This is a genomic window from Pseudomonas sp. 5.2, from assembly GCF_059025405.1.
The window spans coordinates 1-45,359 of the sequence record NZ_JBYBHH010000029.1; the positions used below are offsets into that span (position 1 = coordinate 1).

The 45,359-nt window shown below is 63.9% G+C and carries 37 protein-coding genes and 1 pseudogene; 14 read left to right on the forward strand and 24 right to left on the reverse strand.

Annotation, left to right across the window (positions count from 1 at the left end; genetic code table 11):
* Positions 1 to 20: 20 nt before the first annotated feature.
* Both AC5PZ0_RS27330 and AC5PZ0_RS27335 read right to left on the reverse strand, forming a co-directional pair.
* Entirely contained in the window at positions 21 to 1,982 is a 1,962-nt protein-coding gene (locus AC5PZ0_RS27330; protein WP_493856139.1) for a methyl-accepting chemotaxis protein, read from the reverse strand.
* Between the two features lie 114 nt (positions 1,983 to 2,096).
* Positions 2,097 to 3,455, reverse strand: a complete 1,359-nt coding sequence (locus AC5PZ0_RS27335; protein WP_252826589.1) for a diguanylate cyclase — start codon at positions 3,453 to 3,455, stop codon at positions 2,097 to 2,099.
* Positions 3,456 to 3,704: 249 nt separating this feature from the next.
* Here AC5PZ0_RS27335 and AC5PZ0_RS27340 point away from each other — a divergent pair, with 249 nt between their 5' ends.
* From AC5PZ0_RS27340 to speA, 4 genes are all read left to right on the forward strand, one after another.
* Entirely contained in the window at positions 3,705 to 4,772 is a 1,068-nt protein-coding gene (locus AC5PZ0_RS27340) for a DUF2333 family protein (protein WP_027594954.1), read from the forward strand.
* Between the two features lie 2 nt (positions 4,773 to 4,774).
* Positions 4,775 to 5,311 (forward strand): NUDIX hydrolase, encoded by a 537-nt coding sequence (locus AC5PZ0_RS27345; RefSeq protein WP_493856140.1) that lies wholly within the window; start codon positions 4,775 to 4,777, stop codon positions 5,309 to 5,311.
* Positions 5,312 to 5,597: 286 nt separating this feature from the next.
* The gene (locus AC5PZ0_RS27350) at positions 5,598 to 5,969 is read left to right on the forward strand and encodes a translation initiation factor Sui1 (protein WP_027594956.1); all 372 of its coding nucleotides are present in this window, start codon (positions 5,598 to 5,600) and stop codon (positions 5,967 to 5,969) included.
* A gap of 153 nt (positions 5,970 to 6,122) precedes the next feature.
* Positions 6,123 to 8,036 (forward strand): arginine decarboxylase, encoded by a 1,914-nt coding sequence (gene speA / locus AC5PZ0_RS27355; protein WP_027594957.1) that lies wholly within the window; start codon positions 6,123 to 6,125, stop codon positions 8,034 to 8,036.
* Positions 8,037 to 8,163: 127 nt separating this feature from the next.
* Here speA and AC5PZ0_RS27360 read toward each other — a convergent pair whose 3' ends face one another.
* Positions 8,164 to 9,501 (reverse strand): MATE family efflux transporter, encoded by a 1,338-nt coding sequence (locus tag AC5PZ0_RS27360; RefSeq protein WP_274886862.1) that lies wholly within the window; start codon positions 9,499 to 9,501, stop codon positions 8,164 to 8,166.
* A gap of 154 nt (positions 9,502 to 9,655) precedes the next feature.
* Between AC5PZ0_RS27360 and AC5PZ0_RS27365 the strand changes: the two genes are divergently transcribed.
* Positions 9,656 to 14,566, forward strand: a complete 4,911-nt coding sequence (locus AC5PZ0_RS27365; protein WP_493856141.1) for an alpha-2-macroglobulin family protein — start codon at positions 9,656 to 9,658, stop codon at positions 14,564 to 14,566.
* A 137-nt stretch (positions 14,567 to 14,703) separates the two neighbouring features.
* On the opposite strand, the gene AC5PZ0_RS27370 is transcribed toward AC5PZ0_RS27365, so the two are convergent.
* Complete coding sequence (locus AC5PZ0_RS27370) at positions 14,704 to 14,997, reverse strand: hypothetical protein (protein ID WP_027594960.1); 294 nt, start codon at positions 14,995 to 14,997, stop codon at positions 14,704 to 14,706.
* 77 nt (positions 14,998 to 15,074) lie between these two features.
* On the opposite strand from AC5PZ0_RS27370, the gene pbpC reads away from it, so the two are divergent.
* Together pbpC and AC5PZ0_RS27380 are read left to right on the forward strand one after the other, a co-directional pair.
* Positions 15,075 to 17,429, forward strand: a complete 2,355-nt coding sequence (gene pbpC, locus AC5PZ0_RS27375) for a peptidoglycan glycosyltransferase PbpC (protein ID WP_493856142.1) — start codon at positions 15,075 to 15,077, stop codon at positions 17,427 to 17,429.
* A gap of 93 nt (positions 17,430 to 17,522) precedes the next feature.
* On the forward strand, positions 17,523 to 19,196 hold the full coding sequence (locus AC5PZ0_RS27380; protein ID WP_493856143.1) for a ShlB/FhaC/HecB family hemolysin secretion/activation protein: 1,674 nt from the start codon (positions 17,523 to 17,525) through the stop codon (positions 19,194 to 19,196).
* A gap of 57 nt (positions 19,197 to 19,253) precedes the next feature.
* Here AC5PZ0_RS27380 and AC5PZ0_RS27385 read toward each other — a convergent pair whose 3' ends face one another.
* The 8 genes from AC5PZ0_RS27385 to AC5PZ0_RS27420 all read right to left on the reverse strand — a co-directional run bounded on the left by AC5PZ0_RS27385 (position 19,254) and on the right by AC5PZ0_RS27420 (position 25,379).
* Positions 19,254 to 20,030, reverse strand: a complete 777-nt coding sequence (locus AC5PZ0_RS27385; protein WP_099428252.1) for a response regulator transcription factor — start codon at positions 20,028 to 20,030, stop codon at positions 19,254 to 19,256.
* 119 nt (positions 20,031 to 20,149) lie between these two features.
* Positions 20,150 to 20,620, reverse strand: coding sequence for an A24 family peptidase (locus AC5PZ0_RS27390; protein WP_027594964.1), 471 nt, complete (start codon positions 20,618 to 20,620; stop codon positions 20,150 to 20,152).
* Between the two features lie 191 nt (positions 20,621 to 20,811).
* Complete coding sequence (locus tag AC5PZ0_RS27395) at positions 20,812 to 21,381, reverse strand: DUF4136 domain-containing protein (RefSeq protein WP_274886867.1); 570 nt, start codon at positions 21,379 to 21,381, stop codon at positions 20,812 to 20,814.
* A gap of 19 nt (positions 21,382 to 21,400) precedes the next feature.
* Positions 21,401 to 22,036: a DUF4136 domain-containing protein gene (locus tag AC5PZ0_RS27400; RefSeq protein ID WP_085273990.1), complete on the reverse strand. Its 636-nt coding sequence runs from the start codon at positions 22,034 to 22,036 to the stop codon at positions 21,401 to 21,403.
* Positions 22,037 to 22,058: 22 nt separating this feature from the next.
* The gene (locus tag AC5PZ0_RS27405; RefSeq protein ID WP_493856144.1) at positions 22,059 to 22,808 is read right to left on the reverse strand and encodes a methyltransferase; all 750 of its coding nucleotides are present in this window, start codon (positions 22,806 to 22,808) and stop codon (positions 22,059 to 22,061) included.
* Complete coding sequence (locus AC5PZ0_RS27410) at positions 22,805 to 23,110, reverse strand: MazG-like family protein (RefSeq protein ID WP_027594968.1); 306 nt, start codon at positions 23,108 to 23,110, stop codon at positions 22,805 to 22,807. The genes AC5PZ0_RS27405 and AC5PZ0_RS27410 overlap by 4 nt, the downstream gene beginning before the upstream one ends.
* Before the next feature lie 62 nt (positions 23,111 to 23,172).
* Positions 23,173 to 24,024: a MaoC family dehydratase gene (locus tag AC5PZ0_RS27415; protein ID WP_085273988.1), complete on the reverse strand. Its 852-nt coding sequence runs from the start codon at positions 24,022 to 24,024 to the stop codon at positions 23,173 to 23,175.
* Between the two features lie 2 nt (positions 24,025 to 24,026).
* The gene (locus tag AC5PZ0_RS27420) at positions 24,027 to 25,379 is read right to left on the reverse strand and encodes a 3-oxoacyl-ACP reductase (protein ID WP_265969662.1); all 1,353 of its coding nucleotides are present in this window, start codon (positions 25,377 to 25,379) and stop codon (positions 24,027 to 24,029) included.
* Positions 25,380 to 25,497: 118 nt separating this feature from the next.
* Between AC5PZ0_RS27420 and AC5PZ0_RS27425 the strand changes: the two genes are divergently transcribed.
* Together AC5PZ0_RS27425 and AC5PZ0_RS27430 are read left to right on the forward strand one after the other, a co-directional pair.
* A complete protein-coding gene (locus tag AC5PZ0_RS27425; protein ID WP_493856145.1) occupies positions 25,498 to 26,775 on the forward strand; it encodes an acetyl-CoA C-acetyltransferase in 1,278 nt (425 codons plus the stop codon).
* 107 nt (positions 26,776 to 26,882) lie between these two features.
* Positions 26,883 to 27,662 (forward strand): AraC family transcriptional regulator, encoded by a 780-nt coding sequence (locus AC5PZ0_RS27430; protein WP_274886872.1) that lies wholly within the window; start codon positions 26,883 to 26,885, stop codon positions 27,660 to 27,662.
* Positions 27,663 to 27,860: 198 nt separating this feature from the next.
* Here AC5PZ0_RS27430 and AC5PZ0_RS27435 read toward each other — a convergent pair whose 3' ends face one another.
* The 5 genes and pseudogenes from AC5PZ0_RS27435 to AC5PZ0_RS27455 form a co-directional block, all read right to left on the reverse strand.
* Positions 27,861 to 28,628, reverse strand: a complete 768-nt coding sequence (locus AC5PZ0_RS27435; protein ID WP_371098032.1) for a methyl-accepting chemotaxis protein — start codon at positions 28,626 to 28,628, stop codon at positions 27,861 to 27,863.
* A gap of 90 nt (positions 28,629 to 28,718) precedes the next feature.
* Positions 28,719 to 29,804: pseudogene (locus AC5PZ0_RS27440) on the reverse strand (HAMP domain-containing protein); the annotation flags it as partial.
* Positions 29,805 to 29,975: 171 nt separating this feature from the next.
* Positions 29,976 to 30,386, reverse strand: a complete 411-nt coding sequence (gene cueR / locus AC5PZ0_RS27445) for a Cu(I)-responsive transcriptional regulator (protein ID WP_493856146.1) — start codon at positions 30,384 to 30,386, stop codon at positions 29,976 to 29,978.
* On the reverse strand, positions 30,383 to 32,782 hold the full coding sequence (locus AC5PZ0_RS27450) for a heavy metal translocating P-type ATPase (protein WP_493856147.1): 2,400 nt from the start codon (positions 32,780 to 32,782) through the stop codon (positions 30,383 to 30,385). The genes cueR and AC5PZ0_RS27450 overlap by 4 nt, the downstream gene beginning before the upstream one ends.
* A gap of 52 nt (positions 32,783 to 32,834) precedes the next feature.
* Entirely contained in the window at positions 32,835 to 33,221 is a 387-nt protein-coding gene (locus AC5PZ0_RS27455) for a hypothetical protein (RefSeq protein ID WP_027594976.1), read from the reverse strand.
* A gap of 142 nt (positions 33,222 to 33,363) precedes the next feature.
* Between AC5PZ0_RS27455 and AC5PZ0_RS27460 the strand changes: the two genes are divergently transcribed.
* Together AC5PZ0_RS27460 and AC5PZ0_RS27465 are read left to right on the forward strand one after the other, a co-directional pair.
* Positions 33,364 to 33,561: a heavy-metal-associated domain-containing protein gene (locus tag AC5PZ0_RS27460; RefSeq protein WP_027594977.1), complete on the forward strand. Its 198-nt coding sequence runs from the start codon at positions 33,364 to 33,366 to the stop codon at positions 33,559 to 33,561.
* Between the two features lie 112 nt (positions 33,562 to 33,673).
* Positions 33,674 to 34,855: a multidrug effflux MFS transporter gene (locus tag AC5PZ0_RS27465; RefSeq protein WP_493856148.1), complete on the forward strand. Its 1,182-nt coding sequence runs from the start codon at positions 33,674 to 33,676 to the stop codon at positions 34,853 to 34,855.
* On the opposite strand, the gene AC5PZ0_RS27470 is transcribed toward AC5PZ0_RS27465, so the two are convergent.
* Positions 34,806 to 35,003 (reverse strand): hypothetical protein, encoded by a 198-nt coding sequence (locus AC5PZ0_RS27470; protein WP_493856149.1) that lies wholly within the window; start codon positions 35,001 to 35,003, stop codon positions 34,806 to 34,808. The genes AC5PZ0_RS27465 and AC5PZ0_RS27470 overlap by 50 nt on opposite strands.
* A gap of 526 nt (positions 35,004 to 35,529) precedes the next feature.
* On the opposite strand from AC5PZ0_RS27470, the gene AC5PZ0_RS27475 reads away from it, so the two are divergent.
* Positions 35,530 to 36,243, forward strand: a complete 714-nt coding sequence (locus tag AC5PZ0_RS27475; protein ID WP_274886874.1) for an ArsR/SmtB family transcription factor — start codon at positions 35,530 to 35,532, stop codon at positions 36,241 to 36,243.
* A 19-nt stretch (positions 36,244 to 36,262) separates the two neighbouring features.
* Here the strand turns inward: AC5PZ0_RS27475 and AC5PZ0_RS27480 are convergent, their stop codons facing one another.
* The 6 genes from AC5PZ0_RS27480 to AC5PZ0_RS27505 all read right to left on the reverse strand — a co-directional run bounded on the left by AC5PZ0_RS27480 (position 36,263) and on the right by AC5PZ0_RS27505 (position 42,109).
* A complete protein-coding gene (locus AC5PZ0_RS27480; protein WP_493856150.1) occupies positions 36,263 to 37,210 on the reverse strand; it encodes an adenosine deaminase in 948 nt (315 codons plus the stop codon).
* 83 nt (positions 37,211 to 37,293) lie between these two features.
* Complete coding sequence (locus AC5PZ0_RS27485; protein WP_085273981.1) at positions 37,294 to 38,649, reverse strand: 8-oxoguanine deaminase; 1,356 nt, start codon at positions 38,647 to 38,649, stop codon at positions 37,294 to 37,296.
* A 120-nt stretch (positions 38,650 to 38,769) separates the two neighbouring features.
* Positions 38,770 to 39,456: an SDR family oxidoreductase gene (locus AC5PZ0_RS27490; RefSeq protein ID WP_027594983.1), complete on the reverse strand. Its 687-nt coding sequence runs from the start codon at positions 39,454 to 39,456 to the stop codon at positions 38,770 to 38,772.
* A 388-nt stretch (positions 39,457 to 39,844) separates the two neighbouring features.
* Positions 39,845 to 40,429, reverse strand: coding sequence for an IMPACT family protein (locus tag AC5PZ0_RS27495; protein ID WP_027594984.1), 585 nt, complete (start codon positions 40,427 to 40,429; stop codon positions 39,845 to 39,847).
* 9 nt (positions 40,430 to 40,438) lie between these two features.
* Positions 40,439 to 41,101 carry a TetR/AcrR family transcriptional regulator gene (locus AC5PZ0_RS27500; protein ID WP_493856151.1) on the reverse strand — a complete coding sequence of 221 codons (663 nt, stop codon included), beginning with the start codon at positions 41,099 to 41,101 and terminating at the stop codon, positions 40,439 to 40,441.
* Between the two features lie 90 nt (positions 41,102 to 41,191).
* Positions 41,192 to 42,109, reverse strand: a complete 918-nt coding sequence (locus AC5PZ0_RS27505) for a LysR family transcriptional regulator (RefSeq protein WP_099428266.1) — start codon at positions 42,107 to 42,109, stop codon at positions 41,192 to 41,194.
* A gap of 118 nt (positions 42,110 to 42,227) precedes the next feature.
* Between AC5PZ0_RS27505 and aptA the strand changes: the two genes are divergently transcribed.
* Both aptA and AC5PZ0_RS27515 read left to right on the forward strand, forming a co-directional pair.
* Positions 42,228 to 43,574, forward strand: coding sequence for an omega-aminotransferase AptA (gene aptA, locus AC5PZ0_RS27510; protein ID WP_027594987.1), 1,347 nt, complete (start codon positions 42,228 to 42,230; stop codon positions 43,572 to 43,574).
* Positions 43,575 to 43,647: 73 nt separating this feature from the next.
* On the forward strand, positions 43,648 to 45,141 hold the full coding sequence (locus tag AC5PZ0_RS27515) for a CoA-acylating methylmalonate-semialdehyde dehydrogenase (RefSeq protein WP_027594988.1): 1,494 nt from the start codon (positions 43,648 to 43,650) through the stop codon (positions 45,139 to 45,141).
* Positions 45,142 to 45,359: the final 218 nt, after the last annotated feature.

Sequence of the window (45,359 nt, forward strand, 5' to 3'; positions counted from 1 at the left end):
CAGGCGCAGAAAGTGCACGCTCACACCCTGAACGCCCGCACCGCCGTGCTCAGCTCGCTGCCCAGGCTCAGCAATTGCTCCCCTTGCTCACGCCCCTCGCCAATGCGCTGCAAATTGTCCTCGCCCAGCTCATGAATCCGCTCGCTATGGTCACGAATCTCGCTCACCGCACCGCTCTGTTGGGCCGTGACATCGGCAATCCGCACCGCCGTATCGGCAATGGTACGAATGGCGCGGACAATCTCGTCCAGCGCGCCATCTGCGGCCTGGGCCTGGTCGGCGGTGGCTTCGGCATGTTCCAACTGCGCCCGCATGCCCGCCACCGAGCCTCTGGCGGCTTGTTGCAAGCGGTCGATCAGTGTCTGGATCTCGCCGGTGGCGCCTGTGGTGCGCTGCGCCAGGGAGCGCACTTCGTCAGCCACCACGGCAAAGCCACGGCCCATTTCGCCCGCGCGGGCAGCTTCGATCGCGGCGTTGAGGGCCAACAGGTTGGTCTGCTCGGCAATCGAGCGAATCACCGTCAACACGCCGCCAATGGTGGCGGACTCCTCAGCCAGTTGTTCGATCATGCGGGCGTTACCCTGCACTTCGTCCACCAGTTCGCGTAACCCCGACAAGCTCTGGCCAATCACCGCCTGGCCGTGCTCCACCGCCCGGCCGGCATCGCGGCTGGCGTCGGCGGCGGCGCTGGCATCGCCGGCCACTTGCTGGATGGTCGCTTCCAGTTCACCCAGCGCGTCGCGAATCTGCGCGGTGTCGCCCGCCTGGCGCTCGGCACCGTCGTGCAGGGCGGCGCTCATGCCGGCCAGCGCGTGGCTGCTGCCGGCCACCTGTTCGGCGTTATGGCGGATGGTGCCGACCAGTTCCACCAGGTAGTGGCGCAGGCGGTTGAGCGATTCCTGGATGTCGTGCAGTTCACGGTTGGTCTTGCCCAGGGCGATCGGCTTGGCGAAGTCGCCCTCGGCCCAGTGCGACAGGGCCGGCGCCAGGCTGGTCAACGTACGCGCCAAGCGCCGCTGCAGTGTGTCGATGAGCAGCGCGATCAGCAGGATCAGGCCGATCATCAGGCCTTGGCTGATACGCACTTCGGCGGCGATTTTGGCGTGCAGCCCGCGGACTTCAGGCTCCAGGCCGGCGATGGCCTGCTGCACCGCTTCAAGGCGTTGGCCCGTGCTGGCGGCCAAGGCGGCGCGGCGCTCGATTTGCTCGCGGGTGCGTTGCAGTTCGGCCGGGTAGCGCGTGAGCAGGCTCTGCAGTTCGCGCTTGAGGGCGACGGCAATGTCTTCCTGCTGCGCGCTGGCTTGGGTTTCCAGGCCCATCAGGGCGGCGAAATCATCGGCATTGGACTCGGCTGCACGGGTAACACCCAGCAACGGCAAGCTGTCGATGGCCTGGGCCTGGGCGCGGATCAGTTGCAGCTCGCGCTCCACTTCGTCGGCCAGTTCAGGGCGGCCGCTGCTGACCAGTTTGTCCCGGGCCAGCGACAGGCGGCCCAGGTGCACGGTGGCGTCGAGCAAAGGCAGCAGATAGCGGTTGGCCTCGGCGCTGCCGCTGTCACGGGCGTAATTGGCCAATTGTTCGAAGTTGGCCCCCAGTTCGCGCTCGGCTTGCAGTAACAGCGCTTGCGGGTCGCCGGCCAGCTTGCCGGCCGCCAGCAGTTCTTCGGCAGTAAAGGCCTGCAGGCTGTCGAGGCTGGGGTGCAGTTTGTCGGCCAGCGCGTCGGGCCATTCGGCCAATGCCGCCTGCAACTGCTGGTTGGCCTCCATGGCAGCGGCATGGCGCAAGGCATCACCACTGGCCAGGTAGGCCTGGATGTTGTGCGCTGCCTGGTTCTGGAACTGTTGGGACAGGCCCAGGTAGCGTTCCATCATCTGATAGGGGCGCTCCAGGGCACGCTGTGACCACCACAAGGTCACGGCCAGGGCGATACAGACGGTCACCAGCAACAGGGTGTTGAAATTGGTCAGCCACTTCAGGCGCATAGCCGCGAACTTCCTGCGGGGAGTGGGAGAGGTAAGCGCCTGAAGTTATTGCGATTTTGTTACGCAGTGATGACGTCTGTGTCCTGATGTAAAAAAAGATGGCACTTTGCCTTGTTAGGGCTCCACCCGAACCACGCAGTTACGCCCCGCGTGCTTGGCCCGGTACAACGCCTCGTCCGCTGCACTGGCCATGGTCAGCGCATCCAGCTCATCGTCCAGTTGCACCACCCCCGCGCTGAACGTGCAGTTCAGGTCCCGTGGCTGCGCCGGATAGAGGATCTCGGCAAAACGCCGGCGGATTTCGTCCAGGACCTTGTGCGCGGCATCCAGGGCGGTGTTGGGCATGACGATGGCGAACTCTTCGCCGCCGTAACGCCCGATGAAGTCGGTCTTGCGCAGCCGTTGCTTGAGGAACAGCGCCAGGCTCTTGATCACCCGGTCGCCCATGGGATGGCCATGGCGGTCGTTAATCTTCTTGAAACGGTCGATGTCGAGCATGGCGAAGCTCAAGGGCTGCTGCTCGCGCCGGGCGCGGAAGCTGCAATCTTCGAGCAGTTGCAGGATATGGGTGTGGTTGTACAGCCCGGTGAGGCTGTCGCGCACCATGCGTGCCTTGAGGTGGCGAGCACGGGCGGCGCGGTTGCGCACGGTGGTGATCAGGTGGCGCGAACGGAACGGCTTGGTGAGGAAGTCATCGCCACCTTCGCTCATGGCGTCGAGCTGTTTGTCGAGGTCGTCCTCGGCCGACAGGTAAATGATTGGCACGCTGACATAGCGGTCGTTGTGGCGGATTACCTTGGCCAGCTCCGGGCCGGTACAGGCGGGCATGTACAGGTCGAGAATGATCAGGTCCGGCTGGAAGTCGGCCAGTTCCGCCATGGTGCGGATCGGGTCGGTCAGGCTGCGGGTAATCATGCCCGCGCTGCTCAGCACCCGTTCGGTGTGCAGGGCCTGGGTGCGCGAATCGTCGATGATCAACACCCGCAGCGGGTCGAGCGGGGTCGTGCTGGTGAGCAGCTCGACCTTCTCCAGCAGGCTGGAGGCTTCCAGGGTGCCGGTCAGAAACTCTTTGCCGCCAGCGCGCACGGCGGCAAGGCGGGTCGGCGTATCGGTTTCGTGGTGGCTGAAGAACAGCAGCGGAATCGTTTGCGGCACACCTTGCTGAGCTTGGGCGGCCAAGCGCAGGCCCTGGCCGCTGCCGGTGAAGTCGACATCCATCACCACCGCCGCAGGCGGGCATTCACTGAGCGAAGCCCGAAACGCATCCGCACTGAACAAGGCCTGCACGCCGAGGCCGAAAAACTCCAGCTGCTGGGCCAGGCGTTGTGCACGCTCGTGGTCCTGCAAAAGGATGTACACAGGCTTGCGCAGCGGCGGCAGGGGCACCGGGTTGAGCGGGTCATCCTTGCGCAGGCCGGTACGCGACAGAGGCTGGGCGGGGCACTGGTGGCTCGGATCGACTGCTTGGCTCATGTCCTGGCTACTTTTGGGTGGGTGGTGTGCAGGTGCGATGATGGCTCTATGCTAGCAGCTCTTTTCCGTTGGGTGAGTGCCCTCCATCAACAAAGCGTTTAGAACGAATATTCAGTTACTGACCCACTGGTCGCTTATGCGTACGGCAGTGTCTGCTTTATAGTGCAGCGATGCGGGCTTGCCGTGGCACCCTGGCGAAGGCCTGGGGTCCAAGCCTCTGAACCGTCTTGACTGATTAAGGACAATGCCATGCTGGACTGGAAAAACCGCGAGGCCAAAGCCGAACCCCGCGAGCGTGTTGATGGCCGTGGCGCCGCCGCCCGTAGCTACTTGGGCGGCCTCTGGAGCCGTGCCCTGGGTACCCTGATCGGCCTGTACCTGCTGGTCTGTATCGGCCTGGGCTGGTACTGGAGCCAGGAGCCGGAGCTGTTCCCGGTGCAGCAGAACGCCCAGGCTGCGGCCGAGCGTAATGGCCAGCAGATGGTCATCGGCTATACCACCATCGAAACCCTCAAGACCGTCGCCGGTACCTTGCTGAACAAGCCGGGCGGTTACATTTCCAACGACCGCTTCCCGCCGGGGCTGTGGATGGACAACATGCCGAGCTGGGAATACGGCGTGCTGGTCCAGGTCCGCGATTTGTCCCGCGCGTTGCGCAAAGACTTCGCCCGCTCGCAGTCGCAGTCCACTGAAGACGCCGACCTGGCCAAGGCCGAGCCGCGCTTCAACTTCGACAACAAGAGCTGGATCTTGCCGTCGAGCGAGTCTGAGTTCGAAGAAGGCATCAAGTCGCTGAACCGCTACCAGACTCGCCTGGCCGCTGGCGACAAGGGCGCGATCTTCTACACCCGTGCCGACAACCTGAACAACTGGCTGGGCGATGTGGCTACCCGCCTGGGTTCGCTGTCGCAGCGCCTGTCTGCCAGCGTTGGCCGGGTCAAGCTCAACACCACCCTGAAGACCGAGTCGGTACAACCTGGCCAGGCACCGCAGGTTGACGAAGAGCTGGTCGAAACCCCCTGGCTGCAGATCGACAACGTGTTCTACGAAGCCCGTGGCCAGGCTTGGGCGCTGTCGCACCTGCTGCGCGCCATCGAGGTCGACTTCGCCGATGTGCTGGCGAAAAAGAATGCCACGGTCAGCGTGCGCCAGATCATCCGTGAGCTGGAAGCCTCGCAGGAAGCGCTGTGGAGCCCGATGGTGCTCAATGGCAGCGGCTTCGGCATGTGGGCCAACCACTCGCTGGTCATGGCCAACTACATCTCCCGGGCCAACGCTGCGGTCATCGACCTGCGTCAGCTGCTGTCGCAGGGTTGATCGTGGCCATCAGCACCCAGGAAGCCGCCCATCGGGCGGCTTCCGACCGTGAGCTGGTTGCCTGGGTCGACGAAGCCGACCAGGTGCTCGGCGCCTTGCCCAGGGCAGAGTTGCGCGAGCGCGGGCTGATTGGCCGTTGCACGTTCATCTTGCTGTTCAATAGCGCCGGGGAGTTGTGCGTGCACCGGCGTACCTTGAGCAAGGCGCTGTACCCAGGCTTTTGGGATGTGGCGGCGGGCGGCATGGTGACGGCGGGCGAGGGCTACGCCGAGTCGGCTGCGCGGGAGTTGGCCGAAGAACTGGGTATCGACGGTGTCGCGTTGCGCTTTCATGAACGGTTCTACTTCGACCAACCCGATAACCGCTTGTGGTGTGCGGTGTATTCGGCGGTGTCCGATGCACCGTTGCGCTTGCAGCCGGAAGAGGTGAGCGAGGCGCGGTTCATCAGCCTGGCGCAGGCGGAAGAAGAAAGCCACACCAAGCCGTATTGCCCGGACTCGTTGGCGGCGTTGCAGCGGTACAAAGCCAGCTTGTCCTAGTTGCACGGCGTTGCAGCCTATTCGCGGGCAAGCCCGCTCCCACAGGTTTACCGGAGCCTTTAAGAACCGTGCAGTACCTGTAGGAGCGGGCTTGCCCGCGAAGGGTCGCAAAACATTCGCAAAATGGCGCATTCCAGTACTTAGCAATCCCCTGATTTATCGTTACACTGCGCGCCCTTTTCGGGCTGTCGCAAGATCTTGCGGCAGTAGCGCCGCCCCTGCCAGAGTGGGGCTTCGCGGTCGGCTCCCGCCGACCAGTTTTTGTCCTCAGCACAGAGGAACAAAAGTGGCCAAGAAAGCTTCTTCCTTTTCCGCCCTTGGCGGTCTCGTGTTCTCCACCGATGCCGGTCGGCACTGCCCTGACTGTAGCCAGCCGGTGGATGCCTGCACCTGCAAGCAGCAAATCATCCCCGAAGGCGACGGCATTGCCCGCGTACGCCGGGAAAGCAAAGGCCGCGGTGGCAAGACCGTGACCACCGTCACCGGTGTGCCGCTGCCCCTCGATCAGCTCAAGGAGCTGGCCACCACGCTCAAGCGCCGCTGCGGTACCGGTGGCGCCTTGAAGGACGGGGTTATCGAGATTCAGGGCGACCATGTCGAGCTGTTGATCGGCGAGCTGACCAAACAGGGTTTCAAGGCGAAAAAGTCGGGCGGCTGAGGCCGTCGCGCGTTTTTTTGCCCAGTGCTTTCTAAACTCGTTCCTGTTGGAAGGGTCTACCCCTGAACCGGACGAATCGTCATTTTCAGCTTCTACACTGCGCCGGCCCTTTTCGTTGGGGCAGTGTTTTCGACTTATCTATAGGGGACTTGAATGTCCGTACGACGCACACGCAAAGACGATGGTAGCCAATGGACCGTGGCCGACAGCCGCAGTGTTTACGGCATCCGCCATTGGGGCGCTGGTTATTTCGCCATCAATGAAGCCGGGCGCGTCGAAGTACGCCCTAATGGCCCCAATAGCGCGCCGATCGACCTGTTCGAGCAGGTCGACGAACTGCGCCAGAGCGGCCTGTCGTTGCCGTTGCTGGTGCGCTTCCCCGACATCCTGCAAGACCGTGTACGCCAGCTGACCGGTGCCTTCGACGCCAACATCGCGCGCCTCGAGTATCAGAGCCAGTACACCGCGCTGTACCCGATCAAGGTCAACCAGCAGGAAGCGGTGGTGGAAAACATCATCGCCACGCAGAACGTCTCGATTGGCCTTGAGGCCGGCTCCAAGCCCGAGCTGCTGGCAGTGCTGGCGCTGGCGCCAAAGGGCGGCACCATCGTCTGCAACGGTTACAAGGACCGCGAGTTCATCCGCCTGGCGCTGATGGGCCAGAAGCTGGGCCACAACGTGTTCATCGTCATCGAGAAGGAATCCGAGGTCGCCCTGGTGATCGAGGAGGCCGCCGAGCTCAAGGTCAAGCCGCAGGTCGGCTTGCGCGTGCGCCTGTCGTCGCTGGCGTCGAGCAAGTGGGCCGACACCGGTGGCGAGAAGTCCAAGTTCGGTTTGTCGGCTGCGCAGCTGATTTCGGTGGTGCAGCGCTTCCGCGATGCCGGCCTGGACCAGGGCATCCGCCTATTGCACTTCCACATGGGTTCGCAGATCGCCAACCTGGCGGACTACCAGCACGGCTTCAAGGAAGCCATCCGCTACTACGGCGAGCTGCGTGCACTGGGCCTGCCGGTCGACCACATCGACGTCGGCGGTGGCCTGGGTGTGGACTACGACGGTACTCACTCGCGCAATGCCAGCTCGATCAACTACGACATGGATGACTATGCCGGCGTGGTGGTGGGCATGCTCAAGGAATTCTGCGACGCGCAGGGCCTGCCGCACCCGCACATCTTCTCCGAGAGCGGCCGTTCGCTGACTGCGCACCACGCCATGCTGGTGATCCAGGTGACCGACGTCGAAAAACACAACGACGACGTGCCGACCATCGAAAACAAGGAAGCCCTGCCCGAGACCGTGCAGTGGCTGGCCGACCTGCTGGGCCCGACCGACATCGAGATGGTCACCGAGACCTACTGGCGCGCTACCCACTACATGGGTGACGTGGCGGCGCAGTATGCCGATGGCAAGATCAGCCTGGCCGAAAAAGCCCTGGCCGAGCAGTGCTATTTCGCCGTGTGCCGTCGCTTGCACAACTCGCTGAAGGCGCGCCAGCGTTCGCACCGCCAGGTGCTGGACGAGCTCAATGACAAGCTGGCCGACAAGTACATCTGCAACTTCTCGGTGTTCCAGAGCTTGCCGGATACCTGGGCCATCGGCCAGGTACTGCCGATCATCCCGCTGCATCGTCTGAATGAAGAGCCGATGCGCCGCGCGGTGCTGCAAGACCTGACCTGTGACTCCGACGGCAAGATCAACCAGTACGTCGACGAACAGAGCATCGAGACCAGCATGCCGGTGCATGCGCTCAATGAGGGCGAGGACTACCTGCTGGGCGTGTTCCTGGTTGGCGCCTACCAAGAGATTCTGGGTGACATGCACAACCTGTTCGGTGATACCGACTCGGTGAACATCTACCAGAATGCCGATGGCAGCGTGTACCACGCCGGTATCGAGACCCACGACACCATCGAAGACATGCTGCGTTACGTGCACCTGTCGCCGGAGGAGTTGATGACTCACTACCGCGACAAGGTCGCCAGCGCGAAGATCACCGCCCGCGAGCGGACGCAGTTCCTCGATGCCTTGCGCCTGGGGCTGACCCGCTCTTCGTACTTGTCTTCGTAATCGCCGGGGCCGCTTTGCGGCCCATCGCCGGCAAGCCAGCTCCTACAGGTATTGCACGTGGCTCGGGCCTTGCAGTGATTCTGTGGGAGCTGGCTTGCCGGCGATGGGCTGCAAAGCAGCCCCAAAATCACTGAACCCACAGCCCCTTTTGCTGCAACCGCCACCCAACCCACCCCAACGTCACCGCCCGCAATGCCATGAACCCGAGAAACGCCAACCACAAGCCGTGGTTGCCAAACCCACTCATGGCCCACGCCACCGGCAGCGCAATCACCACCGACGCGAGCATCGCATTGCGCATCTCCCGCGCCCGGGTCGCGCCGATGAACAATCCGTCGAGTAGGTAGCTCCACACCGCAATCAACGGCAATACCGCCAAGTACGGCAGGTACGGGTAAGCCGCCGCCCGCACACTGTCGATATCGGTCTGCAGGTCGATGAACAGGTGCCCACCCAGCAGGAACAGCCCGGCAAAGCCAACGCTGGTGATCAGCGACCAACCGCACGCCACTACCAGCGAGCGGCGCAGGGTGTCGCGGTCGCGGGCGCCGATGGCGTGGCCGCACAAGGCCTCGACTGCATGGGCGAGCCCGTCGAGCGCGTAGGCGGTCAGCAGCAGGCCATTGAGCAGCAGGGCGTTGGCTGCCACCGTCGCTTCACCCAGCCGGGCGCCTTGCACGGTGATCAGCAGGAACACCAGTTGCAATGCCAGGCTACGTAGGAAGATGTCGCGGTTGACGGCCAGCAGTGGCCTCCAGGCCTGCCAGCGCTTGAGCGCCGCCCAGGCGATGTGCCCGGGGTACGCGCGCAAGGCCGGGCGGGTCAGGGCCAGGCCCAGCAGTGCGGCGCTCCACTCGGCGATCACCGAGGCCCGCGCCGAACCCAGCACCCCCCAGTCCAGGCCGAGCACAAACCACAGGTTGAGAATGATGTTCAGCAGGTTGGTGGTCAGCAGGATGGCCAGCGGCGCCCTGGCATTCTGGGTGCCGAGGAACCAGCCGACCAGCGCGTAGCTGGCCAGTGCCGCAGGCAGCCCGAGCAGGCGGGTGTGGAAGAAATCCTCGGTGGATTGCTGCAACGCCGCGCTGGGCTGCATCGCGTGCAGCGCCAACTGGCTGAAGGGCAGCGCCAACAGGCCGATGACCACGGCAAAGCCCAGGGCCAGCAGCAGCCCTTGCACCAACACCTGGCGCAACGCCGCGCCGTCACCGCGCCCAGCAGCCTGGGCTGCGAATCCGGTCGAGCCCATGCGCAGAAAGCCCATCAGGCCAACCATGAAGGTGAACAGCGTGGCGCCCACGGCCACGGCGCCCAGCTGGTGGGCGTGGGGCAGGTGGCCGATGACGGTGCTGTCGACCAGCGCCACCAGGGGTACGGAGATGTTGGAGAGGATCATCGGTGCGGCCAGGCCCCAGACCTTGCGGTGGGTAGGGCGGTCGCGCCAGTCGGTGGTCAGTTGAGACATTTCAATTCCTGGCATTAGCAGTGCCACAGTGTACCGGCCAGGCAACCAATTCGCGCGAACGCGGTCTCACCTGGCGCTACGCGGCGGGTGACGCGCCCGTCGTTGCGCTATAGTTGCTGCCCTCACGTACACGCTGCCTAAGAGTTCCTACTCCATGTTCAACAAAGGATTGTTGCTGGCCTGCGCGCTGGCTTTGCTCAGTGCTTGTGACTCCTCCGCGCCGGGCAAACCCGCGCCGGCCGAGAAACCGGCAGCCACCGCGCCCGCCGAGGCCCCAGCGGCCAAGCGCGAAGACCCTGCCGTGCTCGCCAAGCGCTACGAGGGCCGGGCGCTCACGGTGCTGGACGTCTCGGAAGTGCAACTGGACGGCGCCAGCGCGCTGTCGATCAGCTTCTCCGTGCCGCTGGATGCCACACAGGACTTTGCCGGCAAACTGCACCTGGTCGACACCGTCAAAGGCAAAGTCGACGGGGCCTGGGAACTCTCCGACAACCAGATGGAACTGCGCCTGCGCCACCTGGAGCCACAGCGCAAGCTGGTGCTCACGGTCGACAAAGGCCTGCTGGCGGTCAATGGCAACGCGCTCGACAGCGAGTCGGTCACCCGCCTGGAAACCCGCGACATGCAGCCGACCATCGGCTTTGCCAGCCGCGGTTCGTTGCTGCCCACGCGCCTGGCCGAAGGCTTGCCGGTGATCGCCCTGAACGTCGACAAGGTCGATGTCGAGTTCTTCCGCGTGAAGCCCGAGATGCTCTCGACCTTCCTGGTCAACTGGGGGCGTAACAGCAGCCTGTACTACTACCAGTCCAAAGAAACCCTGGACATGGCCGAGCTGGTCTACAGCGGCCGCTTCGATCTCAACCCCGCGCGCAACACCCGCGAGACCGTGCTGCTGCCGATCGCCGGGATCAAGCCGCTGCAGGAACCGGGCGTGTACCTGGCAGTGATGCGTGCCTCGGGCACCTACGATTACTCGCAGCCGGCGACCCTGTTCAGCCTCAGTGACATCGGCGTCTCTGCGCACCGCTACCGCGACCGCCTCGACGTGTTCGCCCAAGCCCTGGAAGGTGGCAAGGCGATGAAAGACGTCAACCTCGAGGTGCATGACGAGAAGGGCAAGTTGCTGGCCCAGGCCAAGACCGATGGCGACGGCCACGCCGAACTGCCGATCACGCCCAAGGCCGATACCCTGATTGCCACGCAAGGCGTGCACACCACGTTGCTGCGCCTGAACACTGCGGCCCTGGACCTGGCCGAATTCGATATCACCGGCCCTCAAGCCAACCCTTTGCAGTTGTTCATCTTCGGCCCGCGCGACCTGTATCGCCCGGGGGAGACCGTGCTGCTCAACGGCCTGCTGCGCGACCAGGATGGCAAGCCGGTCAAGGCCCAGCCGGTCAGTGTGGAAGTGCGTCGCCCCGATGAGCAGGTCAGCCGCAAGTTTGTTTGGGAGGCGGATGGCAGTGGCCTCTACCAATACCAACTGCAACTGGCCAGCGAGGCGCCGACCGGTCGCTGGCAATTGCTGCTCGACCTGGGTGGCGGGCGCAAGCAGGTCTACGAGTTTCTGGTCGAAGACTTCCTCCCCGAACGTTTGGCGTTGGAGCTCAAAGGCAGCAGCGCACCGCTTGCGCCTGATCAGGACGCCCACATCCAAGTCAATGGCCGCTACCTTTACGGCGCGCCGGCTGCGGGTAACCGGCTGAGTGGCCAAGCTTACGTGCGCCCGTTGCGCGAAGCGGTGCCGGCGCTGCCGGGTTACCAGTTCGGTTCGGTCACCGAAACCGAGTTGAACCAGGACCTGGAGTTGGACGAAGTCACCCTCGACCAGGCCGGCAAGGCAGTGGTCGATATCGAAAGCCGCTGGGCCGAAGCCCGCTCGCCACTGCAACTGACCGTGCAGGCCAGCCTGCAGGAGTCCGGTGGCCGGCCGATCACCCGTCGTCTGGAACAGCCGATCTGGCCTGCCGAACGCTTGCCGGGCCTGCGCGGCCTGTTCGAAGGCGAGGAAACCGACAGTGACGGCCCGGTGGAATTCGAGTTTCTGGTGGCCGACCGTGATGGCAAGAAGCTTGCGGCCAACGACCTCAAGGTGCGCTTGATTCGCGAGCGCCGTGACTACTACTGGAACTACTCGCAGAGCGACGGCTGGAGCTACAACTACAACGAGAAATTCCTCACCCAGAGCGAAGAGACCGTCAGCGTCAAGGCCGGCTCGACCGCCAAGTTGTCGTTCCAGGTCGAGTGGGGCCCTTACCGGGTCGAGGTCGAAGACCCAGAGACTGGCCTGGTGTCCAGCGAGCGCTTCTGGGCGGGCTATCGCGCCCAGGACAACGCCGAAGGCGGCGCAGTACGCCCGGACCAGGTCAAGCTGGCCCTGGACAAACCGTCCTACGCCGATGGCGCCACCGCCAAAGTCACGGTGACCCCGCCTGCCGCCGGCAGCGGCTACCTGATGATCGAGTCCAGCGATGGCCCGTTGTGGTGGCAAGAGATCGAGGTGCCGGCCGAAGGCAAGACCTTCGACGTGCAACTGGACAAGAAGTGGGCACGCCACGACCTGTATATCAGCGCCCTGGTGATTCGCCCCGGCGAGCGCAAGGCCAATGCCACACCGAAACGCGCGGTGGGCGTGCTGCACCTGCCACTCGACCGGGCCGAGCGTAAGCTGGCGGTCAGCTTGCAGGCGCCGGAGAAGATGCGGCCCAAACAGCCGTTGACAGTCAAGTTCAAGGTGGCCAATGCCGATGGCAGCCCCGCGGCTGCGGGGCAGCAGGTGCATGTACTGCTGTCGGCAGTTGATGTGGGCATCCTCAACATCACCGACTTCAAGACCCCCGACCCCTTCACCAGCCTGTTCGGCCGCAAAGCGTATGGCGCCGACCAGTTGGACATCTACGGCCAGTTGATCGAGGCCGGCCAGGGCCGCCTTGCCAGCCTGGCCTTTGGCGGTGACGCGGCCATGGCCAAGGGTGGCAAACGCCCCAACACCACGGTGACCATTGTCGCGCAGCAGAGCCTGCCGGTGACCCTGGACGAGAAGGGCGAGGGCCAGGCCACGGTCGACATCCCCGACTTCAATGGCGAACTGCGGCTGATGGCGCAGGCCTGGACCGAAGACCACTTCGGCGTGGCCGAGGGCAAGACGGTGGTGGCTGCGCCGCTGATCGCCGAGCTTTCGGCACCGCGCTTCCTGGCCGGTGGCGACCGCACCAGCCTGGCGCTGGACCTGGCCAACCTGTCGGGCCGCGCCCAGCAATTGAATGTGGAGGTCAGCACCGAAGGCCAGTTGAGCCTGGCGGCGAGCGCGGTGCAAAGCGTCGCGCTGGACGAAGGCCAACGCCGCACGCTGATGATTCCGGTGCAGGCCCAAGGTGGCCTGGGGCAGGGCAAGGTGCGCGTGCGGGTCAATGGCCTGCAACTGCCAAACGAGCCGGCCACTGCCTTCGAGCGTGAGTGGACCTTGGGTGTGCGCCCGGCTTATCCGGCGATGCTCAAGCACTACCGGGTTGCCTTGAAGGACCAGCCATGGGCGTTGCCCGAGGCGGACCTGGCTGCCTTCGAACCGGCGGGCCTTGAAGCCAGCCTGGTCTTGTCGAGCCGGCCGCCGCTGAACCTGGCCGAACAGATTCGTGCCCTCGAAGCTTACCCCTATGGGTGCCTGGAGCAGACCACCAGCGGCCTTTATCCGTCGCTCTACGCCGATGCCGAAAGCCTCAAACGCTTGGGGATCAAGGGCGAACCGGCCGACGTGCGCAAGCGCAAGATCGAAATGGGCATCGAGCACCTGCTGGGCATGCAGCGGTACAACGGCAGCTTCGGCCTGTGGAGTTCGGACAGTGAAGAAGAGTACTGGTTAACCGCCTACGTCACCGACTTCCTGCTGCGCGCCCGTGACCAGGGCTACGGCGTGCCCGCCGAGGCGCTGAAGAAGGCCAACGAGCGCTTACTGCGCTACCTGCAGGAACGCAACCTGATCGAGGTCGATTACAGCGAGAACGCTGACCATACCCGCTTCGCCGTGCAGGCTTATGCTGCCCTGGTTCTGTCGCGCAGCCAGCAGGCGCCGTTGGGTGCCTTGCGCGGGTTGTTCGAACGCCGTGCCGACGCCCGCTCCGGCTTGCCGCTGGTGCAACTGGCGGTAGCGCTGGAGAAGATGGGCGACAAGCCGCGTTCCGAGCTGGCCCTGCAAGCCGGCCTGGGTATTGGCCGCAGCAAAGGCTGGATGGCTGACTACGGCAGCAGCCTGCGTGACCAGGCGCTGATTCTGGCGCTGTTGCAGGAGAGCAACCTGGCCAGCAAGCAGGTCGACCAACGCCTGTTCGCACTGTCGGACGAGTTGGCGGCCAACCGCTGGCTGTCTACCCAGGAACGTAACGCGCTGTTCCTCGCTGGCCGTGGTTTGCTCGGCAAGCCGGAAGGCAAGTGGCAGGCGCGTCTGGCCAGCGCGGGCGAGATCCGCGAGTTCAACAATGCCGAAACCGGCCTCAAGCTCGAAGGCCCGCTGTTGGCGTCGCCGCTGACGGTGCAAAACGAAGGCAGCGAGACGCTTTACCAGCAGCTGACGCTGTCTGGCTACCCGCGCCAGGCGCCGGCAGCCGGTGGCAATGGTCTGCAGATTCGTCGTGAGTACCTGGGTATGAATGGCCAGGCGTTGGACCTGCACAACCTGCGCAGCGGCGACCTGGTGCTGGTGCACTTGGCCCTCAAGGCCGAAGACCGTGTGCCGGATGCGCTGGTGGTGGATTTGCTGCCAGCGGGGCTTGAGCTGGAAAACCAGAACCTGGCACAGAGTGCGGCCAGCCTGGAGAATGCCAGCAGTGCCGTGAAAGAGTGGCGTGAGTCGATGCAGAACGCCAGCGTGCTGCACCAGGAGTACCGCGATGACCGTTACGTCGCAGCGCTCAAGCTGGACAGCTATGGCACCACGCACCTGCTGTACCTGGCGCGGGCAGTAACCCCGGGCACCTACCGTGTGCCGCCGCCGCAGGTCGAGTCGATGTACCGCCCGAACCTGCAGGCAGTGGGCGATGGCCAAGGCGAGATGACCGTCAAAGCCCGCTAAAAGTCTGCCTCTTGTAGGAGCAGCCTTGTGCTGCGAAGAGGCCGGTATGAGCAACGAAAATCCTGTTGCCTGTACCGGCCTCTTCGCAGCACAAGGCTGCTCCTACACACACACACTGCGAGGTGCGGCGATGGCCTTTAGTGAATCACCCAGCTCATCACCCACAACCCCAGCACCAACCAGATGATCCCGAGGATGATCGAAGCGCGCATGAAGGCGCGGATTGCCGAGTACAGCAGCATCAGGCCGACGACCAGGGCAAGGATGCTGACCAGCGAGGTGTCCATGCCCAGGGTGCGTGCCAGGCCATCGATGAAATTGCCGCCGGCATTGGCCAGCAGGTTGAACAGCCCGCTCAATGCGTCGACGATAAAGCGGATCAACGACCCGAGTGCGTGGCCCAGCCACCCGAAAAAATCTTCTACATGCATAGTTGCTTCCTGATCAACACACCGGCGAGGTTGCCGTTCCCAAGCCTTTGGCCATCAGTTGGCCAAGTCGGTTCCCGATGCCAAGCTTAGCGCGGCCGCGCACGCGTGCGGGCAGGATTGTGCGTGGTAGCGCCATCACCCTGGTCCTGGCCGTGGGCCTGGTGTGGCTGGCCGACCGTATCTGGCCGTTGCCCATGCCCGGCGACGACCTGGCGCGGGTGGTGCTGGCCGAAGACGGCACGCCGTTGTGGCGCTTTGCCGACGCCGATGGCGTGTGGCGCTACCCGGTCAGCCCGGAAGAGGTCTCGCCGTTGTACCTGCAGGCGTTGCTGACCTACGAGGACCGCTGGTTCTATCGCCACCCTGGGGTCAACCCGCTGGCCCTGGCCCGTGCGGCCTGGCTGAACCTGCGCGGAGGGCGCGTGGTGTCGGGGGGCAGTACGCTGTCGATGCAGGTGGCGCGCCTGCTCGATCCGCATGACCGGACGTTGGCCGGCAAGCTGCGCCAGTTATGGCGTACGGCGCAGCTGGAGTGGCACCTGTCGAAGCGCGAAATCCTGCAGATCTACCTCGACCGTGCACCTTTCGGCGGCACCCTGCAGGGCGTGGCAGCCGCCAGTTGGGCGTACTTGGGCAAATCGCCCAAACACCTGACACCTGCCGAGGCGGCGCTGCTTGCGGTGCTGCCCCAGGCACCCAGCCGCTTGCGCCCGGACCGCCACCCCGAGCGTGCCCAGCGTGCGCGCGACAAAGTGCTGCAGCGCCTGGAGGAATACCAAGTATGGCCAGCCCAGCAGCTCAAGGAAGCTGCCGAGGAGCCCTTGCTGCTGGCGCCACGTCAGGAACCGGCACTGGCACCGTTGCTGGCGCGGCGGCTTAACACGGCGAATAGCCCACCGCTAATCCGCACCACCCTAGACGCAGCCTTGCAAAGGCGCCTCGAAGACCTGCTGCTGGGCTGGCGCGCACGCCTGCCGGAGCGCACGTCGGCGGCGATCCTGGTGGTCGAGGCGCAGACCATGGCAGTGCGCGCCTACCTGGGTTCGATCGACCTTAACGACGCACGCCGCTTCGGCCACGTCGACATGGTCCGCTCATTGCGCTCGCCCGGTTCCACGCTCAAACCCTTCCTCTACGGCATGGCATTGGATGACGGCCTGATCCACTCCGAATCGCTGCTGCAGGATGTGCCCAGGCGCTACGGCGACTATCGGCCCGGCAACTTCTCGATGGGGTTCAGCGGGCCGGTGTCGGCCAGCTCGGCACTGGCGCTGTCGCTCAACCTGCCGGCCGTTCAGTTGCTGGAAGCGTATGGCCCGAAACGCTTCGCCGCACAATTACGCATGGCCGGCATGCCGCTGATGCTGCCGCCCTTGGCCGAGCCCAACTTGTCGTTGATCCTCGGGGGGGCGGGCAGCCGCCTGGAAGACCTGGTCGGCGGTTATGCGGCGCTGGCCCGGGCCGGCAACAGTGCGCGCATCCGCCTGCAGCCGCAGGACCCGCTGGTAGAGCGACGCCTGCTGTCGCCTGGGGCGTCTTGGATTATCCGGCGTATTCTGAGCGGCCAGGCACGCCCCGACCGCGACCCGCACGCCGAACTGGTGCAGCGCCCGCAACTGGCCTGGAAGACCGGTACCAGCTATGGCTTTCGTGACGCCTGGTCGGTTGGGGTCGGCCCGCGCTACTTGATTGGTGTATGGATCGGCCGCCCCGACGGTACACCGGTACCCGGGCAGTTCGGCCTGGCCTCGGCGGCGCCGTTGATGCTTCAGGTGCATGACCTGCTAAGCAACCGCGATGCCCAGCGCGGTATCAGCGTGCCGGTCGAGCAGGTGCCCCCTACCATCGGCGTGGCAGCCATCTGCTGGCCGCTGGGCCAGCCGATGAATCGGCAAGACCCCAACTGCCGCCGCCAGCGCTTTGCCTGGACCCTCGACGGCACCACGCCGCCGACCTTGCAGGCGGCCGATCAGCCGCTCGGGCTGGGCCTGCGTGAGCGCGTCTGGGTTAATGCGCAAGGGCTGCGGGTCGACGGCAGTTGCCCTGGGGCCAAGGTACGCGACATCGCGCTCTGGCCCGCCCCGCTGGAGCCTTGGCTGCCCAGGGTCGAACGGCGTGCAGCGCGCCTGCCGGCAGTAGACCCGGCCTGCCCGCCGCAGGCGCCCGCCAGCGCACCCCCGCTGTCGATTGTCGGCGTGCGCCCGGGGGACAACCTGCGCCGTCCGGCAACCAGCAGCGAACCGTTGCAATTGCACGTTTCCGCCTTGGGCGGCGGCGGGCGGCGCTGGTGGTTCCTCAACGGCCAGCCGTTGGGCGAGACCCAAGGCCAGGACAGCCTGCTGGTACGTTTCGAACGGCCCGGGCAGATCGAGCTCAGCGCGCTGGATGAAAGTGGCGAGACCGCGCGGGTGGCGTTTCAGGTCAGCGAGTAGCCGTTCGACGATTGCCGGGCCAGCACCTACGCTTTGCACAAGACGGGTGTGACCGGCTGGCGCCCCGGTACACGAGGGATCATGGAGCGTCCTATGCGTCCTCTGGTCATGCCTCTTTTGTTGCTGCCCTGGGCCTTGGTGGCCCGCGCGGAGCCGTTGCCGGGCTTTCTCGACAGCCACGAAAACGAGCGTCGCCTGCCCGCCGCCAACCTGCCGCTGGACACCTACCGCCCACTTGCCCCACGCCTGCAGCTGGCGCTGCCGAACGCCAGCGCGGCAGGCTGGGCGCCGCTGGAGACCCGCCTGGTGTTGCACAAGGTGCGCTTCGAAGGGGGGACGGTGTTCCCTTTGAGTGACCTGCGTGACCACTACCAGCCGTTGATCGGGCGTGAAACCACGCTGGGCGAGTTGCAGCAGTTCACCGCGCGCCTTACTCAACGTTACCGGCAAGAAGGCTACCTGCTGTCGTACGCTTACCTCCCGCCGCAGGATGTCACTGACGGCCGTGTTGAGGTGGTTTTGGTCGAGGGCTATGTCCACGGGTACCGGCTGGAAGGCGACATCGGCTCGGCCCGCACCTACCTGCAGCAGTTGCTGCAGCGCTTGCAGGCGGAACGCCCGCTGACGCGGGAAACACTCGATCGCTACCTGGGCCTCGCCGAGCGCCTCCCCGGCGTGGTGGTGGACGCTGAATTGGCTGCGGCGCAGTCGCCTGAGGGCGCCGCTCAGCTGACGGTCCACGCGCGGCGTACGCCGTTCGCCGCTGGCGTTACCGTAAGCGATGGCAGCCGTGAGGACGCCCAGGCGCTGTTCACCGTCACCAGCAACGCCCAGACCCGCTATGCCGAACAGTTTCAGGCAAGCGTGTTGCTGCCGCCCGGCGATGACCAGGCGCATTACCAGCGGTTGGACTACAGCCAGTACCTGGATGCTGAAGGCAGCCAGTTGCTGGTGTCGGCTTCGCGCTATCGCAGCACGCCGGGTACCCGAATTCGGCTGGAGGACGGCAGCGATTTGACTCAGCAGCGTGAAAGCGAGCGTTATTCGGTTGGCCTTGGCCAGCCGCTGATCGTCAAGGCGGATGAGTGGATGACGGTGGCGGGGCGCTTCTACGCGATCAGTGAGCACCTCGAAGATCGGCCTGCGGGGCTGTCGCCGTCACACGAGTACGACAGCTACGTACGCGCGGTGTCATTTGAAGGCAATTGGCGCAAGGCCGACGGTCGCCGCTTGCGTATCGTCAGTGCCGGCGTCTATCAAGGCCTGGATTATCTGGGGGCGTGCAGCGATGCCGACTATGACCTGGACTTTCTGCGTTTTCGCCTCTCGGGTTTGCAGAGCGATGTGTTGTTCAATGATTGGCAGGGGGTGGCGTCTGGTGCCTTGTACTGGAGCGACGACACACTGCCCGACAGCGAGCGGGCGGTGTTTGGCGGGCAAACTTTCGGCCGCGGTTATCCACGCAACCAGGCAGCAGGGGACAAGGGGTGGGGGGTAGCGTACGAGCTTGGCTACCGTGTTCGGCACAACGGTAACTGGCTGAAGGTGCTGCAACCCTATGCGGTACTCGATGCTGCGCAGGCCTGGTACAACCGCAGCAATGTCGAGGATGCCCACATGGCGTCCGCTGCGCTGGGGCTGCGGTTGGGGGATGGGCGCTACTTCAATTTGGCGGTGGAGGTCGCGAAGCCCTTGGCCGATGTTGCCCTGGATAGCCTGAGCCGCGGGCCACGCGTGACGCTAAGCCTTACCTACCAGATGGAATGAGGCGTAGGGCTAATGGCCTATCAACGGCAAATCGGATGCCGCTGACAGGCCAGTCTTTCAATGAGCGGTAAAGCGCTGATGCACCGGTGAAGAACTCGGCGTCAGTGCGAGCGCCAGCTGCGTGCGGTTGTGCATGTGGGTCAGGCGCAGCACCTGGGAAACGTAGAGTTTCACGGTGTTCTCGGTAATGCCCAGTTCACAGGCAATTTGGTAGTTGGTCTTGCCCTTGCTCACCAGGCGGGCCACTTCCAGTTGACGCGGCGACAGCTTCTCGAACACGGCGGGCAGCTCGTTTTCACTTTCTTCGACATCGCTGGCACGGCGGTGCACGCCTTGGCCGCGGGCCTTTTCCAGGTCGTGGTAGAGCTCGTCGACCGACTCTGCCAGGTCCTGCAGGCGCTGGTTGAGGCCACCGAGGTCTTTCATGTTGCGCTGACGCTCCAACAGCGTCGCTTCCTGACGGCGTAAGCCTTCGAGCAGTTCGTCAAAATCTACCGGTTTTTGGTAATAGTCGACAAAGCCCGCGCGCAAGGCGCGGATCACGTCCTGCTTGTCGGCACGACCGGTAAGCATGATGGCTTCGAACATGCGCTTGTTGCCGGCCAGCTCCTTCAAGGCGCGGACCAGGTCGATGCCATCACGCTCGGGCATGTGCAGGTCGCACAGCACCAGGCCAATCTTCGGGTCGGCCGAGTAGCGTTCGATGGCTTGGGCGGTGGAATGGGCTGGGACGCACACGTGGCCCTGGCTTTCGAGGTATTCACACAGTTGTTCGACGATCAATGGCTGGTCATCGACCACCAGCACCTTCACTTCACTGGACGGCTTGTTCACGATCAACTCCCTGTTCGTAATCGGCCCTGCTCCCGGGCTAGACACTCCGGCAGCTTAAAAGTAGTCGCACTTGGCGATTCTGTACAAGGTCCGTACAAGTTATAGGACAACAGGGATGATTATTGGATCCATACCGCTGTCAGCATAAAGCCCGCCAGGACGTACGGTACGAAGGCCTGTTTGTCGCCCATTTGCTCCGTCAGGGCCTGCAAGCGCTTCTTGACCTTAGGGTTGAGCAAGGTCCACAGGCGGCGACGCGACAGCAGCCAGAGCACGACTGTGATACCCGCACCAATGAAGGTGCCGAGCACATATTGAGGACTGGTGGCGAGCGCCAGGGCGCCCATCAATTTGACGTCGTCGGCGCCGAAACGCCCGAGCATGTAGCCGGGTAACGTCAGCAGCATGACGATGGCCAACGCCCAACCGGCGTCGCTGGCGTCGGCACCGATCCAGCTGTGGCCGGTGGCGAACAGCCAGGCCAGGGCGCAGGCCGCGACGCCCAGGGTCAGCGCGTTGGATATCTGCCGTTGACGCACATCCTGTTCGGAGCACAAGGCAAGCCACATCAGAAGAACAATGCTTTGCATTGGCAGGTCGCCTTCCCTAATTGTTGAACACTTCTACCCGGTCAGTCAGGTTTCCTTGAATTCAGGGTAGACGCGAAGTTGCAAGCGGGCGCGGCGGGAAGGGAAAAAGGCGTGACGGGGTCAGAAGATGTCGCAGCTGACGGGGCTTGTGTTGGCCCATCGCCGGCAAGCCGACGATGGGCCTCGGCGCATTACTTCTTGCTGCCGGGTGGGTAGTTGCTCAGCACATTGGTCACCGTATTCTGGATCGCGTTGTTACGTTCTTCCGGGCTTGGCGGGTAATTGTTCATGATCTGTTCAGCACTGCCACGCCAGACCAGCTTGTCGTCCCGCCCATCGAACATGTCGACCTGGATGGTGGCGACCTTGTAGTCGACGCTGCGGGTTTCGTTGTACATCGGCCCGCCCCAGTAGCCACCCCAGTAACCACCCCAGCCACCGCCATAGTTGGTAGTGATCTGCTGCTGACGCTGCTCGACGATGAGGTAGGCGCGCACTTTCAGGTCAGGCCGCGCATTGCCCGGTGCCGGGCGCAGGCCGCGTTGGTCGAGCTGGTCGGCCACGGCCTGGCGAATGCGCTGCTCGGTCAGGTCGCTTTTGATGCGAGGGTCGTCCGGGCGGTATTGCAAGCCGGGTTCCTGCCACGCCCAGCTGCGGTAGGCGGCAAAATCGCGGCTGGCGTCGAAATCCTGCTGGACGTTGTTGCTCGAGCAGGCCGTGAGCACCAGCGCGAATGACAGTAGAACGAGACGGCGCAACATGATGGTTCTCCGTTAAACGTTAACTGGGAGGATAGCCGCTGAGCGCCTTGTGCACCGAATCACGCAAGGCGCTTTCGCGATCACGCGGCGAGTCCTTGTCGCTGTTGCTTTCAGCACTGGCGCTCCACACCGGCTGGCCGCTGCGAGCGTCGTACAGGTCGATGCGTACCACCATCACCTCCACCTCGTAGGTGCGCACGATCGGCGTGCTGGCATAGGCACCGTAGCCGTTGCGGTAGCCGCCGTAACCCACGCTGCCGTAGGGGTAGGGGCCGTAGTAGGGGTCGTAGGTGTCGTAGTCACGTACTTGGCGCAGGCGTTTTTCCAGGCGCATGTCGGCGCTTACCAGCAAATCGCCGGCGCTGCCCCGGGCAGGGCGCAGGCCATGCTGGTCGAGCGCGCCGCTGATGGCATCGGCCAGTTGTGCCGGGTCGGCATTGGCTGTGCCGCTGGGCAACTGGCCGTCACGCCAGCTCCAGCTGCGGTAGTGCCCGTAGTCGCGGGCGGGTGCCGGGTAGGCACTGGCATCGAAGGTGGTGGCCGCCTGCGCAGGGGCGGGCGGTAAGGGGCGGCTACTGGCGACATACGGGTTGCTGCCCTGGCAGGCAGCCAGGGCAAGGGGCAGCAGGGCCAGGCACAACAGACGGTACGGCATGTATTCCTCCCGGCGGGCGGGGTCAGCGGGGGCGGCAGATCCAGTGCAGGTAGCGACCGAGCCCGGCAAAGCTTGGGTGTCGGCGGTGGGCCAGTTCCATTTCCAGCAGGTCGAGCATTTCGGCCTTGGCTTGGAACTCCTTGGGCATGTAGTCGTGGAACACCCTGACGCCACTCTCGCTTTCGACCTGCCACATAGGATCAAGTTGCGCCTTGAGCTCACGCGGATCAAGGGGTTTCTGCGGAGTCAGGCTCTGCTTTTCACCTTCCAGGCGGTTGCTGCGCAGTTTGCGGAAATGGCCCTTGAGCAGGTTGCGATAGACCAGTGCGTCGCGGTTGTAGAACGCCAGCGAAAGCCACCCGGTGGGCGCGGTGAGCTGGTGCAGCACGGGCAGGATGCTTTCTGGTTCGGCCAGCCATTCGAGCACGGCGTGGCACAGTACCAGGTCGTAAGGTTCGGTCAGCTGGCCAAGCAGGTCCTGCCACGGCGCCTGGATGAAGGTGGCCGTCTGGCCTGCCTCGGCAAAGCGCGCGCGGGCACCCTCGAGCATGGGCGCGGCGGGTTCGGCGAGGGTCAGGTGATGGCCGCGTTGTGCCAGCCACAGGGCCATGTGGCCCAGGCCTGCACCGATGTCGAGTATGCGCAGCGGGCGATCAGGCAAGGTTTCGGCCAGGTCGGCCTGCAGCACGGCCAGGCGAATGGCGCCCTTGGCACCGCCGTAGATTTTCTCGGCGAAGCGGGTGGCCAGTTCATCGAAGTGACGGTCGTTCATCGGGCGAAGCGCCTTTCACTGTCGGCCAGCTTGGCCCTTACCACCTGGTCCATGTCCAGGCCCAGCTCGCTGCACAGCAGCAACAGGTAGAGCACCACATCGCCCACTTCTTGGCCGGCGTGGGCGAGTGTGTCGGCAGGCAGCTGGCGGGATTGGTCCTCGCTCAGCCACTGGAAGATTTCGACCAGTTCGGCCATTTCAACGCTGGCGGCCATGGCCAGGTTCTTCGGGCTGTGGAAGCCGCGCCAATCGTTGTTGTCGCGGATCCGGTGCAGGCGTTCGGTGAGTTCTTGCAGGTTCATCGGGGGTCTCCTAATGCCGCATAGCTTCGGCGCAGGCCCGATGCAAAGCAAGAGGCGTGCGCCTACAGGCCACCCCAACGGCCAACCATGTGCAGCAATTCACCCTGCCCATCCAGCCGTAGTTCACCTTCTGGCCCGGCTTCGCTGGCACTGAGCACCACCTCGGAAGGCAATCGCACCGGTTTGCGGAACTCCACCTCGAAGCTGTAGCCGCTGTTCGGCAGGTGCCCGCGCAGGGCCGCCAGTGCCATGGCTTTGCTCCACATGCCATGGGCAATGGCCTTGGGGAACCCAAACAGTCGCGCACTGGCGGCGCTCAGGTGAATCGGGTTGTAGTCACCACAGACCTTGGCGTAACGCCGGCCGATATCGCTGTCGGCATACCAGCGGCTCGCCTCTGCCAGTGCGTCAGGCGCGCTGTCTGTTTGCTCGCTGGCCTGGCCCTCCAAGCGTAGCCCGCGCACCAGCGTGCGGCTGCATTCGCGCCAGAGCAGGCCCAGGGCATCTTCGGCTTCCGTGATGAGGTCGAAGGTGGCGCCCTTGGCGTGGGGTTGCAGGTTGTCGGCGTAGACGGCGAAACGCAATGCATCGATGCCGCCCAGTGGCCGCAACACCTCGATGCGGTTCTGCAGATGCACCAGCCCGAGCAAGGGGAAGGGGAAGCTGTGCGCCGTCAGCAGCTGCAATTGCAGGGGGAAGGCCATCACATGGGGATAAGTAGCGGGCAGGCGGCCATCGTCGGTGAAGTGGCAGAGTCGGCGGTAGGCTGCCAGGTTGTCGGGCTGAACCCGCATCACGCAGCGCAGGCCTTCGTCGGGCAGCTTGTCGCCGCTGATCTTGCGCTTGCTGGCCGCACGCAGGTAAAGGCTCGCGCGTGAGTCCGGGGCGTGCAGGTCGTGCCAGTGTCGGCTCATGGTCAGGCCCCCATCAGCGCTTGGCCACAGACCCGCAGCACCTGGCCATTGACCGCGCCGGAGCCTGGCTGGCTGAGCCAGGCAATGGCCTCGGCGACGTCTTGTGGCCGCCCGCCTTGGCCCAGTGAGCTCAAGCGGCGCCCGGCCTCGCGCAGCCCCATGGGCATGGCGGCGGTCATGTGCGTTTCGATGAAGCCGGGGGCCACGGCATTGATGCTGGCACCCTGCGCTGCGAGTTTAGCCGCCCAGGCCTGAGCGAAGCCGATCAAGCCGGCCTTGCTCGCCGCATAGTTGGCCTGCCCGCGGTTACCGGCAATGCCGCTGACCGACGCCAGCAGCGTGATGCGTGCGTTCTCGCCGAGCGCGCCTGCGTCATACAGTGCCTGGGTGAGTACCTGCGGTGCCTTGAGGTTCACGGCCATCACCGCATCCCAATATTCGGGGGTCATGTTGGCCAGGGTCTTGTCGCGGGTGATGCCGGCGTTGTGCACCACGATGTCGATACCCCCGGGCAGCGCTTCGAGCAACTGCGCTGCGGCGTCATTGGCGCAGATGTCCAGCGCCAGTGCCTTGCCGCCCAGCCGCGCGGCGAGGGCTTCGAGGTCTTGCCGGGCTTGCGGCACATCCAGCAGCAGCACCTCGGCGCCGTCCCGCGCCAGGGTTTCGGCAATCGCCGCGCCGATACCGCGTGCAGCGCCGGTCACCAGGGCACGTCGGCCGCCAAGCGGGCGCGTCCAGTCCTGGACCTGGCTGGCGCAGGCTTCAAGGCGCAGCACCTGGCCAGAAATGAACGCGCTCTTGGGCGAAAGGAAGAAGCGCAGGGCACCTTCCAACTGGTCTTCAGCACCTTGGCCGATATACAGCAACTGTGCGGTCGCGCCGTTGCGCAGCTCTTTGGCCAGCGAGCGGCTAAACCCTTCGAGCGCCCGTTGCGTGACACTGGCCAGTGGGTCGTCGAGGCCTTCCGGTGCGCGCCCGAGGATCACCACGTGGGCGCAGGGCGCCAGGCTGCGCAGCAACGGCTGGAAAAATTCGCGCAACTGCTTCAATTCATCGCTGTCGGACAGGTGAGTGGCATCGAACACCACGGCTTTGAGCTTCGGCCCAAGCCCTGCAACCCAGGCCGGCGCCTGTAACCCTTCGGCATTGAAGCTGTAGAGTTCGTCGGTGAGGCGTGGGGCGATGGCCTCTACCTGGCGCGTCAGTGGCCCGCCACCCAGTACCAGGGCACCCTCTACCGGGCGCAGGCGGCCTGCCTGCCAGCGCTCCAGCGGGGCCGGGTGTGGCAGGCCAAGGGCATCCACAAGGCGGCGGCCGAGGTTGGAGTTGGCAAAGCCGAGGTAGCGATCGCTCATGAGTGGGTCTCCCTGAAGGCAAGCTTGAAAGTGTGGACCAACTTTGTGGCAAGGTCGTTCGAATGCGGTAAAAACACCTAGGCTGTACGGTTTAAATTGTTTCAGGAGGAACATGCGCATGCGTTCACCTCGCCGGGTCGCGATCATTGGCGGCAACCGAATCCCGTTCGCCCGTTCCAATGGTGCCTACGCCACCGCCAGCAACCAGGCAATGCTGACCGTCGCTCTGGAGGGCCTGATCGAGCGTTACCGCTTGCATGGGCTGCAGCTGGGCGAAGTGGTGGCGGGCGCGGTGCTGAAGCACTCCCGTGACATGAACCTGACCCGCGAATGCGTGCTCGGTTCGCGTTTGTCGCCGCGCACGCCGGCCTACGACATCCAGCAGGCCTGCGGCACGGGGCTGGAGGCGGCCTTGCTGGTGGCCAACAAGATTGCCCTTGGGCAGATCGACAGCGGCATCGCGGGCGGTGTCGACACCACCTCCGATGCGCCGATTGCCGTTAACGAAGGGTTGCGCCACATACTGCTGGAGGCCAACCGCGGCAAAAGCCTGGGTGAACGGCTGAAGCCGTTCCTGAAGTTGCGCCTCGGTCACCTGAAGCCTGAGTTGCCGCGCAATGGCGAACCGCGCACAGGCCTGTCGATGGGCGAGCATTGCGAGCGCATGGCGCAGGCCTGGCGGATCGACCGCGCCGAGCAGGATGCACTGACCTTGCTTAGCCATCAGCGGCTTGCGGCCTCCTATGCCGAAGGCTGGCAGGATGATCTGCTCACGCCCTTCCTGGCGCTTAGCCGTGACAACAACCTGCGACCGGACCTGACCTTGGAGCAACTGGCCAAGCTCAAACCGGCATTCGACCGCAGTGGCCAGGGCACGCTTACCGCAGGCAATTCCACCCCTTTGACCGATGGCGCATCGCTGGTGCTGTTGGGCACGGAGGAATGGGCGCAGGCACAGGGGCTTCCGGTGCTGGCCTACCTGGTTGACGGCGAGACCGCAGCGGTTGATTTCGTCACGGGCCGTGAAGGGTTGTTGATGGCGCCGGTGTACGCAGTGCCGCGCCTGTTGGCGCGCAATGGGTTGAGCCTGCAGGATTTTGACTACTACGAGATTCACGAAGCCTTCGCCGCCCAGGTGTTGTGCACCCTCAAGGCCTGGGAGGACGCGGACTACTGCCGTGATCGCCTGGGGCTGGACGCACCGCTTGGGGCAATCGACCGTAGCAAGCTCAACGTCAAAGGCAGTTCGCTGGCGGCGGGGCATCCGTTTGCCGCGACCGGAGGGCGAATATTGGCCCACCTGGCGAAGCTGCTGGCCACGGCGGGGAAGGGCCGCGGTTTGATTTCGATTTGCGCGGCAGGTGGGCAAGGGGTGACGGTCATCGTCGAACGGTGATCAGGTGGGGGGCCGCGTAGCGGCCCCCGCGAAGAAGGACGGGGCAGGTGTCACAGTCATGTCGCGCAACTGGTAGGCTTGTCCGATCAGAACTACAAGAAACTGCCATGCCGATCATCGGACATCCCCGGGCTATCCCGGCGCTCGACCACCTGCCCAGGCCCCTTTATGCCCGTGCCGAAAGCCTCGGGGCCGGCTCCTGGACCACTCGCCATCAGCACGACTGGGTGCAGTTTTCCTACGCCATCAGTGGCGTTCTCGGCGTATACACCCGCGATGGCAGCTATTTCGCGCCCCCTCAGTGGGGTGTGTGGATCCCGGCGGACGCCGAACACGAAGTGGTGACGTCGATGCAGGCCGAAATGCGCAGCCTGTACGTGCGCCGCGACGCCTGCCCGTGGGCGTCGGAGCACTGCCGGGTGCTGGAGGTGACGCCGCTGGCGCGGGAGTTGATCAAGCAGTTCTGCCTGTTCCCGGCGGATTACCCGGAAGCCGACAGCGCCGAATCGCGATTGGTCGCGGTGCTGCTCGACCAGTTGCGCACGTTGCCGGAAGTCGGGTTCTCGTTGCCCCTCCCGCGTCATCCGGGGTTGCTGGCGTTGTGTAATGGTCTGATCGCGGCACCGGATACAGCCCAGACCTTGCAGCAATGGGCGCTGCAACTGGAGTGTTCGGAGAAGACGCTGATGCGGCTGTTTCAGCGTGAGACGGGGTTGAGCTTTCGCAACTGGCGTCAGCGCATGCGGCTGCTGTCATCGCTGGCGTTGCTGGAGGCGGGGGAGAATGTAACGGAGGCCGCGTTGGGGTGTGGGTATGACTCGACTTCGGCTTACATCGCGGCGTTCAAGCAGTTGTTTGGGGCGACGCCAGGGGAACTGAAACTGTAGGAGCAGCCTTGTGCTGCGAAGAGGCCAGTGATAGCAGCGAAAATCTATGCTGTTTTTACCGGCCTTTTCGCAGCACAAGGCTGCTCCTACACGTCGCTTGCTTCAGTTGCGAAGAGGCCAGTGATAGCAGCGAAAATCTATGCTGTTTTCACCGGCCTCTTCGCAGCACAAGGCTGCTCCTACAGGTCGCTTGCGCCGTCAGGTGCGGAAGCGTCGTACCAGCGAATCCAGCTCGTTGGACAACCCTGCCAGGCTTTCGGAGTCTTGGCGCGCAGCCTGGGCCAGTTCGGCCACCAGTTGCGCATCGCCATGGATCTGGCTGATGTGCCGGTTGATGTCCTCGGCCACCTGATGCTGCTCTTCCGCTGCCGTGGCGATCTGCGTGTTCATGTCGCGAATCACGTCCACCGACTCACGGATCTGGCCAAAGCTGTCGCGGGCCAGGCCAATGCGGCTGACCGACTGCTGCGACACTTCCAGGCTGGCGTGCATCTGTTCGGCAACCTCGGCGGTGCGGCTGGCCAGGTTGCCCAGCAGGCCATCGATCTCGGCGGTGGAGTCGGCGGTACGCTTGGCCAGCGCCCGCACTTCATCGGCGACTACGGCGAAGCCACGGCCCTGTTCACCGGCGCGGGCGGCCTCGATCGCGGCATTGAGGGCCAGCAGGTTGGTCTGCTCGGCAATCGAGCGAATGGTGCCGAGGATCGACTGGATGGCGTTGCTGTCGCGTTCCAGCTGCTGAATCGACTGGGCCGATTGCTCGATCTCCTGGCTCAGGCGGTCGACGCTGTTCACGGCTGCATCGATCTGCTGCTGGCCTTCACGGGCTTGCTGCTGGCCACTGTCGGCCGACTGCGCCGCCTGGCTGCAAGAGCGGGCGACTTCGTTGGCGGTGGCGACCATTTCGTGGAAGGCGGTAGAGACCATGTCCACGGCTTCGCGCTGGCGCCCGGCCGCCTCGGCCATGTCGCTGGACACCCGGGTCGAGCTGGTGGAGGTGCTGAGGATCTTGCTGGCGGCAGAGCCGATGTGCTGGATCAGGCTGCGGATCGCGCCGAGGAACTGGTTGAACCAGCTGGCCAGTTGGGCGGTTTCGTCGCGCCCGCGCACTTCCAGGTTGCGAGTCAGGTCGCCTTCGCCCTGGGCGATGTCTTCCAGGCCGCTGGTGACGCTGTTGATCGGGCGCACGATCAGCTTGGCGAACGCCGCACCGACCACGGCGAACAGCGCGGCCAGCACCAGTGCGATGGTGCCGATCAACCACGTCAGGCGGGTGGTGGTCTGCATCACTTCGCTTTGCTCGATCAGGCCGATGAAGGTCCAGCCCAGTTGCTCGTCGGGGTAGATGTTGGCCATGTAGCGCACGCCATTGAGCTCGACTTCGACCAGCCCTTTACCTGCCTTGGCCAGGTCGGCATAGCCGTTACCGAAGCTGCCCAGCTGCTTGAAGTTGTGGCTGGCGTCACGTGGGTCGACCATCACGTTGCCGTTGTTTTCCACCAGCATCAGGTAGCCGCTTTCACCCAGCTTGATCTGCTGGACGATCTGGGTCAGGCCCTTGAGCGACACATCGATGTTGACCACGCCACCCGGGTTACCCAGCTGGTTGGCCACGGCGCGCACGGTGCTGACCAGCACGGCGTCGTCGGCGGCCCAGTAATAGGCGCCGGTACGCAGGGTTTTGCCAGGGTTGGCCATGGCCAACTGGTACCACGGGCGAGGGCGGGGGTCGTAGTTGACGAACTTCTGCCCCGCGGGCCAGCCGACATAGCCGCCGTCGCTGACACCGTAGGAAAGGTAGGCGTAGCCTGGGTGGGAATCGGCCAGGCGGGTGAAGAACTCGAGCACCTGCTTGTCCTGCTCGCCCAGCTCATACGATGGGTTGGCGCTCATGAACTTGTTCAGGTTGTTGCCCGTGGCCGCAATCATGGGTTGCGAGGCCAGGTATTCGACGTTCTGGTTGATGCCCTGGAAGAAGATGTTCATCGCGTTGCTGACCTGGCGAATTTCCCGGCTGCTGCTGTCGAGGAATCCGTCGCGGGCTTCGCCGCGCAGGTTGAGGACCACCAAGGTGGCCACGAGGACGATGGGCAAGCCGGCGATGACCGCGAATGCCCAGGTCAGTTTCTGTTTGATGCTCATCGACGCTCCCGGAATTTTTTTGTTGTCGACACACGAGGCAGGTAGTTACTGCATCGGCAGCGTCCGGGATTAGATGAAGGCAAATGCCCGTATTTATTAGGGAATGTCGCACTAGGCGATGATTCGGTCGTGTTTAGGCGAATATGGCATACCAAAGCGTCGTGTCGAGCCTCAGCGGCAACATCCGCCAACGTTTCCGTTTGCCAAATCCTTCAGGATCGGACAGTCCGGCCGCTCGTCTCCCTGGCAGTGGGAGACCAGGTCGCCGAGGGTATCGCGCAGGCTCACCAGCTCATCGATGCGCCGGTTCAGCTCATCGATATGCTGCATGGCCAGCGCCTTGACGTCGGCACTGGCCCTTTGGCGGTCTTGCCAGAGGGTCAGCAACTTGCCGACCTCTTCCAGAGAAAAGCCCAGGTCGCGGGAGCGCTTGATGAAGGCCAGGCTGTGCAGGTCTTCTGGCTGGTAAAGGCGGTAGCCGCTGTCACTGCGGGTGGCTGGCTTGAGCAGGCCGATGGACTCGTAGTAGCGGATCATCTTGGTGCTGAGCCCGCTGCGGCGGGCGGCCTGGCCGATGTTCATGGGGCCTCCTGGGAGCTGCTGGTGGGTTTCCAGGTCTTGAGCCACAGCGCATTGCTGACAACGCTGACGCTGGACAGGGCCATGGCGGCGCCGGCGAGTACCGGGTTGAGGTAACCCAGCGCGGCTAGGGGGATACCGACCAGGTTATAGATGAACGCCCAGAACAGGTTCTGGCGGATTTTCGCGTAGGTCTTGCGGCTGATCTCCAGGGCTGCGGGTACCAGGCGTGGGTCGCCGCGCATCAGGGTGATGCCGGCGGCCTGCATGGCCACGTCGGTGCCACCGCCCATGGCGATGCCGATGTCGGCAGCGGCAAGGGCCGGGGCATCGTTGATGCCGTCGCCAACCATCGCCACCACGCCGTCCTGTTTCAGTGCCGTCACGGTGGCGGCCTTGTCGGCAGGCAGCACTTCGGCATGCACGTCGTCGATCCCGAGGGCGTCGGCAACCACCTTCGCGCTGCCGCGGTTATCGCCAGTCAGCAGGTGGCTGCTGATGTGTTGTGCGTGCAGGCTATCGATAGTCTGCTTTGCGCCCGGTTTGAGGCTGTCGCCGAAGGCGAACAGGCCCAGCACGCGAGGTTGCGCGCCGCGCTCGATCAACCAGGACAGCGTACGCCCTTCAGCCTCCCACGCGTGGGCTTTGGCGGCCAAGCCGCCGGGTTGCAGCGTGCTCTCTTCGAGCAGGCGACGATTACCCAGGGCCAAGTCACGGCCTTCCACCCGCCCGGCGATACCACGCCCGGTCAGCGACTGGCTGTCGACGACTGTTGGCACATCCAGTTGCTGCTCGGCGCACGCCTCCAGCACGGCCTTGGCCAATGGGTGCTCACTGCCGCGCTGCAGGGCGCCGGCCAAGCGGTGCAGGTCGGCGGTGGTGCCGACCAGTGCCTGGCTGTGGACCACGCGTGGGCTGCCGGACGTCAGGGTGCCGGTCTTGTCGAACACGACCCGGTTTACCGCATGGGCACGCTCCAGGGCTTCGGCGTCCTTGATCAGGATGCCGTGGCGGGCGGCGACACCGGTGCCGGCCATGATCGCCGCTGGCGTTGCCAGGCCGAGTGCACAGGGGCAGGCAATCACCAGCACGGCGACCGCATTGATCAGCGCGGTTTCCAGTGGGGCACCGGCCAGCCACCAGCCGATCAGCGTGATCAGCGCGATCACCAGTACGGCGGGGACGAATACCTGGCTGACCCGGTCCACCAGCTTCTGGATAGGCGCCTTGGCCGCCTGGGCATCTTCGACCAGGCGGATGATCCGGGCCAGCACGGTTTCGGTACCCAATGCCTGGGTGCGCACCAGCAGCCGCCCTTCACCATTGATGGCACCACCGGTGACGGGGTCGCCAGGCTGCTTGGGCACTGGCAGGCTCTCGCCGCTGATCAAGGCCTCGTCGGCATGGCTGCTGCCTTCCTCGACTTCGCCATCGACTGGGAAGCGTTCACCGGGTTTGACCACGACCAGGTCACCCACACGCAGTTGGGCGATGGCCACATCTTCTTCACGACCATCGACCACCCGTACCGCGCGTTCGGGGCGCAGTGCTTCAAGGGCCCGAATGGCGCTGGCGGTCTGGCGTTTGGCGCGGCTCTCCAGGTACTTGCCCAGCAAGACCAGGGCAATGACCACGGCCGAGGCTTCGAAATACAGGTGTGGAACCATGCCGGCAGGGGCTTGTGCCCATTGGTACAGGCTCAGGCCGTAACCGGCGCTGGTGCCAAGGGCCACCAGCAGGTCCATGTTGCCGGCGCCGGCACGCACGGCCTTATAGGCGGCCACGTAAAAGCGTGCACCGAGAATGAACTGTACGGGCGTAGCCAACAGGAACTGCGCCCAGGCGGGCAGCATCCAGTGCAGGCCAAAGGGCTGTAGCAACATGGGCAAGACGAGTGGCAGGGCCAGCAGCAAGGCGGCACCGACCGCCAGGCGTTCGTTGCGCAGGCGGCGCTGGGCATCGCGCTGATCATCGTGGCCTGCGTGCGGCAGGCTGGCGCTGTAGCCGGCCTTTTGCACGGCGTCGATCAGCAGGCTGTCGTCGAGGGCCGCGAGCACCTCGAGGTGCGCGCGTTCGCTGGCCAGGTTAACGCTGACCTGCTCGACCCCAGGCAGTTTGCCGAGTGCGCGCTCGACGCGGCCGACGCAACTGGCGCAGGTCATGCCGCCAATCTGCAACTCGACAGTACGGGTGGGCACGCCATAGCCGGCTTCACGCACGGCGTCGAGCAAGGCCGGCAGGCTGCTGGCCGGGGCCTGGACCCGGGCCTGTTCGGTGGCGAGGTTGACGCTGACCTGTTCAGCGCCGTCGACCTTGCGCAGGGCGCGCTCGACCCGGCCAGCACAGCTGGCGCAGGTCATGCCGGAAATCGGCAGGTCGAAGGTGGTGGATGCGGGCATGGCTGTCCTCCTTGGATTGGCCTCCAGCATCAACCTTGCCACGTAGGCAAGGTCAATAGCCTAGGCCGGCGCGCTTCAATTCCAGCCCATTGTGGCCCATGGCAATCCGGTATTTGTTGATCTGGCCCGCCTGCAGGTTCAAACGTGTGCTGCGCTGGTCTTCGATACCGGGGGCGCAACCGGGGGTCTGCCCTGGCAGTAGGCGCAGGCGTATATCCACAGGGCCTGGTGGCAGGTTGAAGGCGGTCGATTGCTCCTGGAATACGCGCCCGGAGAGCTGATCGTTGAGGTACACGCCGATTTCGCAGTTGGTGGCCACTTCCAGGCGTTCCCGCGAAATGATCAGTACGCTGTAGTCCGAGTTGCCTTCGGCGTTGGCCGGTGGCACCGCAGCCAGCGCGCTCAAAAGCCCGACGACGCCCAATGCTGCCCTGAACATGATGAATCTCCTGCTTGCCTGATCGTCAAAGGCGCAGCTTGGCCGACGTGAGCGCGGATTTCCAGCCCGGACGCGCGCAGGGGCTTGACCTTGCCCCGATGGCAAGCTTGAAACTGCGTGAAAACCTGAAGGAGGCAACCCTATGCAAGTGTTCAATGTACAAGGCATGACCTGTGGCCATTGCGTCAAAGCGGTGACCCGTGCGGTGCAGGGGCAGGACGCCGATGCCAAGGTCGAGGTCGACCTGGCAGGCAAGCAGGTGCGGGTGCAGAGTGCCATGGCGGTGGAGCAGATCCTTACCGCGATTCGTGACGAGGGCTACCAGGCCGAGCTGGCGTGAAGCCCTGCGCCGGGGGCGCATGAGGCCCCCGGTTTTGTTGCAAATCTTTTCATGCTGGTCGAGTCCTTAGCAGGTAGACTTACGCACTTGCTTAGCCTGCTATGGATTCCTGATGAACCTGCGAATGGTGCTCATCCTGGGCGCATTGAGTGCGTTCGGGCCTTTGGCGATCGACTTTTACCTGCCCGCCTTCCCGGCCATGGCGCAGGCTTTCGCCACCGATGAAAAACACGTTCAGGCCACCTTGGCCGCCTACTTCCTTGGCCTGTCCATCGGCCAGTTGGCCTATGGCCCGGTGGCCGACCGCTTCGGGCGGCGCAAGCCGCTGTTGTTCGGCGTGGCGCTGTTTACCCTGGCGTCGCTGGCCTGTGCCTATGCCCCCAACCTCGACACCCTGGTCCTGGCGCGGTTCGTCCAGGCCCTGGGCGGTTGTGCTGGGATGGTGCTGTCGCGGGCGATCGTCAGTGACAAGTGCGACCCGGTGGCGTCGGCCAAGGTGTTCTCGCAGTTGATGCTGGTGATGGGCCTGGCGCCGATCCTGGCGCCAATGCTTGGCGGGGTGTTGGTGAACCTGGCAGGTTGGCAGTCGATCTTCCTCGCCCTGAGCCTGTTCAGCGCGGCCTGCCTGCTGGCGGTCAGCCTGGGCCTGCCGGAAAGCCTGCCGGCGGACATGCCGCGCCAGCCGCTGTCCGGGGCGCTGCGCCAGTACCTGCGTTTGTTCAATGACCGGGTGTTTCTTGGCCATGCCTTGACCGGTGGTATTGCCATTGCCGGTATGTTTGCCTACATCGCGGGGTCGCCATTCGTCTTCATCAAGTTATATGGCGTGCCTGCCGAGCACTATGGCTGGTTGTTCGGCACCAACGCGGCGGGCTTTATCCTCGTGGCGCAGGTCAATGCCCGTTTGCTGGCCAAGCGCGGCCCAGCCTTCCTGCTGGTGCGTGCTGTATGGATGTACCTGGCTGCAGGTTTGGTATTGCTGGGCGTCGCCGCACTGCGGCCGAGCCAGTTGTGGCCGCTGTTGGTGCCGTTGTTCGTGTGTATCGCCAGCCTGGGTTGCATCATCCCCAATGCGTCGGCCTGCGCCATGAGCGGGCAGGGCGCACGCGCAGGCAGCGCCTCGGCGCTGATGGGCTGCCTGCAGTTCAGTGTCGCCGCAGGCGCGGCGGCGTTGGTCGGGCTGTTGCACGATGGCAGTGCGGTGCCGATGACACTGGTGATCAGCCTGTGCGGGGCGCTGGTGGTCAGTGTCGCGCTGCTGACCCGGCGTTTGCAGGCCAGGCGTTCTGCATAAGCGGGTGAGGCGCCTGCAGGCGGGTTTCCAATGTGGCGACGAAGGCACGCGCCTCGGCCTCGCTGCGGAAACTCACCACGTGTTGGTCGAGCTGAACCTGCCAAGGGCAAACGGGGTTGCGGCTCGACGCACTGACGACAATTTTCATCGCGGCATACCTCCAATGGGGTGTGAGCGGAAGAAGTGTAGCGCTGTGCCCTGTGCCTGCCATGACCGGCATCCGTGGTCTGACTGACGGTCATTTCCCCCTGTTCTTCCCTCCTGACCATCATGCGCCGGGTGTAATACCTGGAGGCATGTAGAAGCTTCGCTTTTGTTTGCGCTATTTATGGAAGCTGCTTGTCGGTCGCGTCCGAACCTGCGCAGGGCGAATAGTGCTCATGACCTGCCTCTGTCCCGCTGAGTGCTGGGGCACTGCTCAACTGCGGGGCATTGGGCGGTCTCACTGCACAGTCACATCATCTCTCATGGGTAGGTATACCCAGTGGACTTCTGACAGGTGGGCTGAAGCGGCTAGCGCCCTGAGAGGGGGTTTCTGCGGCTTATACTGGCGACCAGCGCCGATGCCAGCGAGCAGGGTTTCCCTCTCAGGGCCGGCGACTGTCAGGCAGGCGATCCCAGTGCCAGGGTTGGCCATTGCATCCATATAAAAACGTGCAGGGAGTTACAGGGACATGAACGCAGTCAGCAGTATCAGCCAGATCGCCAGCCTGATGGCCGACCCCAAGCGCAGCGCCATGTTGTGGGCGCTGATCGACGGCACCCCACGGCTGGCGAACGAGCTCGCGATGATGACCGGGCTGACCTCATCTTCCGCCTGCGCCCACCTCTCGTTGCTGTCTTCGGCGGGTTTGCTGCGGCATGAGGCACGGGGCCGCAAACGCTACTTCCGCCTGGCCACGCCTCAGGTAGGGGCAGCGGTGGAAGCACTGGCCAGCGTGCAGTTGGGCAGCGCCAGAGACGACCAGCCCGAGGCGGCAGCCTTGCAGTTGCCGATGTCGATACGCAGGGCGCGGCGCTGCGGTGACCACCTCGGCGGCGAGCTGGCCGGGGAGTTGTATCACCGTCTGGTGGTGGCGGGCTGGTTGGAGGGCACTGACCGGCAACTGGTGGTCAGTGAACAAGGGCGGGCAGAGCTGGCGCGGGTCGGCGTCTACATAGATGCCTTGGCACCGCACCAGCAACGGGGGTGTGTGATCTGCCGTTGCACTGACTGGAACAACCAGGGGCCACACTTGGGCGGCGTTCTGGGGCAGGCCTTGTTCAGGCTGTTTCTGCAGTCGGGTTGGATGCGCGAATCGGAGGACACGCGGGCTTTGCATATCTCGGCGCTGGGCATCCAGCAGATCAATCGCATTGCCCGCGTGCAGACGTTGCAGGTTGGGTAACCGCAACGCCAACGGCTGATCAGACCAGTCGCGCGTCCAGGCTGTTTTGCGCCAGGCGGCGCGCTTGGTCTTCGGTCATGCCCAGGTGGGTATGCAAGGCATGGAAGTTTTCGGTGACGTAGCCGCCGAAGTAGGCCGGGTCGTCAGAGTTGACGGTGACCTTCACCCCGCGCTCGAGCATGTCCAGGATGTTGTGCTGGCTCATGTGGTCGAACACGCAGAGCTTGGTGTTCGACAGCGGGCAGACGGTCAGTGGGATCTGCTCGTCGATGATACGTTGCATCAGGCGCTCGTCTTCGATGGCACGTACGCCGTGGTCGATACGCTTGATGTGCAGCAGGTCCAGGGCTTCCCAGATGTATTCGGGCGGGCCTTCTTCACCGGCGTGGGCAACGGCGACAAAGCCTTCGCTGCGGGCGCGGTCGAACACACGCTGGAACTTGCTCGGCGGGTGGCCCATTTCGGAGCTGTCCAGGCCTACGGCAATGAAGGCATCGCGGAACGGCAGTGCCTGGTCCAAGGTCTTGTGCGCTTCGTCTTCGCTGAGGTGGCGCAGGAAGCTCAGGATCAAGCCACTGCTGATGTCCAGTTGGTCCCGGCCATCCTTGAGCGCGTGGTTGATGCCGTTGAGCACCTCCTCGAAGCGGATACCGCGGTCTGTGTGGGTTTGCGGGTCGAAGAAGGGTTCGGTGTGGATGACGTTCTGCGCCTTGCACCGTTGCAGGTAAGCCCAGGTCAGGTCGTAGAAATCTTGCTCGGTACGCAAGACATCCGCGCCTTGGTAATAAAGGTCGAGAAATTCCTGCAGGTTGTTGAAGGCGTAGGCGCTTCGCAAGGTTTCGACATCGTCCCAAGGCAGGGCGATCTTGTTGCGCTCGGCCAGGGCAAACAGCAGCTCGGGCTCCAGCGAACCCTCCAGGTGCAGGTGCAGTTCGGCCTTGGGCAGGGCGTTCAACCAGTCATACATAGTTGGTTATCTCGATCAGGTACGGTTGCCGCCATTCTACAGGGCCTGGCCAGGCATTGCGCCCGGCCAGGCCCTGTGTTGCCTCAACCGGCGATGAGCTGCGCGGCCGCCTGGCGGTGATCGGCGATCAGGCCCTGGATATCCAGGCCTTCGATTTGCCCATCGATGACCCGCCACTGGCCACCGACCATGACTCGGTCGGCGCGGTCGGCGCCGCACAGCAGCAGCGCCGACAGCGGGTCATGGCTGCCGGAGAAGCGCAGTTCGTCGAGCTTGAACAACGCCAGGTCGGCTTGCATGCCGACGGCCAGCTCGCCGATGTCCTGGCGCCCCAGCAGGCGCGCCGAGCCGCGGGTGGCCCAACCCAGGGCACGCTCTGGGGTGATCTGCTCGGCGCCATAGCGCAAGCGCTGCAGGTACAGCGCTTGGCGGGCTTCGAGGATCATGTTGGAGGCGTCGTTGGAGGCCGAACCGTCTACGCCCAGGCCCACGGGGGCACCGGCGGCTTCAAGGTCGACGGTTGGGCAGATGCCCGAGGCCAAGCGCATGTTCGAGCTCGGGCAGTGGCAAATACCGGTGCCGGCCGCGCCCAGGCGGGCGATTTCGTCGCCATTGAAGTGGATGCCGTGAGCCAGCCAAGTGCGTGGGCCGAGCCAGCCGACGCTGTCCAGGTAGTCCACGGTGCGCAGGCCGAAACGCTGCAGGCAGAAGTCTTCCTCATCAAGGGTCTCTGCCAGGTGGGTGTGCAGCCGCACATCCAGCTCTTCGGCCAGCGTGGCACTGGCCCGCATGATCTCGGGCGTGACCGAGAAGGGCGAGCAGGGTGCCAGGGCAATCTGGATCTGCGCACCTTCGCCGCGCTCGTGGTAGCTGTGGATAAGCCGCTGGCTGTCGGCCAGGATCACTTCACCCTGTTGCACCGTTTGCTGGGGTGGCAGGCCGCCGTCGTCTTCGCCAAGGCTCATGGAGCCGCGGGTCAGCATCGCGCGCATGCCCAGCTTGCGCACCACTTCGACTTGCACGTCGATGGCGTTGTCCAGGCCTTGCGGGAACAGGTAATGGTGATCGGCCGCAGTCGTGCAGCCCGACAGCAGCAGTTCAGCCAGTGCCACCTGGCTGGCCAGCGCCAGCTTCGCGGGGGTGAGGCGTGCCCATACCGGGTACAGCGTCTTCAGCCAAGGGAACAGCGGTTGGTTGACCACCGGTGCCCAGGCGCGGGTCAGCGTCTGGTAGAAGTGGTGATGGGTGTTGATCAGGCCGGGGGTTACCACATGTTCGCGGGCATCGAACACTTGGTCGCACGGTTGGCTGGGGCTTTCGCCAAGGGCCAGGAGTTGTGTGATGCGGCCGTCTTCGATGACCAGCCCGCCACGGGCGTCGGCGCCGTTGGCAGTGAAGATGGCAAGGGGGGATTTCAACCAGATACGGGTCGCAGGCATGGTGCCGGCTCCTCTGAAAGTGGGTTCAGGTTAGCCAGCTCAGTGTTGCCCTGTCTGCTGATCCAGGTCCGCCACGGGGGCGAGGCATCGAGTCTACTGCCTCGCCACGCGGCTTTCAATTCACCAGATCAGCGGCTCACCTTTGTAGTTGATGAAGCGCAGGCCGCCATTACCGCTTTGCGCCTTGATCTGTTCGAGCATGCCGCGGGTGCTGGTCAGCACGTCGATCTCGGCATTTTCGCCGCCCATGTCGGTCTTCACCCAGCCGGGGTGCATGGCCAGCACGCAGAGGCCGGGGCGCTGTTGTTCGACGACGAAGCTGTTGATCATCGAGTTCAGGGCCGCCTTGCTGGCTTTGTACAGGCAGACCTCACCGCCGTCCGGGATTGTCACGCTGCCCAGGATCGAGCTCATGAAGGCCAGCACGCCGCTGCCTTCGCGCACCTGGCCAACCAAGCGGCGGGCGACGCGGATGGGGGCCACGGCGTTGGTCATGAACAGGTCGCCGATGTCCTGGTTGCGGACGCTTTCCAGGTCTTGTGGCAGCGGCCCCATGACGCCCGCGTTGACGAATACCAGGTCGAACACTTCGCCTTGTAGGCGTTGCTTCAAACCATCGAGCTGAGCGGTGTCGTTCATCTCCAGCTGTTCGATGCGCACACCGGGAACGTTGGCCAGGGCACCGGCCTTTTGCGGGTCACGCACAGTGGCGATGACGTTCCAGCCATCTTCTTGCAGGCGTTGCACCAGCCCCAGGCCAAGGCCGCGTGAGGCGCCGATGATGAGGGCCGTTCTTGAGTTAGCCATAGGAACATTCCTTTATCGGTATAGGAAAAAGTATTTGAGCATACTGCAGAGTCGCTAACTGTGCCTGCGCTGCAGCTGGTCAAAAAATGATCAATGGCGCCAGGCCGCTTGTAGACGGGCGCTTCGCCTGTTGGCTAACGGGTTATCCACAGGCTGTTCCACAGTTATTGTGTGCAAGCCGAGCGCAATGCCCAGTGCGTAACACTTCCAGGGTTTGGGGATAACTCTCGAGGTTTCAGCTATTTGCGACTGTCATCAAATAGTGATCAAAATATGATCAAAGCTCTGGGGGCCTTGAAACCAATGGGCTGCAAGAGAGTGCCCCAAGCTTATCCACAGGCAGGCCCACAGTTCTTGTGAGCAATGTTCAGCGCGTGCGAACAGTTATTCAGCGCGCTTCCAGCAGGATGCGCCCACGGCTCAGGTCGGCCAGTTGCTGGCGCAAGGGGGCCAGGTGGGCTTCACCGACCGCGATGTGCAGGTCAACGCCATTGGCCGTGAACTGTTCATCCAGCACCAGGCCGTCGACGTCCGCCAGGCGCAGCTTTACCAAGGCCAGTTCGCTGAAGCTGCAACTGCAGGTGTATTCGCTGCGCTGCACCAGCACCCGCTTGGGCGCCTGTTGCAGGCATTTGTTGGCGCCACCGCCATAGGCCCTGGCCAGGCCACCGGTACCCAGCTGGATGCCGCCGTACCAGCGGATCACCAGCACCACCACCTGGTCGCAGTCTTGCGCTTCGATGGCGGCCAGAATAGGGCGCCCGGCGGTGCCGCCCGGTTCGCCGTCATCATTGCTGCGGTATTGCCCGCCAAGCTTCCACGCCCAGCAGTTGTGGGTGGCCGCCAGGTCGCTGTGGCGTTCGATGAAGCTCATCGCCTCGGCAGCACTGGTGATTGGGCCGGCGAGGGTGATGAAGCGGCTTTTGCGGATTTCTTCACGAAACTCGCAGAGGTCGAGCAGGGTAGAAGGCATAAATGGCTGTCAGGCACTCGGCTTGATGCCGCACCCCTTGAGAATGATGTGGATAAGGTTGCTGCTCGCGTCTTCCATGTCTTGCTTGGTCAGGCGGCTGCGGCCGGTGACCTGGCAGATCTGCGTGGCGAAGTCGGCATAGTGCTGGGTGCTGCCCCAGAGCAGGAAAATCAGGTGCACCGGGTCGACCGGGTCCATCTTGCCTGCTTCGATCCAGGCCTGGAACACTGAGGCCCGGCCACGGAACCACTCGCGGTAGTCGGCGCTGAAGTACTCGTTCAGGCAATTGCCGCCGCTGATCACTTCCATGGCGAAAATGCGCGAGGCTTGCGGGTTGCGCCGCGAGAACTCCATCTTGGTCCGAATGTACTGGCTCAGTGCCTCGCCCGGGTCGTCCTCGACGCTCAAGGCGTTGAAGGTGCTGTCCCACAACTCGATGATGTTGCTGAGCACGGCAATGTACAGGCCCAGCTTGTTGGTGAAGTAATAATGCAGGTTGGCCTTGGGCAACCCTGCCTTCAGCGCGATGGTGTTCATGCTGGTGCCCTTGAAACCATGGCGGGCGAATTCATCTTCGGCGGCCTGGATGATGGCCTGTTCGTTTTTCTGGCGGATGCGGCCGGCGGGCTTGCCCGAGGCGGAGAGGCGATGCGCTGGGACTTCAAGGGTCATGGACGATTCCGTACGGGTCAGTGGCAGCGGCTGTCGGACAAGATTACCTGCCTACGCCGAAGTGACAAGCGTTTGCGTCAGAGACAGGCATCAGCGTGTCGCAGCCAGGCTATCCAGGAAGCTCTCGAGCACCAGGTTCGGCCGCCGCCCTTTGCGCGTCACCCAGCTCAGGCTCAAGTCATAGAAGCGCTGCCGGGGCTTGAGGGCACGCAGCCGGCCTTGCTGCACCCAGAAACTGGCGTAGTGGTCGGGCAGGTAGCCGATGTAGCGCCCCGTCAGGATGAGGAATGCCATGCCTTCGCGGTCCGACGCGCTGGCCGTGCAATGCAGCGCCTGGTAATGGGCCTGGATATCGGCGGGCAAGCGGAAGGTGGGGGTGATGGCCTCTTGGCTGTTGAGCCGGTCGTCGTCTATCTGTTGGTCGTCGGCATAGAACAGCGGGTGGCCTACTGCGCAATAGAGCAGCGAACGCTCGCTATACAGCGGTTGGTATTCAAGGCCTGAAAGGGCGATGGTCTGCGGCACTACGCCGACATGCAGGCTGCCGTCGAGAACACCGTGCTCGACTTGGCTGGGCGCGATCATGCGGATGTTGATACGCACATCTGGGCCGCGGTCCTTGAGCTCGGCAAGCGCGTGGGTGATGCGCATGTGCGGCAAGGTCACCAGGTTGTCGGTCAGGCCGATGTTCAACTCGCCACGCAAGTGCTGGTGCAGCCCGTTGACCTCAGTGCGGAAGCTTTCCAGGGCACTGAGCAACTGCAAGGCCGAATGGTAGACCTCGCGGCCTTCCTCGGTCAGTGAGAAACCGGCTCGGCCACGCTGGCACAGGCGCAGGCCGAGCCGTTGCTCCAGGTCGTTCATCTGTTGGCTGATGGCCGAGCGGCCGATCCCGAGCACGTTTTCGGCTGCCGAGAAGCCGCCGCACTCGACGACGCTGCGGTAGATCTTCAACAGGCGAATGTCAAAATCGCTGACTTGGGCGAGTGGGTCGGGGCGTCGGCTCATTAGTTTAGTGTTGCCCTATCTGAAGATTAGAAAAGCAGGCTTTTTCAGACTTTATCGCCGTGCCAATTTAGCCGCAACAAGATCCATCGTTGCCTAATCGTCTTTCGAGGAACCGCCGATGAACATGCCGGAAACCGCTCCCACCGATATCGCCAGCCAGCTCAAGCTGGATGCCCACTGGATGCCTTACACCGCCAACCGCAATTTCCATCGCGACCCACGCCTGATCGTGGCGGCGGAAGGTAACTACCTTGTGGATGACAAGGGGCGCAGGATCTTCGACGCCCTGTCTGGCTTGTGGACCTGCGGCGCCGGGCATACCCGTAAGGAAATCACCGAGGCCGTAGCCCGTCAGGTCGGTACCCTGGATTACTCCCCGGCCTTCCAGTTCGGCCACCCGCTGTCGTTCCAGCTGGCTGAAAAGATCACCGCGCTGACCCCGGGCGATCTGAACCACGTCTTCTATACCAACTCCGGTTCCGAGTGCGCTGATACCGCGCTGAAGATGGTCCGTGCGTACTGGCGCCTGAAAGGCCAGGCGACCAAGACCAAGATCATCGGCCGTGCCCGTGGCTACCATGGCGTGAACATCGCCGGCACCAGCTTGGGTGGCGTGAACGGTAACCGCAAGATGTTCGGCCAGCTGCTGGACGTCGACCACCTGCCTCACACCGTGCTGCCGGTGAACGCGTTCTCCAAGGGCTTGCCAGAGGAGGGCGGCATTGCCCTGGCCGACGAAATGCTCAAGCTGATCGAGCTGCATGACGCCTCGAACATCGCCGCGGTGATTGTCGAACCGCTGGCGGGCTCGGCGGGTGTTCTGCCGCCACCGAAGGGCTACCTCAAGCGCCTGCGCGAGATCTGCACCCAGCACAACATCCTGCTGATCTTCGACGAAGTGATCACCGGCTTCGGCCGTATGGGCGCGATGACCGGGGCTGAAGCCTTCGGCGTGACGCCAGACCTGATGTGCATCGCCAAGCAGGTCACCAACGGCGCCATCCCGATGGGGGCGGTCATTGCCAGTACCGAGATCTATCAAACCTTCATGAATCAGCCGACGCCGGAATACGCGGTGGAGTTCCCCCACGGCTATACCTATTCGGCCCACCCAGTGGCCTGTGCCGCCGGCATCGCCGCACTGGACCTGCTGCAGAAGGAAAGCCTGGTGCAGGCTGCGGCCGAGCTGTCGCCGCACTTCGAGAAACTGCTGCACGGGGTTAAAGGCACGAAGAACGTCGTCGATATCCGTAACTATGGCCTGGCCGGCGCGATCCAGATTGCTGCCCGCGACGGCGATGCGATCGTGCGCCCTTATGAAGTGGCGATGAAGTTGTGGAAGGCCGGCTTCTATGTGCGCTTCGGTGGCGACACCCTGCAGTTTGGCCCTACCTTCAATACCCAACCGCAGGAACTGGACCGGCTGTTCGACGCGGTGGGCGAGACCCTGAACCAGATCGATTGATCGTTGCGATTTTGATGGCAAGCGCGTGAAGTGATCACGCGCTTGTGTCACCCCTCTTTATCTGGAGTTTTGCATGAGCATTGTTCAACACCTGATCAACGGCGAGCTGGTTACCAAGGGTGAGCGCACCGCCGATGTCTTCAACCCGTCCACTGGCCAGGCCGTACGCAAGGTCGAACTGGCCAGCCGTGCGACCGTTCAGGAAGCCATCGATTCGGCCAAGGCTGCCTTCCCGGCCTGGCGCAATACGCCGCCGGCCAAACGTGCCCAGGTGATGTTCCGCTTCAAGCAACTGCTGGAGCAGAACGAAGCCCGCATCTCGCAGATGATCAGCGAAGAGCATGGCAAGACCCTGGAAGACGCTGCAGGCGAGCTGAAGCGTGGTATCGAGAACGTCGAGTTCGCCTGTGCGGCACCTGAAGTGCTCAAGGGCGAGTACAGCCGTAACGTTGGCCCGAACATCGACGCCTGGTCCGACTTCCAGCCGCTGGGTGTGGTCGCCGGTATTACCCCGTTCAACTTCCCGGCCATGGTCCCGCTGTGGATGTACCCGCTGGCCATTGCCTGCGGTAACGCCTTTATCCTGAAACCGTCCGAGCGTGACCCGAGCTCGACCTTGTACATTGCCCAACTGCTGCTGGAAGCCGGCCTGCCTAAAGGCATCCTCAACGTGGTGCATGGCGACAAGGAAGCTGTGGACGCGCTGATCGAGGCTCCGGAAGTGAAAGCGCTGAGCTTCGTCGGCTCGACCCCGATTGCTGAGTACATCTACGCCGAGGGCACTAAGCGCGGCAAACGCGTACAGGCGCTGGGCGGTGCGAAGAACCATGCCGTGCTGATGCCCGATGCCGACCTGGACAACGCTGTCAGCGCGCTGATGGGTGCAGCTTATGGTTCGTGCGGTGAGCGCTGCATGGCGATTTCGGTGGCGGTGTGCGTGGGTGACCAGGTTGCCGATGCACTGATCGCCAAGCTGGAGCCGCAGATAAAGGCGCTGAAGATTGGTGCCGGTACTTCGTGTGGCCTGGACATGGGCCCGCTGGTTACCGCTGCTGCCCGCGACAAGGTGGTTGGCTACATCGACGACGGTGTGGCTGCTGGCGCCAAGCTGGTGGTGGATGGCCGTGGCTTGCGCGTTGCAGGTAATGAAGATGGCTACTTCGTGGGCGGCACCCTGTTCGACAAGGTGACCCCGCAGATGCGCATCTATAAAGAAGAGATCTTCGGCCCTGTGCTGTGCGTGGTCCGGGTTAACAGCCTGGAGCAGGCCATGCAGCTGATCAACGATCACGAATATGGCAACGGCACCTGCATCTTTACCCGTGACGGCGAGGCGGCGCGCTTGTTCTGTGACGAGATCGAAGTGGGCATGGTCGGTGTGAACGTGCCGTTGCCGGTGCCGGTGGCGTACCACAGCTTCGGCGGTTGGAAGCGTTCGCTGTTCGGCGACCTGCATGCTTATGGCCCGGATGGGGTGCGTTTCTATACCCGTCGCAAGGCGATCACCCAGCGCTGGCCGCAGCGGGCCAGCCATGAGGCATCGCAGTTTGCGTTCCCTAGCCTTTAAAGCATGAACAAAAGCGGGGAGGCCGGAAGGCCTCCCCGCTTTGTTTTTCAGCTTTATTAAGGTTTCTTGGAATTAAAGGTTGACGGGGTTTCGAATCCCCTTATAATGCGCCCCACTTCCAGCGTGATTGGAACGAGAAACTCCTTGAGTATCAACGAGTTAATCGATTCAGGTAGTGTTGAGAGGGCTTCGATCGAAAGATCGTCAGCGGTTGAAAT

What these genes read in the sequence shown, in the direction of transcription:
- AC5PZ0_RS27330 (WP_493856139.1), bottom strand. Translation starts at nt 1,982, where the DNA reads ATGCGCCTGAAGTGGCTGACCAATTTCAACACCCTGTTGCTGGTGACC.
- AC5PZ0_RS27335 (WP_252826589.1), bottom strand. Translation starts at nt 3,455, where the DNA reads ATGAGCCAAGCAGTCGATCCGAGCCACCAGTGCCCCGCCCAGCCTCTG.
- AC5PZ0_RS27340 (WP_027594954.1), top strand. Translation starts at nt 3,705, where the DNA reads ATGCTGGACTGGAAAAACCGCGAGGCCAAAGCCGAACCCCGCGAGCGT.
- speA (WP_027594957.1), top strand. Translation starts at nt 6,123, where the DNA reads ATGTCCGTACGACGCACACGCAAAGACGATGGTAGCCAATGGACCGTG.
- AC5PZ0_RS27360 (WP_274886862.1), bottom strand. Translation starts at nt 9,501, where the DNA reads ATGTCTCAACTGACCACCGACTGGCGCGACCGCCCTACCCACCGCAAG.
- AC5PZ0_RS27365 (WP_493856141.1), top strand. Translation starts at nt 9,656, where the DNA reads ATGTTCAACAAAGGATTGTTGCTGGCCTGCGCGCTGGCTTTGCTCAGT.
- AC5PZ0_RS27370 (WP_027594960.1), bottom strand. Translation starts at nt 14,997, where the DNA reads ATGCATGTAGAAGATTTTTTCGGGTGGCTGGGCCACGCACTCGGGTCG.
- pbpC (WP_493856142.1), top strand. Translation starts at nt 15,075, where the DNA reads ATGCCAAGCTTAGCGCGGCCGCGCACGCGTGCGGGCAGGATTGTGCGT.
- AC5PZ0_RS27380 (WP_493856143.1), top strand. Translation starts at nt 17,523, where the DNA reads ATGCGTCCTCTGGTCATGCCTCTTTTGTTGCTGCCCTGGGCCTTGGTG.
- AC5PZ0_RS27390 (WP_027594964.1), bottom strand. Translation starts at nt 20,620, where the DNA reads ATGCAAAGCATTGTTCTTCTGATGTGGCTTGCCTTGTGCTCCGAACAG.
- AC5PZ0_RS27395 (WP_274886867.1), bottom strand. Translation starts at nt 21,381, where the DNA reads ATGTTGCGCCGTCTCGTTCTACTGTCATTCGCGCTGGTGCTCACGGCC.
- AC5PZ0_RS27400 (WP_085273990.1), bottom strand. Translation starts at nt 22,036, where the DNA reads ATGCCGTACCGTCTGTTGTGCCTGGCCCTGCTGCCCCTTGCCCTGGCT.
- AC5PZ0_RS27405 (WP_493856144.1), bottom strand. Translation starts at nt 22,808, where the DNA reads ATGAACGACCGTCACTTCGATGAACTGGCCACCCGCTTCGCCGAGAAA.
- AC5PZ0_RS27410 (WP_027594968.1), bottom strand. Translation starts at nt 23,110, where the DNA reads ATGAACCTGCAAGAACTCACCGAACGCCTGCACCGGATCCGCGACAAC.
- AC5PZ0_RS27415 (WP_085273988.1), bottom strand. Translation starts at nt 24,024, where the DNA reads ATGAGCCGACACTGGCACGACCTGCACGCCCCGGACTCACGCGCGAGC.
- AC5PZ0_RS27420 (WP_265969662.1), bottom strand. Translation starts at nt 25,379, where the DNA reads ATGAGCGATCGCTACCTCGGCTTTGCCAACTCCAACCTCGGCCGCCGC.
- AC5PZ0_RS27425 (WP_493856145.1), top strand. Translation starts at nt 25,498, where the DNA reads ATGCGTTCACCTCGCCGGGTCGCGATCATTGGCGGCAACCGAATCCCG.
- AC5PZ0_RS27430 (WP_274886872.1), top strand. Translation starts at nt 26,883, where the DNA reads ATGCCGATCATCGGACATCCCCGGGCTATCCCGGCGCTCGACCACCTG.
- AC5PZ0_RS27435 (WP_371098032.1), bottom strand. Translation starts at nt 28,628, where the DNA reads ATGGCCGAGGCGGCCGGGCGCCAGCGCGAAGCCGTGGACATGGTCTCT.
- cueR (WP_493856146.1), bottom strand. Translation starts at nt 30,386, where the DNA reads ATGAACATCGGCCAGGCCGCCCGCCGCAGCGGGCTCAGCACCAAGATG.
- AC5PZ0_RS27450 (WP_493856147.1), bottom strand. Translation starts at nt 32,782, where the DNA reads ATGCCCGCATCCACCACCTTCGACCTGCCGATTTCCGGCATGACCTGC.
- AC5PZ0_RS27455 (WP_027594976.1), bottom strand. Translation starts at nt 33,221, where the DNA reads ATGTTCAGGGCAGCATTGGGCGTCGTCGGGCTTTTGAGCGCGCTGGCT.
- AC5PZ0_RS27460 (WP_027594977.1), top strand. Translation starts at nt 33,364, where the DNA reads ATGCAAGTGTTCAATGTACAAGGCATGACCTGTGGCCATTGCGTCAAA.
- AC5PZ0_RS27465 (WP_493856148.1), top strand. Translation starts at nt 33,674, where the DNA reads ATGAACCTGCGAATGGTGCTCATCCTGGGCGCATTGAGTGCGTTCGGG.
- AC5PZ0_RS27470 (WP_493856149.1), bottom strand. Translation starts at nt 35,003, where the DNA reads ATGAAAATTGTCGTCAGTGCGTCGAGCCGCAACCCCGTTTGCCCTTGG.
- AC5PZ0_RS27475 (WP_274886874.1), top strand. Translation starts at nt 35,530, where the DNA reads ATGAACGCAGTCAGCAGTATCAGCCAGATCGCCAGCCTGATGGCCGAC.
- AC5PZ0_RS27480 (WP_493856150.1), bottom strand. Translation starts at nt 37,210, where the DNA reads ATGTATGACTGGTTGAACGCCCTGCCCAAGGCCGAACTGCACCTGCAC.
- AC5PZ0_RS27485 (WP_085273981.1), bottom strand. Translation starts at nt 38,649, where the DNA reads ATGCCTGCGACCCGTATCTGGTTGAAATCCCCCCTTGCCATCTTCACT.
- AC5PZ0_RS27490 (WP_027594983.1), bottom strand. Translation starts at nt 39,456, where the DNA reads ATGGCTAACTCAAGAACGGCCCTCATCATCGGCGCCTCACGCGGCCTT.
- AC5PZ0_RS27495 (WP_027594984.1), bottom strand. Translation starts at nt 40,429, where the DNA reads ATGCCTTCTACCCTGCTCGACCTCTGCGAGTTTCGTGAAGAAATCCGC.
- AC5PZ0_RS27500 (WP_493856151.1), bottom strand. Translation starts at nt 41,101, where the DNA reads ATGACCCTTGAAGTCCCAGCGCATCGCCTCTCCGCCTCGGGCAAGCCC.
- AC5PZ0_RS27505 (WP_099428266.1), bottom strand. Translation starts at nt 42,109, where the DNA reads ATGAGCCGACGCCCCGACCCACTCGCCCAAGTCAGCGATTTTGACATT.
- aptA (WP_027594987.1), top strand. Translation starts at nt 42,228, where the DNA reads ATGAACATGCCGGAAACCGCTCCCACCGATATCGCCAGCCAGCTCAAG.
- AC5PZ0_RS27515 (WP_027594988.1), top strand. Translation starts at nt 43,648, where the DNA reads ATGAGCATTGTTCAACACCTGATCAACGGCGAGCTGGTTACCAAGGGT.